Genomic DNA, 56,796 nt, shown 5'->3' on the forward strand with positions numbered 1-56,796 from the left:
TTACGACAAGCGCACCGAGGGCTATACCCCCGCCCACCGCGACTTCTCCCTGCTCGCCGACGACGCACTCGCCGGGGTTGCGGCACTGCGGAATCGGCCGGAGGTCGACCCCGCGAAGGTCGGGATCTGGGGACTGTCGGAGGGCGGCTGGGTCGCGCCGCTGGCTGTGTCGCGGTCGGCCGATGTCGCGTTCCTGATCACGATCGGCGCCAACTCCGGCGCACCGGCCGCGCAGCAGACCTGGGCCAACGAAACCAGGTTCGAGGCCGCGGGCGTGCGTGGCTCGATGGTCGATGTGCTGGGGCGCAACGGAATCCGTGTGATGGCGGGTGCGGGCCTGTTTGCCCAGGCTGACTACGATCCACTGCCCGTCCTGGCCGGGATCGAGCAGCCGGTGCTCGGTATCTGGGGTGAGCAGGACCGGCTGACCCCACCGGGCGACAGCCTGCGCGGCTTCCAGGAAGTCTTCGACCGCGCGGGAAAGACGAACTACACGCTGCGGACCCTGCCGAACGCTCAGCACGGTGGCTTCACCACGACCGACGGTTTCGATAAGGGCGAGGAGTTGGCACCCGGTTATGCCCAGCTCATGGGCGACTGGGTGAAGGGTCTGCCAGGAACAGCCACCGCAGACGCGGATCTACCGGCCGCACAAGGACATTCCGTGACGCCGCTGACGCCGCTGAAGTGGTGGGAATCCCCGACGGCGCAGCTCGCCCTGCTCTCGGCGACCGTGCTGGCGCTGCTCGGCTACGCACTGACCGGCTTCGTCCGGGCATGGCGCCTCCCCACCGTGGCACCCGCGCGAATCCTGTTGGCGGCGGCGGGAATCAGTATTGTCGGCGCGATCGCCCAGCTGCTTTACGTCGCGTCCTCGCGGGCTACGGAGTTCGGTCCGCTGGTCTTCGGTCGCACCCTGCCATGGGCGGCGTTGCAGGTGATCGCCGCTGGTGCGGTGGTCGCGCTGGTCTTCGTCATCGTCCGCCGTCCTCGGGAAGGCGTGGGTGCGCGTATCCGATGGGCCATGATCGTTTGTGCCGGAATCGGATTCACGCTGTGGGCGCTGTACTGGGGCCTGCTCAGACCCTGACTACGAGACTCAGACCCGGACAACGAGTAAGGCCCCCGATCGGGAGATCGGGGGCCTCGGCTCGAGTTACCCCTGAGCCGATCGCCGTTGATCGGTCTCAGGAGAACTGACTCGGGTCAGCGGGCAGCGACGTTGCGGCGGGTGGCCCGAGAGTTCAAGGAGTTACGCAGCACCTGGTGCAGCACCGCATCGAAGGCCTCGGTGTCTTCGATATTGCCGAGGTGGCCGTGCGGCAGCACGTGGAAATCGGCCAGATGCCCGGTGCGGCGCAGGGTGTCGACGATCGGGCGCGAAAGACGCTGCGGAAGCAGTCGGTCTCGGGCACCGGCGATCACGGTGGTCGGCACGTTCAGGTTGGCGGTGCCCGCCGACAGATCCATGTCGGCCATGGCGGCGGCGTGGCGCCCCCGTGCGACCGGACGGCAGGAGCGGATGATGCCCATCGCGAAGTCGACCTCGTCGGCGGTGGCCTCGGGGGTGAGAATGCGGCTGCGGAGCACCTGCTGGGTGAGCCAGCCGCCGGGGATCGGCAGCGGCGCGAACAGCAGCGACTCGCTGACCGGCTGCGGCATCCGCACCGGCGCGCCGAGCAGGGTGACCGGGTACTGCGCGACGATGAGCTGCTTGTTCAGCATCGGCAGCATGTCGGTTTCCGAGCGGATCGCGGCATTGGCGGTGTTGGCGAGCAGCACCGCGGACGCGCGCCGCGACACCTGCTCGGGATGGTGCTTGGCCCAGGCCTGAATGGTGAGCCCGCCCATGCTGTGCCCGGCCAGGACGGCCTTCTCATCCCCACGCAGCGTCGCGTCGAGCACGGCGGACAGGTCGTCGGCCAGCGTGTGTTCGCTGGGGGCGGCGGTGCCGAGGGTCGATTCGCCGTGGCCGCGCTGGTCGTAGCTGACCACGCGGTACTCGCCGGCGAAGGCGTTGATCTGCGGGTTCCAGTATTCGATACTGCAGGCCCAGCCATGGATCAGGACCAGGGTGGGGGCGGTATCCGGGCCGTAGACGTGGACCCGGAGCTGTGCGCCGTCCGCGGTGGTCACCGGGACGACCCGGCGCTCGGCGGTGGGGGCGTTGAGTTTCGCGGTCGCGAAACTGCGGCTCCGCAGCCCGGCACGGAACTGTGCGGTCAGTGCGCCGGTCTCGAGGTGAGAGACCATGGATCGCGCTGCCGCGAACGTCATCATCGACTTCGCAAGCATTGTCGGCACTCCTTTGTGTCGTAGGCCACCGTACAGTGCAAGCCGGGGTGCTAGCTAGTGTTAGCGGGTCACAGTGTCCCACTTGTTGTGAACTGGGTCACCGGACGCGCTGACATTGTGAAATCGCCAGAATTCGACGAAAAATTACACCCACCGGACACGATTCGGCTTCGATCCCCACCAGGCGCGTGCTGGCGGTGGCGATCGGGCGCCGCTACCGTAGGGGAGTGGACAACGCGCACGTCACGGCCGGAATTATCGCCGCAGGCCCGAATCAGCAGCCCGCACCCGATGTCGCGCGTCCGACCTGGCGGCGGCTCACGCCCCCGCTGATCGCCGCCGGTCTCGGCATCGGCACGCTGGCCCTGCTGCATTTCCGCGATCCGCACGTCGAGGGTTCCTACGGCCTGTGCCCGGTCTACGCGCTGTTCGGGGTGTACTGCCCCGGCTGCGGTGGGATGCGCGCGATGCACAACCTCACCGACGGCAACATCGTCGACTCACTGCACAGCAATCTGCTCGCCGTGCCACTGACCCTCGCCTTCGCCGTCTTCGTGATCGACTGGCTCCGGCGTGCCCGCCGCGGACAACGCTGGCGGATGCCCAGCATCAGCCCGGTGATCGTGTGGTCGTTCTTCGGCCTGCTCGCCGTCTATACCGTGCTCCGCAACACGCCGTGGGGAACGTGGCTCACCCCCGTCTGACGCTGGTTCGCGGGCCGATTACCGGGCAACCTGGAGATATGGGCGATTCACTGAAAGACCGGGTCCGGCAGAAATTGCAACGCCAGCTCGCCGAGGACGGCCCCGACCCCGAGCGCGACGACGCCAGGACCATCTCGGTGGCCGACGACCTCGAGGCGCTCGAGATGGTGCCTGCCGACGATCCGCTCATCGAGGAATTGGCCCAGCGCTACCTGGTGTTCTGATGCGCCTGTCCGCCCAGCGGCGGAAGTTGCGGCAGCGGCTTGGTGCCCAGCCAGATCGCGAACAGTCCACGCAGCGGCGCCACGCTGTAGTGACCGGCCAGATCGACGAATTCCTCGGTGGTGACAGAGGACTGCCGATACCGCTCGGTCCATTCCCTGATCAGTTCGAAGAACAGGTGATCGCGTAGTTCCAGCCGCAGCGCGTGCAAGGTGAGCGCCCCACGTTTGTAGACCCGGTCGTCGAACATGTCCCGTGGTCCGGGATCGCCGACGACGATGTCCTGCGGCTGACGCGCCAGGTTCGCGCGCGCGGCCCGCGCCAGCTGATCCGCGGTCGCCCCGCCGGACGCCTCCGACCAGATCCATTCCGCGTAACAGGCGAAGCCTTCGTGCAGCCAGATATCGCGCCACTGCTTCAGCGTCAGGCTGTTGCCGAACCACTGATGCGCGAGTTCGTGGGCGACAAGGCGTTCCGAGCCGCGCTTGCCGTCGCAATGGTTGGCACCGAAGATCGAGATGCCCTGCGCCTCGATCGGGATGTCGAGTTCGTCGTCGGTGACGACCACGGTGTAGTCGTCGAACGGGTACGGCCCGAACTTCTCGGTGAACAGCGCCATCATCTCCGGCTGACGCGCGAAGTCGTGGTCGAAGTTCACCCGCAATCGCGGCGGGATGACGGCGTGCATCGGCACCGGTTCGCCGACGGCGCCGACCCGGTACTTGCGGTAGTTGCCGATCTGGACCGTCGCCAGATAGCTCGCCATCGGTTCGGCCATCTCGTACACCCAGGTGGTCTGGCTGGCCTTGGCCTGCTTGCCGACCAGGGCGCCATTGGCCACCGCGTAGAACGGGCTGTCGGTGGTGATCGAAATCCGGTAGGACGCTTTGGAACTCGGGTGGTCGTCGCACGGGAACCAGGAGGCGGCGCCGTTGGGCTGACTCGCCACCAGCGCGCCCTCGGTGAGCTCTTCCCAGCCGACCTCGCCCCACGGTCCGCGCACCGGTTTCGGAGTGCCCGCGTAGTGGACGGTGATCTCGAGGACGCCACCCGCGGGGATCTTCTGCTGCGGTGTGACCGCGAGCTTGCCCTGCTGATGGACGAACTTCGCCGCCTTCGACCCGTTGACGAGCACCTTCGACACCGTCAGCGCCTGCGAAAGATCGAGGGTGAACCACGCGCGCACCGTGGTGGTGACCGCGATGACCACCACGCGTCCGGCGAGCCGGTTGCTGGCCGGTTTGTAGCTCAGCTCCAGCTCGTAGCGCGACACGCGGTAGCCGCGATTGCCGTTCTGCGGCAGGTAGTTATCGATGGGGTCCTCGTAGAACTTGCTCCGCATCAGGCGGCTCCGCGCTGCCTCGACTCCCGCGTCGAGGCGGGACCGGTCCAGGGCGAGATGGGGTTGCCCCACCAGCGAGTCGACGGGGGAACCACGTCACCGCGCATCACGAGCGAGGCCGGTCCGATGGTGGCGCCCGCGCCGATGTGCGCGGCGGGCAGGGCGACGCAGTGCGGGCCGAGGGTGGCGCCCGCGTCGAGTGTCACCGTGTCCATGGACATGATGCGGTCGTGGAACAGGTGCGTTTGCACCACGCAGCCGCGCTCCACGGTCGCGCCGTCACCGAGTGTCACCAGGTCCGCCTCCGGTAGCCAATAGGACTCGCACCATACCCCGCGACCGATCTTGGCCCCGAGTCCACGTAGCCACAGATTCATCACCGGAGTACCCGTCGCGGCACGCGCGAACCATGGCGCCGCGACGGTTTCGACGAAGGCGTCGGAGACCTCGTTGCGCCACACGAACGAGCTCCACAGCGGGTACTCCACCGCGCGAATGCGCCCGACGATCAACCACTTGGCGGCCACCGCGATGATGCCGGCGAGCGCACCGGCGACCATCAGTACCAGACCCGAAACAAGCGCTGCGACAAGGTAATCGGTGTGCCGGGCGATCAGCGCCAGCACGAGCAGCACACCGAGGCCGATGGCGAAGGTGACCATCACCGGGATCAATCGGCAGGTCTCCACGAACGCGCGCGCCAGCTTCAACCGCAGCGGTGGATCGAATGTGCGTGAGGTGTCGCTGGATTCGGTCGCGCGACGCAGCCGCACCGGCGGGCTGCCCAGCCAGGACGAACCCGCCTTGGCCTTGTTCGGCGCGGCCGAGAGCACCGCGACCAGACCGTTCTTGGGGACACGCCGGCCGGGCGCGGTCATGCCCGAATTGCCGAGGAAGGCGCGCTTGCCGACCTTGGATTCGCCGATCCGCAGCCAGCCGCCGCCGAGTTCGTAGCTGCCGATCATGGTGTCGTCGGCCAGGAACGCGCCGTCGGAGATCACGGTGAACTTGGGCAGCATCAGCACGGTCGACGCCTCGACGTTCTTGCCGATCTTCGCGCCGAGCAGCCGTAGCCACACCGGCGTGAGCAGACTGGCGTAGAGCGGGAACAGGAAGGTGCGCGCGGAGTCGAGCAGGCGTTCGGTGGCCCACACCTGCCAGCCGGTCCGGCTGCGCACAGGGTGATAGCCCTCGCGCAGGCCGATACTCAGCAGGCGCACCGCGAGCACGGTGGCCACGGCGTACACGCCGAGACTGAGCAGGGTGGCCAGCGGCAGGATGGCGAAACCGCGCACGGCGGCGGCGCCGATGGTGGTCTCCTCGCGGACCCACCAGGCGATGAAGGTGCCGCCGACGGCCAGGCCGAACACGGGCATCGCGGCCAGCACCATCGAGGACAGACCGAACACGATCAGCCAGTGCCGCGCGCGTTCGGGAGCGTGGTCGGGCCAGCGGTGCTGCGACTTGCCGGTCTTGGCGGCAGGCGAGCCCGCCCATTCCTGTTCGCCCTTGACCTTGCCCGACACGGCCGAACCGGGGGCGATCTCGGCCTTCTTACCGATCTTGCTGCCGGGCAACAGGATCGAGCGGGCGCCGATCACCGCGCCGTCACCGATGGTGATGCCGCCGATGTGCACGATGTCGCCGTCGACCCAGTAGCCGGACAGGTCGACTTCGGGTTCCACGCTGGCGCCGTCGCCGAGTTCGAGCATGCCGGTGACCGGGGGCAGGCTGTGCAGGTCGACGCCCTTGCCGATCTTGGCGCCGAGCGCGCGGGCGAACGGGACCATCAGTGGTGCGCCGGACAGGCTTTCGGCGCCGCTGGCCTCGGACAGCCGGACGGCTGCCCACAGCCTCAGGTGCACCGCCGAGCCGCGCGGATAGGAACCGGGGCGAAGTCCGGCGAGCAGGATTCTGGCGCCGACCACGCAGGTCGTCATCCGGCCGATCGGCGAGATGAACAGCACGAACGCCAGCAGAATCCACCACCACGACAGGCGCGGCAGCCACGGTAGCGAGCCCGACCAGCCCGCGATGCCGGAGACCACGGTCAGCCAGGTGACCCACTGCAATCCGGTGAGGGTGGTCAGCGGAATCGTGGCGAGTACCTGAGTGATCTGCGCGCGTAACGGCGTCGGCCGCACTACCCGCACGTCGACGGCCGCGACCGGTGCGCTGCCGTCGAGGAGTTCGACCAGCGAGCCGAGACGCGGGTGCTCGTAGAGATCGGCGACGGTGACGTGCGGGTACCGCTCACGCAACGCGCCGACCAGCTGTGCCGCCGACAGCGAGCCGCCGCCCAGATCGAAGAATTCCGCGTCGAGATCGGTGGGTTGGGCGCCGAGGATCGCGTCCCACAGGCTCGCCACCCATGCCGCGGTGCCCGACAGTCCTGTCTCGGCCGGTTCGTCGGTCGAGGGCAGTGGCCATGGCAGCGCGTCGCGGTCGACCTTGCCGGAGGTGCGGGTCGGCAGGTCCGCGACCACCGCAAGGCGCGGTACCAGCGGAGCCGGAAGTTGTTCGGCCAGGATCTCTCTGGCCTTCTTCACGTCGAAGTCGGGACCGGCGCCGGTGAGGTAGCCGACGAGAATCTTGTTGCCCGCCTTGGTGGTTCGAATCGCGGCAGCCGCACCGCTGACGCCCGGCAGGTGCTGGAGCGCGTTGTCGAGCTCGCCGAGCTCGATGCGCCGGCCGCCGATCTTGATCTGGTCGTCGGCGCGGCCGAGGAAGATCAGGCCATCGCGGTCGTTGCGCACCAAATCGCCACTGCGATAAGCGCGTTCCCACCCGAGCGAGGGCAGCGGTGCGTACTTCTCCGCGTCCTTTGCGGGATCGAGGTAGCGTGCCAGGCCGACGCCACCGATCACGAGTTCGCCGGTTTCGCCTGTGCCCACCGGGTTGCCCTGCGGGTCGACGACGGTGAGGTCCCAGCCGTCGAGCGGCAGGCCGATGCGCACGGGCATCTCGCCGGTGAGCAGGGCCGCGCACGCGACGACCGTCGCCTCGGTGGGGCCGTAGGTGTTCCACACTTCGCGGTCGGCGCCCGCTAATCGTTCGGCCAGCTCCGGCGGTACCGCTTCGCCGCCGAAGATCAACAGCCGCACCGATTCCAGCGCTTCGGCGGGCCAGGTCGCGGCCAGCGTCGGCACCGTGGAGACGATGCTGATCTCGCGGCGCATCAGCCAGGGGCCGAGGTCGGCGCCGGTGCGCACCAGGTCGCGCGGGGCGGGGACCAGGCAGGCGCCGTTGCGCCAGGCCAGCCACATTTCCTCGCAGGAGGCGTCGAAGGCCACCGACAGGCCGGCCAGTACGCGGTCGCCGGGGCCGATGGGCGCCTTCTGGAGGAACAGGCGTGCCTCGGCGTCGACGAAGGCGGCGGCGTTGCGATGCGAGACCGCAACACCTTTGGGAGTGCCGGTGGAGCCGGAGGTGAAGATGATCCAGGCGTCGTCGGCGGGGGTGGGCAGGGTGTTCCAGTCGTGTTCGCCTTCGGCAGTGGTGGCCGACTCGATGCCGTCGGCGGTGGCGATCGCGCTCACCCTGGCCTCGCCGAAGACGAGCTTGGCGCGTTCCTCTGGGTCGTCGGCGTCGACGGGGACGTAGGCGGCGCCGCAGTAGAGCACGGCCAGAATCGTCACGTACAGCGCGGCGGAGCCCGACGGCATCCGCACGCCTACCCGGTCGCCCGGCCGCACGCCCGCCTCGGTGAGTTCGGCCATCCTGGCCTCGATCGTGGCGATCAGTTCCAGGTAGCTGAGCACGACGGTGCCGTCGTCGATGGCCGGTGCGTCGGGGTGGGCGAGGGCGGTGCTGGTCAGGATGTCGACCAGGGTGCGCGGCGGCGCGGCGAGATCCGCGCGCAGCAACGGATCGCGCAGGACCGCCGGTACCTCAGTGTGTGGCTCGAGCATCGTGCTCAGTCCACCTCTCATCGGTTGACCCCCATCGGTGGTGTCTGTTGTTTCATGAGCGGGTTACCGGAGGGCAAACAGGATGGTCACCAGATGCCAACGGTACTCGGTGCGGGTGTTGCCGGGCGGCAGCGAACGGCGTGCCGTCCGCGCTGTTCACGACGGCGATTCCGGCAGTTCGCCCAGCGCCGTGACCGCGAGCCGGTGCAGCGTTCGCTGTTCGTCTTCGGTGAGGCTGCTCAGCACGCGCGCGGTGGCCTCGGCGATCAGCTTGTCGGTGCGTTTGCACTGCTTGCGCCCTGCTTCGGTGATCCGCAGCCGGTATTTGCGGCGATCCTTGCCGTCGCGGGTGCGCTCTACCAGGTCGGCCCGTTCCAGCGCGTCGATCAGGCGGACGACTTCACTGCGGTCGATACCGAGCGCGTCGCCCACTTTCTTCTGCGTCAGGTCGGCGTTCTCCGAGATGAAGGTGAGTACCCAGTGATCGCGCAAGGGGACGTCGATCTCGGCGTGCAGGGCCTTGGTGAGCCGTCCGAGCGCGTACACCGGGTAGCGCGGCAGGCCGCGGACGGAGTTCGTGTTCGTGGACATGAGAGGGAACTCTAGCAAATAGTGGAGGAGCCCAATCATCTCGGGTGTCCATCATGGGGTGCGTAGATGGTTGGAAACTGGGTGTGATCAGGCAACTCGGGGGCAATCGGTTACGGGTAACCGACCACGTTGCGTGCGCGTGGCGAGCGCGCGGACTGATAAGCCTCGGCACGGCGGACGATCTGGGCGTGCAGGGTCGATTCCGGGTCGACGTCGGTGAGATCGAAGGAGATCTTGCCGCCGTGATCGTGGTGAATGATCAGGGAGTCGTCGACGACGCGATAGACCGCCCGCACGTCGCCGTCGGCCCAGGCCGCTACGTATCGGACCGCAACCGCCCGGTGCAGTGCGAGTCGCCAGTACTTACTCGTTCGCTCGCGCAATCTGCCTGCGCTGACGCCGTCGTACCAGCTGGGCTCCCGCCCTGGTGTGGTCTCGCCCGGAGTGGACCCGAGCGAGGCGTCGCCCGCAGATGCCGACGCAGGTCCGTCGGGAGCCGTCGGTGCGAGGCTGTCGGCGGGTTCCTTCGAGTGCGTCGGCGGTGTCGCGTTTTTTGCGGCGGGCGCGGATTGCTGTGCCCAGCGGTCGGCGGCGCTCAGGTCGACCCACAGGATTTCGCCGTCGCCGACGTGCTGGCCCGCGCGGGTCACGCGGCGCGAAGGTGGGCGACGTGGTGGTTTGGCGCGGGTGCCGATGACGGTGACGACAGCGGTGCCGGGCAGCCGCGTCGCGGGGTCGACCGGCTGGTAGCCGGGGTTGTCCTCGCGGACGAAGCCGAGGACACGGTCGAAGGCGGAGAGGCCCGGCGCGGGAACGCAGCCGTCGAGGCACAGCAGGGTGCGGCCGAGTGCGAAGACGAGGTCGGCCGCGATCGAACCCCGCTTTTCCTCGTCGAACGCGCGGGTGAGGACCTGCGCGGGGACGATCACGATCGAGGTGTCCGAGGGGCTGGTGTGCTCGGCGCAGCGGGTGAGGTGGCCGACGTGGGCCGACTCGGATTCGGCGTAGAACAGGTAGTACGCGGTCGCACCGAAATGCGCTGCGGCGTCCTGCAAGTCGGATCGTTGCGCGGAAGGGAGGGCAGCCGATTTGATCGGTTCACCGCGTCTGGCCCGCTTGGCCTGGACGAGCAATCGCACCTCGCGCGCACCCGAGGGTTCCTGCACGCTGTAGATGAAATCCGCGCCGACGCCGCGCCTTCCGCGAGCCCGATTGCCACCTTCCTCGGGCCGGGTCAGCAGCCTGAGCCCGCCGGATCCTGTTGTCTGTGCGGCCGATCCCCACGACGTGCATCGGCGCGGCGGCACACAATCGGGGCACGGCGCGTCGATGCGATAGTCGACGCCGGTCAGATGGCCGAGCAGGAGTTCGGTGAACGTCTCCTCCTGCCACGGAAACAGCCGCGCGCCGAGGTGTTGCAGCCGGTACACGCTCTGACAGCTCAGCCGCCGCGCCGCGATCGGATCGACGAAGATCTCCGCCGGGAACTCAGACATCGAGCGGGATCTCGATCGTCGGGCGCAACGCCTCCAGCTGGGTGACATACGCGCTGAGCACCCGCTCGTACAGGTCGTCGACCTTGGCGTGGCGCACGGTGATCACCATCGCGTAGCGGATCGGCTGTGCGGTCGCGGTGGGATGGCCCGCCTCACGCGCGTTGTGGTGGATGTCGAAGACCGGGTTGCGCAGGCTGTTGACGCGCTTGCTCCGCTCGGCATGCAGAACGGTGTCCCACTTGTACGAGTCGCGGCGCAGCACCGCCTCGGGGTCGAGCTCGGTGGCGCGGAAGAACGGGGCCGAATCCGGGTGGATTCTGGTCGATTCGGCGAACTTCTCGTCGTGCGGGCGGAAGGTGACGTCGAGGCCGCTGCGGGTGTAGCTGCCGGGGTCGGCGGGGTCGACCGGGGTGGCGTAGACGAGCGTGGCGCGAATTCTGACCATGCCGGCGGGCAGTGCCGCGGGGAGCGGGATCTGGGCGCGCAGATACTTCGCCGGGGTGAGTTCACCCTGGTAGAGGACCCGGGCTTCGCCGTCGCCGCACAGGACCATGTCGGCCAGGGTGGCGGCGATGCGGCCGTGTCCGGAATCGGAATCCGGAGAGCTGGTGCGTCTTTCGGCGGTGTGGACGAGCAGGGCTTTCAGATCGAGCGCACCGAGTTTCGGGCCGAAGAGGGTGCGGGCGCCCAGCGCCGCGCGCAATGCCATCGGGGCGGCGAAGCTGGTGCCGGAGTCGGGGACGGCGGTGCCGTCGGGGCCGACGACGTGGAACGGTTCGTGATCGCTGCCGCCGAAGGCCAGCAGGTCAGGCTTCACGGTGCCGGGGGAGCGACCGGGTCCGATCGCGGAGTACGGCGCCCTGTTCCACTGCGCGCCGACACGATCCGATGAACCGACCGCCAGCGCGTTGACGCTGTCGGCCGGAACCTGCACGCGCGCATTGCCACTGGGCTTGTCGGCTTCGCCGTTGTTGCCGACGGCGATGGTCGCCAGGGTCGTGCCGTCGCTGAGGTAGTCGTCCCAGAACGCGGTCCAGGCGTGCACTTCGTCGTCCTCGATCGGGAGTTCGGGGCCGATGCTGACATTGACGAACTCGTACTTGCGTTGGCGCAGCACGGTATCGATGCGTTCGATCGCCGTGTACAGCTCGCACTGGTCGTCGTCGGTGTCCTCGTCGAGTACCTGATAGTGGTCGACGAAGCCGTACGGGACCGGGACCGGGTGCACTGGGTCGACGCTGCCGAACAGCAGGGCGGAGGTGACACGGTGGCCGTGGTCGAGGTAGTTGCGGTGCGGCGCTGCGCTGTCGGCGAAAGTGTGGGCGTCGACCCAGCGGGCCAGCGGGGTTTCGGTGGGCAGGCCGCCGTCGAAGACCGCGATGGTGAGTTCGCGATCGGTCGGTTCGGCTGCCGGCAGTGCCGGGCGGAACGTGGAAAGCGTGGTTCTGGTCGCTGTTTCGCGTCCGAGTTGGGTACGCATGCGCGGCATGCGGCGGATCACCCGCGTGAACGAGTAGCCGGCGAGCGCGGCGATGGCGGCGTTGGTGCCGGTGACGGGTACGAAGGCAAGGCCGCCGTTGTCGAGCCTGCGATCGATGGCGACGTCGAGGTCGAGATCACGGGAGAAATCGAGCAGACCCTGGAGGGTGATATCGCGGTCGGAGTGCAGGACCAATTCGGCGACTGTCTCCGAATCGCGGGGCGCTGCCGCGAGTCTCAGCCTGTCGTCGGGGTTGTTGAGGCGGAATTCCTCGAGGCTGACGATGCCGTTCTCGGCGCCGCCGAGCGGTGCGTCCGCGCGAAGCCGCGCGGCGAGCAACTGCAGATTCACCCGGGTCGTAGCCAAGAACAGCAGGGTGCTAGCCCGTGGTTTGCCGTGCAGGGGTGCGATCGCCACCGGCCTGCTGCCGAGCGGGTCGAGCTGCATCGAGGTGAGAAGCCTTGTGGGATAACCACTTTTGGACAGATACTGCGGATGCAGGGTGACGGCGGTGACCGTCTCGTCCTCCGGGCAGGCCGTTTTCGGCAACGAGTCGGCACTCGCGGTCGCCGCGCTCAGCATCGGCGCGAGGCGGGCCCGCGCCTGCTGCACCGTGTACGGCGGCTGCGGCGAACCACCGGATCTGCTGGGGGAGATGGGCGTGGTCAGTCGCTCACCGAAGCCGATCAGAAATCGCGGTCCCGCCACCCGTAATCCCCCCAGCTGCCACGTTATTCCCGTCGATGTGTGAAGCCACGGATGGTGTCACGCGAGACCCCCGTGAGCGCACTGATCTGTCTCTGAGACAAGCCTGACACGCCGGTCAGCGTCTGGGCGAGCCGTAACCGATCCGTTTTGGGAAGTTCAGCTACTAGTCGTGCGGAATGCTCGGCCATCAAGCCGGGCAGTAGCTGGTCCTCGAGCACGCAACGCCTGCGCAACCGCAGCATGGTCCGTTCTATGTCGTTGAACGACAAGCCTTTCGACGCGAGCGCCACCGCGTCCACCGCGCCGTCGGGCAGTGGTTGCCCGGCGAACCGGCGGATCGCCTCGCAGCGTTGCTCGGCCTCGGGCAGTGCGAACTCCACGCTCACGTCGAAGCGTCGCCACACGGCCGGGTCGAGCAGGTCGGCGTGGTTGGTCGCGCCGATGACGAGGCCACCGCCGGTCGGCCAGTCGTCGATCTGTTGCAGTAGCACCGTCACCAGGCGTTTCAGTTCGCCCACGTCGCGGTCGTCGTCGCGGCGTTTGGCGATGGCGTCGAGCTCGTCGAGCAGCAGCACGCACGGCCGCTGTTTGGCGTAATCGATGGCGTGGCGCAGGTTGGTGCCGGTCTTGCCGAGCAGGCTGCTCATGATGGTCGCCAGGTCGAGCACCACCAGCGGCAGCGACAGTTGGTGAGCCAGCCAGGCCGCGGCCATCGTCTTGCCGACGCCGGGCGGACCGACGAACAGCAGGCTGCTCGCCGGGGTGAGATCGGCGGCGGCCAGCCGGTCGGCCTGCTTGCGTTCGTCGACGATCTGGGTGAGCACGGCGTAGGTTTCGGCGGCCAGGATCGGCACTTCGGCGGTGGAGCCGGGCGCGATCACCCGCAGCAGCGGCAGCCGGCTGTCGCCGTCGACCGGAATCGGCGTATCCACTTCCGCGCGTAGGGGATTGGCGCGCGTGGGGTTCTGTCGCAGCAGCGCGATGAGCGCATCGGCGAGCTGAGGGCTGGCATGGCGGTGTCGCCGCGCGGCACGCCGCACGAACATCGCGACATCCTGTTCACGCCCGGCCAACGCCAATCTGGCCAGGTGGACGAATTCATCGGGCAGATCGGCGCTCACGTCCGCCGAAGTGGAGCTCAAGGCGTGTGACATGGTCTTCTTCCGATCGTATGCGTGGACTGTTTTCGCTTCACTCGATCGTACGGCGTCCATCATGGGCAAAGTTCACCCCTTGTGTACCGGTTTGACATCGGACCCCACCCGCAGCGCCACATTGATCTGCCGAGCCCTCAGCGCAGCAATTCCCTTCGTCGGATGCTAGTTCCGCCACGCCGGGTCATGGGCGATTCTTTTCGCTTCGGGCGTGCCCAGCGGGCGCTGGTGTGCAGTGTTCGAGGCGCTGGTGCGCAGTGCTGGCACTTTCGGCGCGGTGGTTGACATCGCCCGCGGTCGTCTGTCACTCTCGTTGCAGGTCACGAGTACCAGCGTTCAGCCCCGGCTTGCTGGTCGGCAACCCTCCTCCGCGGTGGGGTGCTCCGGGTGACGACCTGGCTGACGTCCGGATTGGGCGCGGCAAGCGCGGGCCAACTCTTGTGGAGCGGGTCCCTGAGCCGACGGGATTTCGTCATGACTGCTGTAATCGACCCCACCTGTGCCATCGCCGCTGTCACCGGCGCTGACCTGCAGGTTCCGCTCGTTCAAGGCGGTACCAGCTCCTACGCCAACTTCGACTACGCGGCAAGCGCGCCTGCGTTGAAGCAGGTCACCGACCGGATTTCGCAGTTGCTGCCGTTCTACGCCAGCGTGCATCGGGGCGCGGGGTACGCCTCGCGGATCTCCACCGAGTGCTACGAGGCTTCGCGGGGATCGGTCGCCCGGTTCCTCGATGCCGATGACGACCAGGTGGTGGTGTTCACGCGCAACACCACCGATTCGCTGAACCTGCTGGCCGGGTGCGTGCCGGGGGAGACCGTGGTGCTCGATATCGAGCATCACGCGAACTTTCTGCCGTGGACCGAGCACGGCCGTCGCGTCGTGCGGGCCGCCGCCACGGTCGAGGAGACGATTCAGCGTGTGGTCGCCGAGCTGTGCAGCAAGCCTGCCGCGCTGCTCGCGGTGACCGGAGCGTCCAACGTCACCGGTGAGGTGCTGCCGCTGGAACGGCTCGCACGCGTCGCTCACCTGTGTGGTGCGCGCATCCTCGTCGACGCCGCTCAGCTGGCTCCGCATCGCCGGATCTCCCTGCGCGAGACGGGGATCGACTACCTCGCGTTCTCCGGGCACAAGCTGTACGCGCCGTTCGGTTCGGGCGTGCTCGTCGGCCGGCGGGACTGGCTGGACCAGGGCGAGCCCTACCTTGCCGGTGGTGGTGCGGTGCGCGATGTCGGCGTGACAGAGGTCGAGTGGGCGTGCGCGCCCCAGCGGCACGAGGCCGGATCGCCGAATGTTCTCGGCGCGGCCGCTATTGCCGCCGCGTGCGACGCACTCGCCGCCATCGACCCCACCGAACTCGTTGCCCACGAACGCTTCCTTGCCGATCGCCTGCGCGACGGACTCTGCGCGATCTCCGGTGTCGACCTGGTCAGCATCTGGTCCGACAGCCCTGACTGTGTGGGCATCGTCGCCTTCACGGTCGCCGATTTCGCCCCCGGCAAAGTCGCCGCGTACCTCTCCGCCGAACACGCCATCGGCGTCCGCGACGGCCGCTTCTGCGCCCACCCTCTCCTCGCGAGCCTCGGCCTCGACGCGGCCCTGCGAGCCAGCATCGGCCTCGGCACCACCGCTGCTGACGTAGACCGCCTGATCGAAGCGGTAGCCACCCTGGTCACCAACGGCCCCACCTGGAATTACGCCGCCACCGACGGCCACTGGAACCCCACCCCCGAAACCCGCCCCCTCACCGCCGCTTCCCCCGAAGGCGCGGCCCCCTGCCTGCTCGCCTGAACACCGACCCGGCGTAATCGTGCAACCGGGCCTTCCCAGTCGGAATTCTGATTGGCACGAGGGGAGATCGCACGATTACGCCGGTCCCGTCGGCCGTCCGGTTGTCGGATAGCGGCATCTCGCCCGTACCGGGAAATCCAGCGAGCCGAAGTCGAGAAATCTGCTGGTTTGACACTCCGTCAGATTGGGTAACGCGTATCGGACCTGTCGCGATGAAGCCCCCGAGATTGCCCGTAAATCCAAAGGGGACAGAGTGGCCCAGCCGATTCCGCCGTCCGATCCGTGGGCTCGTCCACCCAGGGAACCCGGGAAGAAGCGGCGATGGCCGCTGATTGCCGGGATCGGAGTCGCCGGCGTGCTCGGTCTATCGGTGGTCGCCGGTCTCGGCGACGACGAACCAGCTCCCGCCGCACGGATATCGCCCACTTCGACAACTCGCATTGTCGAATCCAGCACTACTACAACAACTTCGATGACGCAGCCCACGACCACCTCATCGACCGTGTCGACGCTCGCGCCGACCACGACAATCGATGTACCTGTGGCTCCCGTTGCGCCGACCACGACGCTTGCGCCACCCGTCGTTATCCCTGTGCCGACCACGACGGTCGAAGTGCCTGCCCCACGTGTTGCGCCAGTCCCGGAGCCAGAAGCGCCCGCGCCGGCAAGCGCCTATTACCCGAATTGCAAGGCTGCCAAAGCGGCTGGCGCCGCCCCGCTTCACCGGGGCGACCCCGGCTACAGCTCCAACTTGGACCGAGACGGGGACGGCATCGCCTGCGAAAAATAGGCGATCGACGGAGTTGCCCGAAGGTGCGGCACCCTGCTCAATCGGCTGCCAGTCTCGACGCACTGCCGTTGGTGGCGATCACGTGGTCGGTCGCGTCCAACGAATGAATGACGTCGTCGGTGCGGATGTACTGGGAGATCGTGTCCGAGAAGATGAGGGCGAATCTGGCTCTCGGGGAGCAGAGGAACTCGATCGCTTCCAGGACTCCGTGGGCGACGACCTGATCTGCTCGTCGGAGTTCGACACGGCCGCCTACTTCGAACTCGCCGATGGCATCGCCGACTACGGACGGGTTCGGTCTCACGCTCACAGGGAAGACGCCGGTCACGCGGAACTCGCTCATCAACAGAGGTTTTCGATCAGGTGTCGAGTGCTGTCGGGCGGTGGTATTTGCCGTTGTAGTACAGCAGCGGGGCCGCGGAGGGGGACTCTTCGGTTTGGTCGTGGACTCGGGTGACCAGGCCTACGGCGAGGGTGTGGTCGCCGAGGTCGATGAGTTTGTGGACGGTGGTGCGCAGCCAGATGGGGGTGCCGTGCAGGACTGGTTCACCGGTGTCGAGGGTGGTCCAGAGGGAGCGGTCGGTGAAGCGGTCGGCCGCGGTGCGGGAGAAGCGGTGGGCCAAGTGGTGTTGGTGTTCACCCAGGAAGTGGATCACCACCGAGTCCGCGGCTCGCAACGCGTCGATGCTCGATGAGGTGTGGGCGATATTGAACGACACCAGTGGCGGCTCCAACGAGAGCGACGCGAAGGATGTCGCGGTGAATCCGACCGGCCCACTCTCCGCTCCGAGAGTCACTACCGTGACGCCGGCCGGATAGTGCCGCATCGAAGCCCGATACTGCTCAGCCGTGATCCCGCTCAGATCGTCGGGAACCACCAGTCCGGTCTCAGAAGGTTGCACATCGCCCACCGCCCCCAACTTACGCTCGCCACCCAACCACTCCGGCGCCCGCTGTGTCCGTTTGATCCAACTCACCCGGAGCAACTGTTGACGTAATGATTGCGTCAATACATCATTAGGGATGCTGTTTCCCACACCGAAGCTGTCGTCGGACGACGAAGTGGTGCTCGCCGAGGTCGACCAGATGCGCGAGTCCCTTCGGTACGAGCTACAGAGTGTGCCGGCCGTCTGGGTAGGCGGGTTGCGGAAGTTTTTGACCGCCGACGCGGTGTCGGCGTCCAACTCGATCGAGGGGTTCAAGGTCTCGACGGTCGACGTGGAGGACCTGCTGGCCGGCGAGCGTGACGTCGAGGTCTCGGACGAGAATCGTGCCGAGACCTCGGCGTATGCGCGGATGATGACCTATATCCAGACACTGCACGATGTCGAGGACTTCGAATACAGCGCAGGATTTATCAACTCCCTGCACTGGATGCTCCAGGGGCACCGGCACTCGCCCCGCAAGCCCGCGGGGCAGTGGCGACGTGGCCCGGTCTTTGTCACCGACGCCCGCGATCCGAGCATCGCTGCCTACACCGCGCCTGATGTCGAGCAGGTTCCTGCGCTAATGGGTGAGCTGGTCGATTGGCTGAACACGCCGACGGCGACACATTCACTGATTTCCGCCGCGATGGCGCATCTGCATCTGGTGTCGATTCATCCCTGGGCTGACGGCAACGGCCGGATGGCGCGGTCGCTGCAGACATTGATGATCGCGCGCGAAGGTGTCATCGCGCCGGAGTTCTCCTCCATCGAGGCGTGGCTCGGGAGGCCTGGTAATACCTGGGAGTACTACCAGGTACTCGGGCGGCGGGGCAGTGTGTACCGGCCTGATCAGGATGTGTCCGAATGGATCCGGTTCAGTCTGACTGCCTATCACCAGCAGGCGCAGACCGTACACGCGCGAGTCGAGCGTTCGCGGCGGGTGTGGGAAGGGTCCTCGGACTACTTGCGGGCGGCCGGTTCCGACGAACGCATCGTGTCCGCACTGCACGATGTGGCCATGTCGGGTCGCGTGCGTCGGACCAGGTACGAGCAGGCGGAAGGGCTCAATACCCAACAGGCACAGCGTGATCTACGCGAGATGGTGCGCCGCGAGGTGCTTGTCCCAGTGGGCCGCACTCGTGCCAGATATTACGCAGCAGGTCCCCGTTTTCCGGAGGGTGTACTCGAGACCGCCCATACCCCGAAGACTCTGGTCGACCCCTACGCCGATCGCCGCTAGCTTCAGTCGATCTCGATCGGTAGGCCCGCGGTGATGCGGACCAGTTCGCGGAAGTTGGTGCGGAACACCGTGTTCGGGTGGCCGCCCGCGGCCCAGACTTCGGGGTGGGCGGCGAGGGCGGTGTCTACCCAGGTGGGGAGGTTGGTGGGGTGGCCCAAGGGGGCTGTGCCGTCGATGGGTTGACCGGTGATGCGTTCGACCAGGGCGGTGGGGGCGGGGGTGAGGGTGCCTTCGAGGCGTTTGCCGGTGCGGGCGAGGTCGACGCGGTGGTGGTCGGCGACCAGGAGCAGGACGGGGTCGTCGTCGAGGAGGAAGACCTGGGCGGTGAGGATCGCGGTGGGTTGGGCGCCCATGGCGCGGGCGGCATCGGCGGCGGTGGGGGCAGGCGTCTCGGGGCAGACGATGACGCCGTGGTGCCCGCGAGCGATGAGAGTTTCCGCGACCCGGCATGCGACCGGCGGCAATGACGACCTGCGCATGTCATCCAGAGTAGAGGGATTGCGGGAAATGTGCTGTGTTACTGGGGGTCTGAGGACGAGTCCGTGGTGGGTTGTGTGTCGGGGGTTGTGGTCGGGACCAGGTGTTCGGTAGTCCCAGAGGTTTGACGCTGTGTTTGTTGGAGCGCTGGCGCGCTCGAGCGCGGCCCCTGGGGGGCCGCGAGTTAGCCGCCGTTGCTGGCGGCTGCGCCGCGGACGCAACGGCGGCTAACTCGCGGCCGGGCCGCTACGCCGCTTCGCGGCGGACCCTCCTCGAGGTCGGGTCGTGCGGGGCTGGGAGTGCGGTCATGGCGGATCTCAGGTTTGCGGGGGTGTGGACGCGGGGGGTTGCATGGTGGGGCGGCAGGCAATAATCAGGGTATGAGTGAATGGAAGGCTTTTACCGTCGATATCGCTGACAACGTTGCTCAGGTGACGTTGACGGGGCCGGGTAAGGGCAATGCGATGGGACCTGATTTCTGGCGTGAGCTGCCGGAGGTCTTCGCCGAGCTCGACGCGGATCCGCGGGTCCGGGCCGTGGTGATCACGGGGTCGGGCAAGCACTTCTCGTACGGTCTCGACCTGGCCGCGACCGGGGGGATGCTGGCGCCGGTGCTGGCCGACGACGCGAAGGCGGCACCGCGCACGGCGTTCCTCGAGGAGGTCCGCCGGATGCAGGCCTCGGTGACGGCGCTGGCCGAGTGCACCAAGCCGGTGATCGCGGCGGTGTCGGGCTGGTGCATCGGTGGTGGGCTCGACCTGATCGCGGCTGCTGATATCCGCCTGGCCAGCGCGGATGCCAAGTTCAGTCTGCGTGAGGCGAAGGTCGCGATCGTCGCCGACATCGGTTCGCTGCAGCGGCTGCCGGGCATCATCGGCGAGGGCAACCTGCGTGAGCTGGCGTTCACCGCCAAGGACATCGACGCGGCGCGGGCCGAGCGGATGGGTCTGGTGAACGAGGTGTTCGACGATCAGGAGGCCGTGCTGGCCGCCGCGCACGCGATGGCGCGCGAGATCGCGGGCAACCCGCCGCTGGTGGTGCAGGGCATCAAGGACGTGCTCGAGCAGCGGACCAGCCCGGCGGTGGCCGACGGCCTGCGTTATGTGTCGACGTGGAACGCGGCGTTCCTGCCGTCGAAGGACCTCACCGAGGCGATGACGGCGGTGTTCCAGAAGCGCGCGCCGGAGTTCAAGGGCGAGTAAAGGCAGTTCAAACGGTTGCCCCGGCGACCGTTCTGCCTACATACTTGCATTTCACAACTAATTGTATGATGCAAGTAAAGGTGAAAGATGAGCGAGATCGAGCAGGCGATCGACACGATCGCCTCCCAGCTCGTCCGGCTGCACCGCCTGCGTGACCGCTCGCTGGCCCAGATGAACGACGCCTCGGGAATCGACCCGGCCGGGTTCATCGTGCTGTTCCGGCTGGTCTGCGACGGCGCGATGCGTTCGGGCGCGCTCGCCGAGGCGGTGCACTCGGACGCGTCGACGGTGAGCAGGCAGGTCGCCCAGCTGGTCGGACGTGGCCTGGTGGTCCGAACCGCCGACCCGGACGACGGGCGCGCGACCGTGCTCCAGGCCACCGACGAGGGCCGCGACGTCGCCGCCCGGATCCGCGCGCGCCGCCAGGACGCCATCGCGATCATCACCGAGCAGTGGTCGCCCGACGACCGTGCGAGTTTCGCCGGTCTGCTCACCCGCTTCGTGAACGACTACGACCACGCTCGCCCGGCCCTGCTCGCCCGGCCGCATGCTCTGAGCACCACCTCGACGGAGAACGATTCGTGACAACCACAGCGGCGCCCCCGGTGGATTCCCCCGCCGGCTTCACCCACCGCCAGATCCTGACCATCCTGTCCGGGCTGATGCTCGGCATGCTGCTGGCCTCGCTCGACCAGACGATCGTGTCGACCTCCATCCGCACCATCGCCGACGACCTCGACGGCTACTCGCTGCAAGCCTGGGCGACCACGGCCTACCTGATCACCGCGACGATCAGTACCCCGCTCTACGGCAAGCTGTCGGACATGTTCGGCCGCAAGCCGTTCTTCCTGGCGGCGATCGGGCTGTTCATCGTCGGTTCGCTGCTGTGCACGCTGGCCACCTCGATGTATCAGCTGGCTGCGTTCCGTGCCTTCCAGGGTCTGGGCGCGGGCGGGCTGATGTCGCTGGCGCTGGCCATCATGGGCGACATCATCGCGCCCCGTGAACGCGCTCGCTACCAGAGCTATTTCCTTGCGGTATTCGGTATTTCGAGTGTGCTCGGACCGGTGCTCGGCGGTCTGCTGGCCGGGCAGGACACCATCCTCGGCATCACCGGCTGGCGTTGGGTGTTCCTGGTGAACGTGCCGCTGGGGCTGCTTGCCCTGGTGGTGGTGACCCGGGTGCTGCAACTGCCGCGCAAGCCGCACGCCACCCACCGCATCGACTTCGCGGGGGCGATGGTGCTCGCGGTCGGCTTGGTTCCGCTACTGATCGTGGCCGAACAGGGGCGCGAATGGGGCTGGGGCAGTACCTCTTCGGTGATCTGTTATGTGATCGGCTCGGTCGGTCTGGTCGGGTTCGTCGCGATCGAGAAGTTCATGGGCGATGCGGCGCTGATCCCGCTGCGGATCTTCGACAATGTGACTTTCACGCTCGGTGTGGTGATCTCGTTCGTCGTCGGTGCGGCGATGTTCGGCGGCATGTTGTTGCTTCCGCAGTACCTGCAGGTGGTGCGTGGCGCGGGGCCGACCGAGGCCGGTCTGCAGATGCTGCCGATGGTGCTCGGGATGATGATCGGTTCGATCCTGTCGGGTCGGCTGATCTCGAAAACCGGTCGCTACCGGGCCTTCCCGGTGATCGGCGCGGTCATGCTGACGCTCGGGTTGTTCCTGCTGCATCTGCTCGACGCCGACAGCCCGCTGTGGCTGGCGATGCTGTTCATGATGGCCACCGGCTTCGGCCTCGGCAATCTCATGCAGCCGCTGACCCTGGCGTTGCAGAACGCGTTGCCACCCAAGGACATGGGCGTCTCGACCGCGTCGGCGACCTTCTTCCGCCAGATCGGTGGCACTCTCGGCGCAGCGGTGTTCCTCTCGATCTTGTTCTCACTGCTCACGCCGAACATCACCGCCGAAATGCGGCAGTCGGCCGCGGACCCGGCCTACCAGCAGGCCGTGATCGAGGGCGCGCGCAGCACCAACCCGGTCGACGCCGCACTCGCCAAGGGGCTGCTCGCGCACGATACTTCGGCCGCGGGCACCGTGCTGCAGGACAGCTCGATCATCCAGCAACTCGACCCCGAACTCGCCAAGCCCTTCCAGGTGGGCTTCGCCGACTCGATGTCGACGGTTTTCCTCGTCGCGTCCGCGGTGGCCCTGATCGCACTGCTGCTGGTGTTGTTCTGGAAGGAGGTTCCGCTGCGGATGTCGAGTGGGATCCAGGCTGCCGGTGATGCCAAGGCCGCCGAAGCGGTTGGTGCGCTGGCCGACACCGCCGCGCAGTCCAGTGGCGCCGCCGAAGGTCGGGGTGGTGCTCAGGCGGGTGGCCGACCGGGGACGAGCGCGCCCCCGGCATGATCATCAGGTGAGTCGATTCGATGGTGGCGGTGCACGGCGTCGGTTACGTCGTCTGCCCGCCGCCGTCGGCTATCTGCTGGTCGGCGGGCTGACCGGGATCGCGTCGTTGTTCGCGGTAGTCGCGCTGGCGATTGTCGCGGCCGCGAGCCTGATCGGGATCGGGATTCCCGCGCTGCCGGAGGCGGTCAAGTTGATCAGGCCACTGCTGGGACTCGAGCGACGCAGGGCGGCCCAACGGCTCGGCACGCCGATCGTGCCCGCGTACCAGCCGTTGACCGGCGACCTGCGTCATCAGCTCGCGGCGCTGGCCGCCGATCCGGCGAATCGGCGGGATCTCGCCTGGCTGGTGCTGCACGCGATCATCGGATTGCCGCTGGCCGCGCTCGCGGTGGCGTTGCCGCTGAGCGCGGTGCAGCATCTCGCGATTCCGATCTACTGGGGCGCGCGGGCCGATACCACGGTGTCGAGCGGCGGCATCGTGGTCGATTCATGGACCGCCGCCGTGGTGAGCGCGGTGATCGGCATCGTCTACGGCGCGCTCGCCCTGCGTGCGCCCGAGGCGGCTGACGCGCAGGCCCGGGTGGCGGCGGGATTGCTCGCACCGGATGAGAACGCCCTGCTGGCGGACCGGGTCGTCGAACTGACCGCGACCAGGGCCGCCGCGTTGGACGCGCACGGTGCCGAACTGCGCCGCATCGAACGCGATCTGCACGATGGTGCCCAAGCCAGAATCGCGGCGGTGATCATGCAACTCGGGCTCGCCGAGCAATTGCGCGACCGTGATTCCGCTGCCGCCGACCGGATGGTGCGAACCGCGCAGGACACCGCGTCGGCGGCACTGGCCGAGCTACGCGATGTGGTGCGCAGTGTCTACCCGCCGGTGCTCTCGGACCGGGGCCTGAACAGTGCCGTTTCCGCGCTGGCGGCGCGGAGCCCGATCCCGTGTGTGCTCGAGACGAACGGCATCACCCGGCGGCCGATGGCGGTCGAGGCCGCCGCCTATTTCGTGATCGCCGAAGCCATCGCCAACGCGACCAAACACTCCGGCGCCGACACACTCTCGATCGAACTCGGCGGGCCGCCCGATCTGCTCACCGTCGAGATCCGCGACGACGGCGCTGGTGGTGCGATGGTGACCGACGGCGGTGGCCTGGCCGGCATCCGGCGCAGGGCCGAGGCGCTCGACGGGCAGATGACGCTGAGCAGCCCCGCCGGTGGGCCTACTGTGGTGCGCGTGGAGTTGCCGTGCGGGTCGTGATCGCCGAGGACGACGCCCTCCTGCGGGAAGGCCTCGCCCTGCTGTTGAAGACGGCCGGAATCGACGTGGTCGCCGCCGTCGACAATGCTGACGATTTCCTCGCTGTCGTCACCGCCGACCGACCGGACGTCGTGGTGGTCGACGTGCGACTCCCGCCCACCTTCACCGACGACGGCCTGCGCGCCGCGGTGCATGCCAGGACCGTCCATCCCGGGCTGCCGGTGCTCGTGCTGTCGTCCTATGTGGAGGACAGTTACGCCTCCGAACTGCTCGGCGACGGTGCCGGTGGCGTCGGGTACCTGCTCAAGGAACGGGTCGGCAAGGTCGACCTGTTCCTCGAATCCCTGCACCGTGTCGCCGCCGGTGGCACCGCGATGGACCCGGAAGTGATCGCACAGCTGCTGGTGCGCCGCAAGGTCGACGATCCGCTGTCCACGCTGACGATCCGCGAACGGGAAGTGCTCGCACTGATGGCCGAAGGACAGGACAACTCCGCCATCGCCGGACGCCTGGTGGTCACCGAAGGCGCTGTGCTGAAACACATTCGGAGCATTTTCGCCAAGCTCGGACTTTCGGCCGACGTATCGGGTCACCGCCGGGTCCTGGCCGTACTGGCCTACCTCGATGCCCGTCCGGGGCGCACCGCGTAGGTGGATCACGCTTCTCACGACGCGCACACCACGGTGTCGAAGGCCTTCTCGACAACCGCTGCCTGATCCTTGCTGTTCGGCAGTTCGTTCACGGTGATGGTGATCGCGACGCCGTCGGCTGTGACACCGGTGCGGGTGTCGAAACCGGGGATGCTGCCGCCGTGGGCGACGGTCTTCTTGCCACACGAGCTGGTCTGCTCGACCAGGCCCAGACCGTAACCAGCCGAGGGCATTCGGTCGAACGGCACCGTCTGGCGCATCTGGTCCAGCTGCGCTGCGGGCAGCAGTTCGCCGCCGAGCAGGGCGATGAAGAAGCGGTTCAGATCAGAGCCGGTGGCGATCATCGCGCCCGCGGTATCACCCCATGAGGGATCGAAGTCGGTGAAATCGATACGGGTGCCGTCGATTTCCTGGTAGCCGCGCGGATGTGGGGCGCGCAGGCCGGTGTCGCCGGGAGCGGGAAAATAGGTGTCGCGCAGGCCGAGTGGCTCGATGATCCTGGTGCTGATCGCACTGGCGGCGGAGCGGCCGGTGACCTGCTCGATCAGCATGCCGAGCAGGATGTAGTTGGTGTTGGTGTAGACCGAGCGGGCGCCGGGTTCGTGCCGCGGCGGCATCGTCATCGCGATGCGGACCAGTTCGGCAGGCGAATAGTGGTGCAGGCGAATGAGTTCCGGGTCGGGTGCGATCTGCTGCGTGCCGGCTTCGGCGCGCATGCTGGGATCGCCACCGGCCACGTAGTCCGGTAGGCCGCTGGTGTGCTGGAGCAGTTGGCGCACCGTGATGCGGTTGCCGTCGTTGCCGCTGCCCTGCACGACACCGGGTAGGTACCGCTCGACGGGGCCATCGAGTTCGACCTTGCCCTCGGCGACCAGCTGCATGACCACGGTGGCGACGAAACTCTTGGTGTTGCTGCCGATTCGGACGTGCGCCTTGTCGGGGAACTGTGCACCGGTGCCGATATCACCGACCCCGGCCGTGATGGTCTGCTCGCCGGCAGGGGTGGTGATCACGGCTTGGGCGCCGGGAAATCCTGCCCGCACCACCGATTCGAGCGCCTGCCGGATCTCGGGCCGATCCGGTTGCGCCGCGGTGGCGCTGTGCTCGGGGCCGCACGCCGTGACGGTGAGTAGCGCGAGCAGACCCGTTCCGGCCGCGAAGGCGCGCAGTGACTTGCTCGAAAAAGTGGTGGTGAGCTGCATGATTCGAGCCTAGGAACGGGTGGGTGCCGTGCCTATGCCGCTCGCGCCCGAATCGGAGGTGGTGCCAGCACTACCAAACGAAGGGTGGGGTAGGTGAAGCGACCAAGGGGAGAGCGAAAATACCCCTTGGGGTGGCTGTTCAAACCTCTGTGTCGCAATAACTTCGAGATGTCGTCATCGCACGCATCAGGAGAGACAACATGCGCATCAAATCCACTATCGCCGCCGCCGCACTGGCCGTCGCGACCGTCGCCGGGGTGTCGGCGGTCGGTGCGGGCAGTGCCGCCGCGGCCCCGTACGGAACGTATTACGGCACGTACTACGAGCTCTACCAGTGCCGCGCGGCAGGCGAGGATCCGTACACCGGTGGGTACTACTGGGAGTGCACGGAGACCTGGGACGGCTGGGACCTCTACATCTGGTACTGACAAAAGCGGGAAGTCCGAAAGCTCTTCGGACTTCCCGTTTCGTTAGGTCTATCGGCTCAGTGGCCGGATTCCTTCAGCCGGGCGAAGGACTCGTCGATGATCTTCTCGGCCTCGGCGCGGCCCAGCCACTCCGAACCTTCGACGTACTTGCCGGGCTCGAGATCCTTGTAGCGCTCGAAGAAGTGCTTGATCGCCGACAGTTCGAACTCCGAGACGTCGCCCAGGTCCTGGATGTGATCCCAGCGCGGGTCGCCCGCGGGGACGCACAGCACCTTGTCGTCGCCGCCGGCTTCGTCGGTCATGCGGTACACGCCCACCGGGCGGGCCTCGACGATCACGCCGGGGAACACCGACTCGGGCAGCAGCACCAGCGCGTCGAGCGGGTCGCCGTCCTCGCCGAGGGTGTTCTCGATGAAGCCGTAGTCGGCCGGGTAGCCCATGGAGGTGTACAGGTACCGGTCGAGCTTGACCCGGCCGCTCTCGTGATCGACCTCGTACTTGTTCCGAGAACCCTTGGGAATCTCGATGGTGACGTCGAACTCCACGCCATCTCCTTGCTCGTTCGAGTGCTGGTCTGTGCCGAATCGCCAGATCGTTCTGGGGAACCGTTGCGCAACGAGGATAGTGTGGTGTGCTGGTACACCGGTGCGGCAGGCGGCTCAGTCGCGCAGTCGAGGCGTGTCGGGCGGCGTTTTAGGGAGACACGGTCGTGGTCGGTGCAGACGGCAGAAATCCGGGATCGCAGGTGCAGGGGCGCCGCAGGTCCCGCTGGATCTGGTTGTCAGCGGTGGTCGTCGCGCTGCTGGTGATCGCGGGCGGTTTCGCGGCGATCGCGAAGCCGTGGACGCCGGAATTCCGGCACGGCGGGCTCACCGTGGCGCCGCCGCCGGACACCGGTCAGGTGTTTCCCGAGGTGGCGCCTGCCCGCTCGGACGCGCCCGCGCCCACGGTGGCCGGGATCGCCGCGGCGCTCGCGCCGGTGGTCGGCAACCCCGACCTCGGGACGTTCGCCGGTCAGGTGACCGATCCGGCCAGCGGGACGGTGCTGTGGAGTCAGGAGCCGGTGAAGGCGATGATTCCGTCCTCGACGGCGAAGATCATGCTGGTCGCGGCCGCGCTGCTCACCCTGCCCGATGATCAGCGGGTGGCCACGAAAGTGCTCGCCGGCGCACCGGGCGAACTGGTGCTGGTCGCCGGTGGGGACCCGACGCTGACCACGCAGGCTGCCGGTGGTTACTACACCGACGGTGCGCGGATCTCGGATCTGGCCGCGCAGGTGCGGGCCGCTGGCAGGCAGGCGAACGCGATCGTGGTCGACACTTCCGCTTATTCGGGGCCGACGATGGCGTCTGGCTGGGATCCGATCGATGTTCCGGAAGGGTCGATCACGCCGATCGAACCGATCATGATCGATGGTGGCCGACTCGACTACGCGGCCGACTACTCCCCGCGCACCTCGAATCCCGCCCTCGACGCGGGCCGGGCGCTGGCTGCCGCGCTCGGGATCGATCCGGGTGCGGTGCGGGTCGGTCCGGCTACGCAGAACGGGGCACAGATCGCGAAGGTCGAATCCGCTCCGCTGCGAGTTCGCCTGCACGACATGATGATTCATTCCGACAATGTGCTGGCCGAAACCATCGGACGTGAGCTGGCGGTGGCGTCGGGCCAGCCCGCGTCGTTCGCCGGTGCGGTCGCGGCTACCTCCGCGGCGCTGTCAGCGGCCGGGTTCGATGTCGCCGGCATGCATTTGGCCGACAACAGTGGGCTTTCCGTCGACGACCGCGTATCGCCGAAGCTGCTCGACTCGATCATCGCGACCGCCGCGAAGCCGACCGGCGCCGCGGCTGTGGTGCCCGCCGGGACGCAGGCCAGGCCCGAAAACGACCCGCGCGCAGCCGCTCTCGCGCCGATGCTCGACGATCTGCCCGTCGCGGGCGGCACCGGCACGCTCGCGCCGCGTTTCGTCACCCAGAACCGGCAGGGTGCGGGGTGGGTGCGCGCCAAGACCGGAACTCTGAGCGTGGCCAGCGCGTTGGTCGGATATGTACTCGACCGTGACGGGCGGGTGCTCACCTTCGCACTCATGTCGAACGACCGATTGCCGGAACAGAGCAGGCCGGCGCTCGACGCGGTGGCGGGTGCCCTGCGCAACTGCGGATGCTCGTAGAGAACGGGTGATTGATGACCGACAAGACCGAGCGCAAGAGTTCCGGGTTCAGCGGAGCGGTGGATTGGCGGCTGGCCGCGCGGACGGGGGCCGTGCTGGCTCCCGCCGGGCCGCGCGTGTCGCGGCAGACGGCTGAGCAGGTCGTCGCCGAATTGGCGTCGGCCTCGGTGCTGGCCGAACTGCCGGTACGCGAGGTCAGCGGATTGCTCGACGATCGGCCGGTGCCCGAGGCGCGGATCGTCGACCGGCCGGGGTGGATCTCGGCGGCCGCCGAATCGATGGCTGTGCTCACCGGCACCGAGTCCACCGACGGGGGCAAGTTCGTCGGGAAGCCCGCGGGTGTGCAGGCCGGGACGATGCTGGCGTTCCTGTCCACCGCGATTCTCGGCCAGTACGACCCGTTCACCGGCGAGGACGGCACCTTGTTGCTGGTCGCGCCCAATATTCTCGGTGTCGAGCGGGCGCTCGGTGTCGATCCAAGCGACTTCCGGTTATGGGTGTGCCTGCACGAGGTGACCCATCGGGTGCAGTTCTCGTCGGCGCCCTGGCTGGGCGACTACATGCGCTCCAACGTGGACATCTTGAGTGAGGTCGGCGAGGAACCGATGAGCGAGATGCTCACCCGGTTGCTCGGTGAGGTGCGCTCCCGACGCAATGGGGACACCGCCGATGATCCGAACGCTCGGGGAGTGGTCGGGCTGTTGCGTGCCGCCCAGGCACCGCCGCAGCGGGAGGCGCTGGATCGGCTGCTGATGCTCGGCACGCTGCTCGAGGGGCACGCCGATCATGTGATGGACGCTGTCGGGCCCGCTGTGGTGCCGACCGTCGCCGATATCCGGGCGGCCTTCGATCGACGCAGGCAGCGGCCCTCGAATCCGATTCAGCGGTTGCTGCGGGCCTTGCTCGGGGTGGACGCGAAGGTCGCGCAGTACGTCCGGGGAAAGAAGTTCGTGGACGCGGTGGTCGAGCGGGTGGGGGTCGCGGAGTTCAACACGGTGTGGACGAACGCGGACACGCTGCCGTTGCTGGATGAGGTCGACGATCCGGAGCGGTGGATTCGCCGGGTGCTGGGGTAGATGACCGGACCGAGTGGCGTGCGCCTGCCGGAGACCGCGGCGGTGCTCGCCGTGCGCCGTGGTGTGCGGGAATGGGTCGCCGCGCGGGGCGGGCGTGGGCCGGTGGTCGTCGGGTTGTCCGGTGGGGCTGATTCGCTGGCCCTGGTGGCCGCTGCTGTTGTCGAGGCGGGTGCGGTGACCGCGGTGGTGGTCGATCATCGATTGCAGGAGGGCTCGGCCGAGGTGGCCGATCGGGCGGTCGAGCAGGCGAGGGCGCTCGGGTGCGTGGGGGCGATGGTGGTGCCTGTCGATGTGGGGCGTGCGGGGGGTGTGGAGGCGGCCGCGCGGGTGGCTCGGTACGCGGCGTTGGAGTCGGTGCGGGACGGGCGGCCGGTGCTGCTCGGGCACACCCTCGATGATCAGGCCGAGACTGTGCTGCTCGGATTGGCGCGGGGGTCGGGCGGGCGATCGATTCAGGGGATGGTGGCGTGGAATTCGCCGTGGGGGCGGCCGCTGCTGGGTGTACGGCGCGCTGAGACGGTGCAGGTGTGTGCGGATCTGGGGATCGCGCCCTGGGACGACCCACACAACACCGACCCCAGCTACACCCGGGTTCGCGTGCGCAACGAGGTGTTGCCGCTGCTCGAAGAGGTACTCGGTGGTGGCGTGGCACAGGCGCTGGCCCGCACCGCCGACCAGCTCCGCGCGGACGGGACCGTCCTCGACGCCTACGCCGACGAGTTGCTGCGGGCGGCACGTGCTGTGCCGGACACCGGCACCCCCGACAGCGATCGACCGACCCTCTCGATCGAGATCCTGACCACTGCGCCGCCCGCGTTGCGGCGCAGAGCTGTGCGGGCCTGGCTCGCGGATCAGGGCGTGACCGGGCTCATGAACGCCCATTTACAGGCGATCGACGAGCTGGTGAGCAACTGGCGTGGCCAGGGCGGGGTGGCGGTGGCGGGTGGCTCGAGGGACCACAGGTTGGTCGTGACGCGCGAACATGGCACGCTGGCGGTGCGAGCACAGCCGCGCATTTGATGCCACGAAGGGACACCCACTTCCGTGTACGGAGACGACATCGCATCGGTGCTGATCACCGAAGACGAGATCAAAGCCAAGATCGAGGAACTGGCCGAACTCGTCGCCAAGCGGTACCCGCCCGATTCCCCCGAAGGTGACCTCCTGCTGATCTGTGTCCTCAAGGGCGCGATCTTCTTCATGACCGACTTCGCCAGGGCGCTGCCGATTCCCACCCAGCTCGAATTCATGGCCGTGTCGTCCTACGGTTCGTCCACCTCGTCCTCGGGCGTGGTGCGGATCATGAAGGACCTGGACAAGGACATCGCGGGCCGCAATGTCCTGATCGTCGAGGACATCATCGACTCGGGCCTGACCCTGTCCTGGCTCAAGCGCAACCTGTCCACCCGCAACCCGGCCTCGCTGGAAGTAGTCACCCTGCTCCGCAAGCCCGACGCCCTGCGCACCCCCGTCGACGTCGCCCACGTGGGCTTCGACATCCCCAACGAATTCGTCGTCGGCTACGGCCTCGACTACGCCGAGCGCTACCGCGACCTGCCCTACATCGGCACCCTCAACCCGGCGGTCTACTCGTAGATCCTGGAGCGGGGCGTGCGGGGCTGGGGATCAACGACCCTGAGCAGGGCCCGGATGTCCGTGTCGATCGCGCGGAACAGCACGTACGAGCCGATGAAGGCCACGACGCTGCCGAGGTAGACCACGCGCAGCGAGACCATGGTCGGCAGCAGGTCTTCGGTCGGCAGCAAGGTGATGGCGAGCATCGCGATCAGTGGAATGGACGCGGCGACCGCCAGGTACCACCCGCAGCGCTGCCGGAGTCCGCGCAGCGCCGCGGCATCGGTGTGGAACAGGTGGCCTCGCTGCACGACGATCGGGTAGACGCAGCGGACCATGTAGAAGGTGATCAGAAAGAACGCGTAGGTCACCGCGACCGCGCAGCCGATGGCGTTCGACAGTAGAAACTGCGCGGTGGTGCGGGTCTCCAGGTGGCCGGTGCTGACTTTCACCACGGCGGGCAGGATCGCGGCCGCGGTGGCCCAGAACAGTGTGGCGACAACAACCGCGCGGTCACCCAGGTACAGCGACTGCCGTCCGGCTGACCCCAGATCGCCGGGTCGCACGTGCCTGCCGGCTCGCAAGGCGCGCGGAACCAGGATCGCGTGGCGGGACAGGAAGATCAGGATCACCGTGCCGAGCGCGAAAGAAATCACGTTGGTGACCACCGAGACGATGTGCAGCGCTTCGCGAGCGACCGGTTCGAGCCGCTGCACGAGTAGGCCGGAGTTCTGCCACGTCTTGTACCGGATGGCGAGTGCGTTGGGTACGGCGATCGCCAGCGTCATCAAGGGAACCATGAAGGGCCGCAGGCGGATTCGGTAGGAACCGGCCGGTGGGTCGACCAGGTTTCTGCTGCGCGGGTCGAGGCAGAGATCGAACTGCTCGGCGAGCACGGTGCCGTCGGGCCAGCGGTCTGTTCGATCAGGTGCCAAGCAGCGCAGCAACACCCGGCGCAGCGTGGGCGGGCAGTCCGGCGGAAGTTGGTGCAGAGCAGCGCTACTCACTCCGGCACTCCGGGAGACGAGCATGGCGTCCAGCCTCGCGCGATCGGTCAGGGCGGGATCGTCGGCGCCGGTGTCATCGAACGGCTTTGCGCCGGTGAGCAATTCCCACAGCAGCACACCCAGTGAGAAGAGATCGGAGCGTGCTTCGAGGTCGGCGGCGCTGCGGTCATGGCCGGGGTGGCTGGCCTCGAGTTGCTCGGGCGACATGTACGCGAGCGACCCGCCGAAATACGACAGTGGGCTGGTGCCCGCGGTTTCGCTGAAACTGATGTTGAAATCGGCGAGCTTCGGCACGCCCTCGGCGGTCAGCAGCACGTTCGCCGGTTTCACATCACGGTGCAGGACACCGCGATCCGCCGCGTGATCCAGCGCTGACGCCAGGCGCCGGCCCAGCCAGGCCACCGTGTCGGGCCAGCTGAGTTCGGCGATCTCGGAACGCACGCTCGAATCGGCCGGGCGGATTTCGCCCTTCTCCGCCATCGCCGCGTCGATCGCGTCGAGCAGGAGCCGGCCGCTGCGGTCGTCGGGTGGCGTCGCGCGGACCCAGCGCAGCAGGCCGAGCAGGGTGCCGCCGGGCAGGAACTGCATGTAGAGCAGCCGCAGCCGGGGTGAGCCGTCGGCTGGCGGGTCCAGCACCAGCTGATCGAAGACGCGCACGATGTAGGCATGGTCGAGCTGGGCCAGGGTTTGCGGCTCGGTGCCGCTGTCGGCGGAGATCTTCACCGCGACCAGCCGCTGCATCGAGCGTTGCCGGGCCAGGAAGACCCGGGCGAACGCGCCGGCACCGAGCTCGGTCAACAGCTCGAAGTCGCCGATCTGAGCGCCCGCCTCGAACCGGTCGAGCCCGCGTCGATCGGTGGGGTGCGCGGTGGCGGTGCGGTCGAGCGAGGGGCGGGTCGCCTCGGTGATCACTGTCGAGCTCACGACGGGGGATACGGGCGGACCCGCACGGAAGTTCAGCCGCGCCGGGCAGTCTCAGTTGACGACGCGTTCCAGAGCTTTCAAGTCGGCTTCGAGCGCTCGGAAGAGCAGGTAGGAGCCGACGAAGGCGACGATGCCGCCGACGCACAGGACTCGAACGGCAACGATCACGGCCGGGATATCACCGGGCGGGAGGAAGGTGACACCCGCTACGGCGAGCAGCGGGATCGAGGCGGCGACCGCGAGGTACCAGGTGCAGCGGCGGCTCAGTGCGCGGAGCCAGGTGCTGTCGTCGGTGCTGATTTCGCCGTGGCGGAGAAAGACCGGGTAGATGCAGCGGACCAGGTAGAACGTCACGAGGAAGAACGGGTATGCGACCGCGATCGCGCCGCAGACCAGTAGGGACGCGAGGAAGTGGACGACGGCGCGGCCCGGGACGTTACCCGCGGCCAATTGCAGAATGATCGGAAAGGTGACCCCGGAGATCGCCCAGAGCGAGAACACGACGACCACGACCCGGTCGCCGAGTCGCAGGGTGTCGTGTCTGGTGCGGCGCAGGATCTGCGGTTCGTAGCGGCGGCCGTGGCGAAGGCCTCGCGGCACGGAGAGCACGAAACGGGCGAGGTAGATGAGCACCGCGGCACCCAGCGGGAAGAAGACCAGGTTCACGCCCGCCGTGATCACCACGAAGGTTTGCTGGGCGTTCTCACTGAGCCGGCTCACCACCAGGTGCTGGTTGTGCAGGATGTTGTACCAGGACGCCAGTGCGTTGGGGACACCGATCGCCAAGATCATCACCAGCAACGGCCACTTGCGCCATTGCATCCGCCAGCTGTTCGGCGGCGGGTCGACGAGGTCGCGAGCGCGAGCATCCAGACACAGGTCGAACTGCTTGGCCAGCACCGCACCGTCGGCCCAGCGACCCGACCGGTCCGGGTCGAGGCAGGTCAGCAGGACGCGGCGCAGGGCAGCGGGACAGTTCGCCGGGACCCGGTCCAGCGCCGCTGGGTCGACGCCATCGGTTCGTCGCTCGAGCATCGACTCGAGGGTGGTCTCGTCGCCGCGACCCTCGGCCGCGGCGGTGTTGTCGTCGAACGGCTTCGCACCGGTCAGCAGTTCCCACAGGACCACGCCAAGGGAGTAGATATCGCTGCGGGTGTCGAGGTCGGCGGCGGTGCGGCCGAGGCCGGGGTGACAGGCCTCCAGCTGTTCGGGCGACATGTAGGCCAGCGACCCGCCGAAGTAGGCGACCGGGCTCGTCCCCGCCACAGTGCGGCTGAAGCTGATGTTGAAGTCGGCCAGCTTGGGCACGCCTTCGGCGGTGAGCAGCACATTCGCCGGCTTCACATCGCGATGCAGGACGCCGTGTGAGGACGCGTAATCGAGCGCCTCCGCCAGCCGTCTACCCAGCCACGCCACCGTTTCCGGCCAGCTCAGCGCGGCGATCTCGGAGCGCACGCTCGAATCGGTCGGGCGGATCTCGCCCTTCTCCTCCATCGCGGCGTCCACCGCGTCGAGCAGCAGTTTGCCGCTGCGTTCGGCGGACGGGGTCGCGCGGACCCAGCGCAGCAGGCCGAGCAGGGTGCCGCCGGGCAGGAACTGCATGTAGAGCAGACGCAGGCGGCGCGAACCAGCGGGTGCCGAGTCGGTGTCCATCAGTTGCTGGTCGAACACGCGCACGATGTAGTCGTGGTCGAGTTGGGCCAGTGTCTGCGGTTCGGTGCCGCGGTCGGCGGAGATCTTCACCGCGACCAGGCGTTGCATCGACGTTTGCCGAGCCAGGAAGACGCGCGCGAAAGCACCGGATCCGAGTCCGGTGAGCAGCTCGAAATCACCGATGGTCTGGCCGATTTCGATGCGATCGAGTGGGGCGAACGAGCCGGGCGAGGAGTCCGCGGCCGTCGACTCGGTCGCGGCCGCCGTGGCGGTCGCGGTGAGGTCGAGCTGCGGACTGGTCATGTCCGTACTACGAACCGAGTCCGGTGTGTGGTTCATCGTCGCGTCGAGATCGGCCTCGCGGTGGGTGCTCTGGTCGAGTTCGTCGGTGTTGAGCAGACCGCGCAGACTGGCCGCCTGCTCCGGATACTCGCGCAGACAATCGCGCGGATCGACGCGCTCGCCGCTGTGCCTGCGGATGACGAATTCCTCGAACACCAGTCCAGCGGGCAACGTCGCGCGGTCGAGTTCGGGGAACTCGGCGCAGTAGTGGATCAGCCGCTTGCGCGTGATGTCGGCGCCCGCGTGATGCAGCCAGCGATGACGCAGGTCGACCCGGATCAGTTCGTGCAGCGCCTGCGCGCGCAGGGTCGCCGCGTCGGGCAGGAACTCGGCGATTTCGGGTGGGCGCTCTGCTGCGGTGCCCCACGCGGCCGCGAAGGCCTCGACCATGTCGACGCGCACATTCGTGGCCCGACCGGGGGTTGTGTCGGGGCGTTCATCGCTTCCGGTGTTATCGCTCATCAACCGACCTAAATAAGGTTCGCGCGGATCGGTGCGAAATTCATTCCGCCACACCCGCCGCCATCGCCGGAGAGCCGTACTTGAAATGATAACTTGCGCCTCTAGAGCTGATCACCCGAATTTCGACGACCATGCGACGGGGGCGAATCCGCAGATGAACGAAGACCTCACGGCGGTAGCATGGGAGTCCGTCGATGACGACGGCGTGACGGACGAGGTGACGATGAATTCGTCCCACCCACCCGGCCCCGAATACCCCATCGGCGGCCCCGCGGCGGCACTCGCCGCCCGGGTCCGCGCGGGCACCATCACGCCCTCCGACGTCACCGCCGACGCGCTGGCCCGCATCGCCTCGGAGAATCGCAAGATCAACGCGTTCACGGTGGTGCGCGCCGAGAAAGCCAGGGCCGAAGCGCGGGAACTGGCCGCCCGGCAAGACCTCGACGAGTTGCCGCTGGCCGGTGTGCCGGTGGCGGTGAAGCAGAACATCGCGGTCGCGGGGGAACAGACCCGAGCGGGCTCGGCGGCCACCTCCGCGGAAGCGGCGACGGTCGATCACCCCGTGGTGGCCAGGTTGCGGGCCGCGGGCGCGATCGTTGTCGGCCTGACGGCCATGCCCGAACTGGGTCTGTGGGCGAGCACCGACTCGCTCGGTTGCGTCACCCGTAATCCGCGCGATGTCGGCCGGTCGACGGGCGGATCCTCCGGTGGCGCGGCAGCGGCGGTGGCCGCCGGACTGGTCCCGATCGCCCACGGCAACGACGGACTCGGCTCGATCCGGGTGCCCGCCGCCGCCTGCGGAGTGTTCGGTATCAAGCCGGGGAGACACGTGGTGCCCGCGCAGATCGGCGCCGATTCCTGGGCCGGACTCGGCGAGAACGGCGTCCTCGCGACCACTGTCTCGGACGCGGCCCTGGCGCTGTCGGTGCTGGCGGGCCGGTCCGACCTGGCCGAACTACGCAAGCCGCAGCGACTACGCATCGGGCTGGCCGTGGCTCCGCCGTCGCGGCTGGTCCGAATGGATCGGCATTGGACGGCGGCGGCGCGCACCGCGGGTGCGCGCGCGGCGGTGGCCGGGCACGAGGTGCAACCGGTCGAACTGCCCTATGGCGACGCGGCGCTGTTGATGCTGTTGCGCTGGCCGAGCGCGGGTCTGGCCGACGCCGACGCGCTCCCGAACCCCGAACTGCTCCAGCAACGCACCCGACGGCATCTGGCGATCGGCAGGGTGATCCGGCGACTCGGCCTGGTCCGTCCCGGCCAGATCGACCGGACCGAAGCCAGACTGCTCGAATTCTTCGAGGACTTCGACGTGGTGATCACCCCGACGCTCGCCGCGCCGCCACCAAGAGCGCGGCAGTGGAGCGGCCGCGGTTGGGCCGCGAATGTCGTGTCCTCGGCGCGGTACGCGCCGTTCACCGGACTGTGGAATCTGCTCGGCTGGCCCGCGGCATCACTGCCGATGGGCACCCATCCCGAGGCGCACACGCCACTGGCCGCGCAGCTGATCGGCCCGCCGGGGAGCGAAGCCACCTTGCTCGGCCTCGCCGCCCAACTGGAAATGTCGAACTAGGCGCGACCTCCGCCTTCGCTCCGGCCAGATGCGGCCGCGGAGCGCTGACGCGGCTGCGCCTCTCAGACCGCGATCGGCTGCGGCTGCGGTGTCGGCTCGGAGAAACCGCCGTCGACAGCGCGACCGGCGAATTCCAGAATGGTCGGGCGGGTGTCGTCGGCCCGCCATGCCACTGCCAGCTCACACGGGGTGAGGCCGGCGACCGGACGCGCGGTGAGCCCGGGCCAGCGGTACATCGGCACATTGTTCTCGGCCAGCAGGCACACACCGAGACCGAGGCTCACGGCCTCGAGCTTGTCCTCGGGGGTAGCCGCCTCGGCGCCGATCTTGGCCGCCTTGCCGCCGCGGGCATCGTTGCCGAGCCAGAAGTCGCGCACCGCGCCCGCCTCGGTGGGCAGAGCGACGAAGGGCTCGTCGAGCAGATCGGCGAAGTCGATGCTGTCCTGCTCGGCCAGCGGGTGCGTCTCGGGCAGCAGCACCCAGCGCGGCTCGGTGCGCAGCACCTGCCAGCGGTAACGGTTGGGGTCGGGCAACGGCAGCCACACCAGCGACAGGTCCGCCTGGCGGCCGGCAAGGCCACTGGACGGGTCGTTCCACGACGCGGCGTGCAGGGCGAGGCGGTGACCGCTCGCGCTCTCGAGGTCGTTGAGCAGACCACGGCCGAGGGCGGACTGGATCCCGACGCGCAGCACCTCGCCTGCTTCCTGGAGGGACACGTTGGTCACCTCCCACAGCTCGAGGATCTTGCGGGCGCCTTCGAGCAGTTCCTTACCGGCGACGGTCAGGGCGACACTGCGCTGGTTGCGGTCGAACAGGACCACGTCGAGCTGGCGTTCGAGCTGGCGGATCTGGCGCGACAACGTCGGCTGAGCGATGTGCAGCCGCTGGGCGGCGTTGGTGAAATGCAGTTCCTCAGCGACGGCGACGAAATACCGCAGATCGCGCAAATGCGGGTCCATAGCACCTTGCTATCAGAATCGGTCGGGAAAATCCAGCCAAAACGGGCAAGGAAGTTCGCGTAAGTGGATCAAAACAGTCACCAGGTTGGTATCGCACAGCATATGGCCTGACATGGTGAGCTGCACCATCGGATTGCGTTTTGTTCACGCCGACCGGGGGTTGCTGGGTCTTCGCCTGACCTGGGCGTCTGACCAGGGTAAATGCGTCACCGTTCACACTCGGTGCGCGGATGTGGGCCGTGCCGCCATGCTGTCGAGCGCGTCGAAACGTGCCGCTGACCACGGCGCTCGTCATCCAGAGGTACTAGCGAGTGATCTTCATCACAAACATGTTTCGAAGTGACGAATTCGGCTGCGACACAAGTGCTCCGCCGCAGCCGAAACCGGGCTATTTCTTGAGGCGCAGCACCGCCGGAAGATCGATCCGGCGCATCCCGCGCGCACCGGCGGCCCGCATCGCGGCGACCGCGACGACGAGCTTGTTCATGTCGTACGGATACCAGAACAATTCCTTGCCCATGGTCGGCAGCTTCGGCTTCGTCATCGCCTGCGCGCGGCAGTATTTCCGCAGGCCCGACGCACCGCCCCAGCGCGCGCCGACGCCGGAAAGGCCCCAACCGCCCATCGGCATCGCCGGGTTGAACAGGTTCGAGAACACGTCGTTGATGTTCACCGCGCCGGTGTTCAACTGCCTGGCCACGCGTTCGCCGCGCGCCTTGTCGCCCGTCCATACCGACGCCGACAGGCCGTAGATCGAATCGTTGGCCAGCCGGATCGCCTCGGCCTCGTCGGCCACCTTCATCACCGGCAGCGTCGGGCCGAAGGTCTCCTCGGCGACGCACGACATCGAATGGTCCACATCCACCAGCACGGTCGGCTCGAAGAAGGTGCCGACGCCGGTGCGTTTGCCGCCGGTGGTCACCCGGGCGCCCGCCGCCACCGCGTCGTCGACGTGGCGCTGCACGATCAGCACCTGGTTCTCGTTGGCCAGCGCGCCCACGTCGTGCTTCGATTCGCGCCCGTCGGCGCCCTGGCGCAAGGCGGCGACGGCGGCGGTCAGCTTGGTGACGAACTCGTCGTAGACCGGTGCCTCGACGTAGACCCGCTCGACCGAGATACACACCTGGCCCGCGTTGAACATGCCGCCGAAGGCGATGCCGTGCGCGGCGCGGTCGATGTCGGCGTCGGCCAGCACGATCGCCGGATCCTTACCGCCGAGTTCGAGGCTGTAAGGCACCATCCGCTCGGCGCAGGTGGCGGCGATCTTGCGGCCGGTCGCGGTGGAACCGGTGAACTGGATGTAATCGGCGTTCTCGACCACGGCCGCGCCGGTCGCGCCCGCGCCCGTGACGACCTTGAATACCGGCGGCGCCCCGATCTCGGCCCAGCCGCGGGCCAGCTCCACCGCGGACAGCGGCGTCACCTCCGACGGCTTGAGGATCACCGCGGCGCCGGCGGCCAGTGCGGGGAACACGTCGATCGCGGGCATCGCGAGCGGGAAGTTCCAGGGCGTGATGACTCCGACCACCGGATACGGGCGGTAGGCGACGGTCAGCGACTTCACCCGCGCGAGCGGGCTGTGCGGGGACGGGTGCTCGTCGGCGAGGAACTTGCCCGCCCGGCGCGCGTAGTAGCCGAGGATGTCGACCGCGAACGCCGGGTCGATGATCGCGTCGACCCGGGGCTTGGCGGTCTCGGACTGCAATACCGCGGCCAGGTGCTCGGTATTGTCGATCAGCCAGTCCTGCATCTTCAGCAGCCACTGCTTGCGACCGGCGGGCCCGATCGCCTCCCACTCGGGCTGGTAGAGGCGCAGTTCCCGAACCGCGGCCGCCACCTCGTCCGGTGCCGTGTCCGGCACCGTCCCGGCGAGTTCGCCCGTCGCCGGATTGTGTACTTCGATCACCGCGGCGGTCTGGTCGATTTCGCTCACTGGTCGTTCTCCTCGTACATCTGCGGAATTGGAGTTCACCGGCTATCGCGGCGCGACCAGGAGGATGTGGCGTGCCTGCTCAATTAGAACACGTTGCAGTTCTGGCGGGAACCGGATTCCTACGGGGTCTCGCTGACCTCGCTCTCGCGGGCCGCGATCCGCCGCAGCGGCGGCTCGGTAGGCGGCGGAACCCGCCGATCGGGCAGTTCCGCCAGCAACGTGGTGGTCGCCGCGGCGATGGCCGCGACAGCCTTGTCGACGGCGGGTTTGGTGGCGCTGCTCAGGCCGGAGATGCCGCCGACTTTGCGCACATATTGCAAGGCGGCAGCGTAGATCTCCTGCTCGGTGGCGGCAGGCTCCAGACCACGCAAGACGGTGATATTTCTACACATGTCAGAACCATAGACCTGGTTGCCATGACGTGACAGGCGAAGAAACAGGTGATCTGAAATTCTCGTGACCCACGCGAGATTCGCAGGCCGCCCGTGATCGCGGTCACCGCACTAGACTCGGCCGCATGCCTGCCAGGGGAGTACCAGCGCTGACCACTTTTCCCTACCCGGAACTAGATGAGCGCGAAGAAGATCACTGGTCGGGCGCGGGCGTGAGTGACGACGAACTGCGCGCCCTCGCGCTCGGAGCCTTCTACTCCACGCGTTGGGACGCCTTCCACGACGCCATGCTGCTCGGTCCCGAACGTGAGCACCCGCTCGGTGACCGCCGTGAACTCGCCATCGACACCCTCACCGGCGCCTGGGGCATCACCGACGGGACCGAGGCCCGCGCCTCGATGGAGCAGTTGCTCGAAGGGATGCACGGGCCGTTGTACGCGCTCGTGCATCCGCTGGTGATGGCCTCGGTCAATGCCAGCGAGCGCGACCGTTTCGGCGAGCGTGCCGACAAACAGCGCGCTTTCCTGCGTCAGGTCGGTTCGTTTCGGGGGATGGACAACCCGGAGGCGCTGGTCCGCGATTACGACATCTGGGCCCAGGCCATCAAGATCGGCTTCACCGACCATCTGTCACGCCCCCTACCCAACGACATCCACGCCTGGGACCTCGCCCGCGTCGTCGCGGTGGCCCGGATGGCGTTCACCGCGGGCTATATCGACGCCGATGTGGCGTGGGAATACTGCATGCGCGCACTCGTCCCCGCGCAGCGCCGCTACCGCAACTGGCGCCAGTTCGGCGACGCCTACCTCACCGGCTGGACCTACTGGCAGGCCACCGAGGACCTCGCCGAACTGAAGAACGGCGGCGTCGACCGGCGGATGGAATTGGTGCGCCTGTGGACCCGGCCCACCAGCCCGTGGCGCCGGATCGAACTCAACGAGCCGGAGCAGAAGGCGGAAACCGAAGCGGCCGAACCGAATTGAGCATTCGGTCCGGCCACCGCCGGATTTACAGGCTGCGCAGGATCCCGCGGCCGTAGCGCTGGAATTGGGTATCGTCGACCATGCCGAGTGAATGCCGCTCGACCAGTAATTCCCACTCCGCGTAGAGCTGGTTGACACCGGGATCGGCAGGCCCGGCGGCACCGTCGGCGGCCTGCCTGCGCACGGCGAAATTCACCGCGCAGGTGACGCGTTCGGTGTCGGCGCGATCAACGCCAGCGAAATGCAGCGTGCGATTGCCGTCGTTGATATCGATGCCGGAGCCGCCGTGGCGCGTATCGACCTCACCGGGCGCCGAGCGCGCACCCTCGACCGTGCGGGCGCCGAGAATCGCGGCCACCGCCAATTCGAAGGCATAGCGTTCACCGCTCCCGAGGGAGATGAACAGCACCCGGGTGGTGGTCGCCGCGAGCAGGCCGGTGCCTGATCCCGCGGGCGGCGCGGCAACGGCGACGGCCGTTTCCAGCACGTATTCGTCGGGGGTGACATACCGGTTCAGCGCGGTGATCGCCGGACGGGCGTCCTTGCGCGGTGCCATCCGCCGCACGGCGCGCTCGACATCGGCGCGGGTCGGCCCCGATTTGCCCCACTCGGGCGCGGGCGGGGTGAGGTCGGGCGCGGCCACGTCGATGCGCTGGGTCGTCATGATCTGATCGTTGATCCGGTCGACGATGCCGAGGGCGGCAGGCACGTCGTGCTCGGCGATGAGCACCGGAAGGGGAGTGCGGTCGGCGGGGACGCCGGTGAGCACTGCCGTGGGATAACGCAGATAGATCTCGATCACGACCGCTTCGTCGGCGCGCCGATTGAGGCGCACCTTGAGCAGGTCGGCAATGGGAACGTCGAGAACACGTTCGCCGTCGGTACCCGGCCGGAGGACGACGAGCCGTCCACCGCCGTGGCGCAGAATCGCTGTGGGTGTTCGTAGCTCGACGATCTCTATACCCCCTGCGCTGTAGTTGTGTCGTCGCCCACGATAAGGCGGGCATGACATGATTGTGGCCACTTGCCACAACCCGGTCGGAGCGTTCGGGAACCACTTGCGTTCTCCGGCCGTTTACCAGTGCAACTGCACCAGCAGCCGAACAGCGCGATGTATCGAACTAGACCGTACGCGGTAACGTGGCATGTCCGCATCCGAAACCCGCCGATCTCGACGCTTCGCAAGCACACCCGGAGTAATAACCGGAAAGGACTGGGCCGTCCGGCCGACGCTCTATGAACCGCAAGACAGTGTTTCGCACCTTGGCGATCATCTCGGGCATCATGCTCATGATCTGGCTGTTCAGCTTTCTCAGCGATGACACGCGCGGTTGGGAGAGTGTCGACACTTCCGTTGCGCTGGCCCAGCTCGAGGACAAAGCGAACGTCAAGAACGTGCAGATCGATGACAAGGAGCAGCAGCTCCGCATCGAACTGAACAACGGCAACGAAGCCACGAGCAACAACGCCAAGATCGTCGCCAAGTATCCCAGCGGCGGGGAGAACTCCGCCCAGGTCCTCGACGCCGTGCAGAAGTCCGGCGCGCCCTACGACACCGTGGTCAAGCAGGAGAGCTGGCTTTCCCAGCTGCTGCTGTTCATCGTGCCGATGGTGCTGCTGGTCGGCCTGTTCATCTTCGTGATGTCGCGCATGCAGGGCGGTGGTCGCGGCGGCATGATGGGCTTCGGAAAGTCCAAGGCCAAGCTGCTGACCAAGGACATGCCCAAGACCACGTTCTCCGACGTGGCCGGTGCCGACGAGGCCGTCGAAGAGCTGTACGAGATCAAGGATTTCCTGCAGAATCCAGCCCGCTACCAGGCACTCGGCGCGAAGATCCCCAAGGGCGTACTGCTCTACGGGCCGCCCGGAACCGGTAAGACGCTGCTGGCCCGCGCGGTCGCGGGCGAGGCGGGGGTGCCGTTCTTCACCATCTCCGGCTCGGACTTCGTCGAGATGTTCGTCGGTGTCGGCGCCTCCCGGGTGCGCGACCTGTTCGAGCAGGCCAAGCAGAACAGCCCCTGCATCATCTTCGTCGACGAGATCGACGCGGTCGGCCGCCAGCGCGGTGCGGGCCTCGGCGGCGGTCACGACGAGCGTGAGCAGACGCTGAACCAGCTGCTCGTCGAGATGGACGGCTTCGGCGATCGCTCCAACATCATCCTGATCGCGGCCACCAACCGGCCCGACATCCTCGACCCCGCGCTGCTTCGCCCCGGCCGGTTCGACCGGCAGATCCCGGTCGGCAACCCCGACCTGGCCGGTCGCCGCGCGATCCTGCGGGTGCACTCGGCGGGTAAGCCGATCTCGCAGGACGCCGATCTCGAGGGTCTGGCCAAGCGCACCGTCGGCATGTCCGGCGCCGATCTGGCCAATGTCATCAACGAGGCCGCGCTGCTCACCGCCCGCGAGAACGGTTCGGTCATCACCGGCGAATCGCTCGAGGAATCGGTCGACCGGGTGATCGGCGGCCCGCGCCGCAAGAGCCGCATCATCAGCGAGCACGAGAAGAAGATCACCGCCTACCACGAGGGCGGCCACACCCTGGCGGCCTGGGCGATGCCCGATATCGAGCCCGTCTACAAGGTCACCATCCTGGCCCGCGGCCGCACCGGTGGTCACGCCATGACGGTGCCCGAGGACGACAAGGGCCTGATGACCCGCTCGGAGATGATCTCCCGGCTGGTCTTCGCGATGGGTGGCCGGGCCGCCGAGGAGCTGGTGTTCCACGAGCCGACCACCGGCGCGTCCTCCGATATCGACCAGGCCACCAAGATCGCCCGCGGCATGGTCACCGAGTACGGCATGAGTGCCCGCCTCGGCGCCGTGCGCTACGGCCAGGAGCAGGGCGACCCATTCCTCGGCCGTTCGATGGGCGTGCAGCCCGACTACTCGCACGAGGTCGCCCGCGAGATCGACGAGGAGGTGCGCAACCTCATCGAGGCCGCGCACACCGAGGCCTGGTCCATCCTCAGCGAATACCGCGAACAGCTCGACACCTTGGCGACCGCGCTGCTCGAGCGCGAAACGCTGCACCGCAAGGATCTCGAGAAGATCCTGGCCGGTGTCGAGAAGCGTCCGCGGATCACCGCGTTCAACGATTTCGGTGATCGGCACCCGTCGGACAAGCCGCCGGTGAAGACCCCGGGCGAGCTGGCCGTCGAGCGCGGCGAGCCGTGGCCGCCGGTGCCGCCCGCGCCGGTGCCGGTGCCCAACGGCGCACCGCCGGTCGATCCCAACGGGTACCCGGGTCAGCCGTACGGCCAGCCCGCGCCGCCCGCCGCCGGTTACCCGTTGCCCGCCGCGCCGACCCAGGCGTTCCCGCGGCAGTCGGGGACGCACGGTTCGCGGCCCGACTACGGCGCGCCGGCCGGATGGTCGGCTCCGGGTTGGCCGCCGCGCGAGGAGCAGCAGGCACCTCAGCAGCAGCAGCCGCCTCAGCAGCAGCAGCCGCCTCAGCAGCCAGACCAGGGCAGTGCCTGGGGTCGACCCGAGCAGCAGCAGCCGCGGCACGCCAACGACGGTTTCCAGCCGTGGGGCGCCCAGCCGCAGCCCCCGGTGCGTGACGCCGATCCGGAGAACAAGGAATGGGAAGGGCCGAACGGCCGTCAGTGACCGGTGGCCAACTACGCTCGAACGTCGAACGCCGGATAACTTCGGCGTTCGGCAGTGGTTCTCGGATTACGCTCGGCCATCGATTGTCGGGTGGTCGCCGGCTTTTTCGGCTCTGGTTCTCGCACCCGCCCGCCTCTGGACTGACCGGAGGGTGCGACGAAGGAGTACCCGGAGGGAGCGAAGAGGCGGGGTACAGGGCCGAGAACCTGCGGCGCCAGCCGCCAATATCACGGAGGTGCGGAGAAGTTGTCGGCCAACAAGCAGGATCTCGATCCGGCAGGTGAGCTGGGTGCGACGAGCCCGTCGGTGCTGACGGCGCTGGCGACCGGTTTGCCGTTCGATCAGCCGCGTGCCGAGAACGCGGTTCGCGAGCTGCTGATCGCGGTCGGTGAGGACCCCGACCGCCCCGGTCTGCTCGATACGCCGGCGCGGGTGGCACGTGCCTACCGGGAGATGTTCGCGGGGCTCTATACCGAGCCCGACGCGGTGCTGGCGACCACCTTCGACGAGGGTCACCAGGAACTCGTGCTGGTTCGCGACATCCCGATGTTCTCCACCTGCGAGCACCACCTGGTCTCGTTTCACGGCGTCGCGCACGTCGGCTACATCCCCGGCCCGCACGGCCGCGTGACGGGCCTGTCGAAGCTGGCCCGCGTCGTCGATCTCTACGCCAAGCGCCCGCAGGTGCAGGAGCGGCTGACCAGCCAGATCGCCGACGCCGTGATGCGCAGACTGGATCCGCGCGGCGCGATCGTGGTGATCGAGGCCGAGCACCTGTGCATGGCCATGAGGGGAATCCGCAAGCCCGGCGCCAGCACCACCACCTCGGCGGTGCGCGGCCAGCTGCAAACCGACTCCGCCTCGCGATCCGAGGCGCTGGACCTGATCCTGCGCAAATGAGCGAGCCACTGGTGACTGCCCGTGACCACCGCTCCTGCGTGGTCATGGGCGTCGTCAATGTGACTGCTGATTCCTTCTCCGACGGCGGTCGCTATCTCGATCCCGAACTCGCGATCGCGCACGGGGTCGAGCTGTACGAGGCGGGCGCCGACATCGTCGACGTCGGTGGTGAATCGACAAGGCCGGGTGCCGACCGGGTCGACCCCGCCGCCGAAGCCGCCCGGGTCGCTCCGGTGATCCGCGGACTGGTCGCCGCCGGTGTGCCGACCAGTGTCGACACGATGCGCGCCGAGGTCGCCGAGGCCGCGCTGGCGGCGGGTGTCTCGATCGTCAACGACGTCTCCGGTGGTCGCGCCGACCCGAACATGGTGAAGGTCGTCGCCGAAGCGGGCGTGCCGTGGATCCTCATGCACTGGCGTGCCGCAGCCGACTACCGCCACACCGGCCCCGCCGACCACTACGACGACGTGGTCGCCGAGGTCCGCGCCGAACTCGCCACCCAGGTCGACCTGGCCGTCGCCGCAGGCGTGACCCCGGACCGCCTGATCCTCGACCCAGGACTTGGCTTCGCCAAGAACGCCGACCACAACTGGGCACTCCTGGCCGCCCTTCCCGAACTGCGCGCGGATGGCTTCCCCATCCTGATCGGCGCCTCTCGCAAACGCTTCCTCGGCGCCCTCCTTGCCGACGATTCCGGCCCCCGGCCCCCCGACGGCCGCGAAACCGCCACCGCCACCCTCTCCGCCCTCGCCGCCACCAACGGCGCCTGGGGCGTGCGAGTTCACGACGTCCGAGCCTCCCTCGACGCCATCGCTGTCGTCGACGCCTGGCACGGTGCCGCCGAACTTCGCACCGCGGCCGCGCGCGGAGCAGCACGGTGACCGCCACCGCTGACCACACACCGCGCCCGGCGGCCGGCCCCTCGCCGAGTGCCGGTGGCGGCGTCCGCTCCGTCCGAACTGCCTGTGAAGCCCGCCCATCGAGTGCGGTCACCGTCCGAGGAGCCATCCGATGAACTCACCCCTTCTGCCGCCACCCGCAGGCAGGCCCGCTTCCTCGCGGATCGAGCTGCGTGGGCTGCGTGCGTTCGGCAGGCACGGTGTGTTCGATTTCGAGCGCCGTGACGGCCAGGAGTTCGTTGTCGACCTGACAGTCTGGACGGATTTCGCCTCGGCCGCTGCCTCCGACGACCTCGCCGACACCGTCGACTACGGCGCGCTCGCCGAGCGCGCGGTGCGCATCGTCACCGGTCCGCCGCGCGATCTGATCGAAACGGTGGTCTCCGAGATCGCCGACGACGTGATGGCCGACCCGCGGGTCGAGGCGGTGGAGGTGGTTGTGCACAAGCCTTCGGCGCCGATCCCGCACACCTTCGAGGACGTGCGCGTAGTGGCGACGCGGTATCGCACGGTGGTTCCGGAGTCGCGGCGATGACTCGCGCGGTGCTCTCGATCGGCTCGAATCTGGGCGATCGGCTCGCGCATCTGCGCAGCGTGCTGGCTGCGCTGGGGGACCGGGTCATTGCGGTGTCGCCCGTGTACACCACCGCGCCGTGGGGTGGGGTCGACCAGGACGACTACCTCAATGCCGTTGTCGTAGCGCAAGATTCGGCGTTCGATGACTACGCGTGGCTGCGATTCGGTCAGGAACTCGAGCAATCCGCGCACCGTGTCCGTGAGGTCCGCTGGGGCGCGCGCACGCTCGACGTCGACGTGGTCCAGTGCGTCGACAACACCGGCACCGCCATCGCCCGCGACACCGACCCCGCGCTGATCCTCCCGCACCCGCAAGCCCACAACCGGGCCTTCGTGCTGATCCCGTGGCTGGCTGTCGACCCGTCCGCACGCCTTCTCGTCGACGGCACCGACCGCCCGATCGCGGAGTTGCTCGCCGAACTCGACCGTTCCGAAAAGGACGGCGTGGTCCGCACCGATCTGGTGCTACGCGACGAAAGCGCCCGCCCGTGCTGAAACCCACCCGGGTACTCGACCTCGCGCTGAACGTGGTCGTGGCCGCCGCGGTCGCCTGGATCGCCACCCGGTTCGCCTATTCCAGCTTCCCGTCGATCTCGGTGGCCGCGGGCGCTTCGCTGCTGCCGGTCGCCGCGATCGAGGCGGCGCTGGGATTCGCGATCAAGGCCAAGATCGCCGATGAGCAGATCGGCGACGGCTCGGGCCAGATGCATCCGATCAACGTCGCCAGAGGTGTGGCGCTGGCGAAGGCGTCGCTGCAGGTGGGTTCGCTGGCCGCCGGTGTGTGGCTGGGTTTCCTGCTGTGGGTTTTCCCACAGCGCGGGACCGTGACGGCGGCTGCCGCCGATTCGCCGGGAGCGGTGGTCGGCCTGCTGGCCGGTTCGGCCCTGGTTGCTGCGGCTTTGTGGCTGGAGTATTGCTGCCGGGCGCCCGAGGACCCGACCGACGATCCCGCTACTACATAGCAACTTGCGAATGGAATCACCGCGACCTTTGGTGGGCCGACCAGCCGATTCCGGCTACCCTGGCCCTCATGGTTTCACCCTCCCGCAGCACGGCGCCCCGACGACGGCGGGACGACGCGGGAAAATTCTTCGTCGGTTTCCTCATCCTCCTCGGCCTGACGGCCAGCGTTTTCCTGATCTTCAGCGAAAACGTCCAGTACGTCAGGATCGGCCTGGTAGCGGCCCTGTGGGCGGCGGTCATCGGTGCGCTCGCGGCAACGCGTTACCGCAAGGACGCGGCTGTCGACAAGGCGAAGGTGCGCGATCTCCAGACGGTGTACGAGTTGCAGCTCGAGCGTGAGATCAACGCCCGGCGTGAGTACGAGATGGGCGTCGAGGCGCGGGTCCGCGCCGAAGTCGGCGCCGACTCCTCCGAAATCGCGGCACTGCGCGCCGAGCTGACCCTGCTTCGCCAGAACCTGCAGGTCCTCTTCGACGGCGCTCTGCCCGACGAGCAGGTCGCGTTGCAGGCCGACGCCGTGCGGATCGACGCGTTGCCCGCCGGTGGCTTCAACGCCTTCGACGAGCCCGACCACGATTTCGACGATAGCCCCGAGGATGCCACCGCTGCCTGGTTCGGCCCGTGGCAGCAACCCCCCAGCGCACTGAAACCCGTCTTCATGCAACCGGTTTCGGCCAACTTCGCCGACCCCTACGACGATCCGGTCACCGCCGAGACCTCGGCCGTCCAGCTCGACGAATACGCCGAAACCCAGGCCGCGGCCGCTCCCCAGCCCGCGCCGAAGTCGTCGGGCAAGACCCCGCCGCCTCGCCTGTCCTCACCGAATACCCGCAAGGTCTCGGACACCGTCCTCCCGGCCGAGTCCACCACGAACGGCGACGCGGCCGCTGCCCCCGAGCCCACCCCGGCTACCCCTGAGCCCGCCCCGGCCGAGCCGACCCCGGCGCCGGCCGTCACGCCCGAACCGGCGCCGGCACCCGCTGCCGCGGCGGAGCCCGCCCAGCCCCCGGCGACCCGCCCCGACAAGGCCCCCTCGGTCGGCACCAGCTCCCGCCGACGCCGCCGCGCGGAAACCGAAGGCACCACCCGCCTCTCGGTGGCCGACATCATGGCCAACCTCGAATCCGAGTCCACCCGCTGACGCAACACCTGGTTTCGCCGGCGGAACTGAGCCGCAGATCACGGGCGGGGCTATGGCCGACCATGTGGCGCCTCCTCTATCCTCGAAGCGAACGTCTGGTACCCGCACCGCGGGACTGGAACGCAAATCGAGAGGACAACGTTGACCTCGAGAAGTGTCAACCCTGATGGCGCGAAAACGAGTGTCGACCCAGCGCCCGCACGACTGACGGTAGGAATCGTCTCGGCGGGACGGGTGGGTTCCGCACTCGGCGTCGCGCTCGAGCGAGCCGGCCATGTGGTCTTCGGTGCCGCCGCGATCTCCGATGTCTCGGTGCATCGTGCCCACACCCGGCTGCCCGAAGCCCAGATCCTGCCGATCGAGCAGATCGCCCAGCGCAGTGAACTGCTCTTGCTCGCGGTCCCCGATGCCGAGCTGGCCGGCTTGGTCCGCGGGCTCGCCGGTGCGAACGTGGTCCGCCCCGGCACCATCGTCGTGCACACCTCCGGCGCGAACGGCGTCGCGATTCTCGAACCGCTGACGAAACAGGGCGCGCTCGGTCTCGCTATCCACCCCGCCATGACCTTCACCGGCCACGACGAGGACATCGCCCGCCTGGCCAATGCCTGTTTCGGCGTCACCGCCGCCGACGAGGTCGGTTACGCCATCGCGCAGGCGCTGGTGATCGAGATGGGTGGCGAACCGGTCCGGGTCGAGGAAGACCAGCGCTCCCTCTATCACGCGGCCCTCGCCCACGGCAGCAATCACCTGGTCACGGTCATCGTCGACGCCGTCGCGGCCCTGCGTGAATCGCTGTCCGGCCCCGGTCTGCTCGGCCAGCCGCTGGTCGACGACCAGCCCGGCGGCCTCGCCGAACGCTTGCTCGCCCCGCTGGCCTCGGCCGCCCTCGACAACGCGCTGCGCCGCGGCCAGGCCGCACTGACCGGCCCGGTCGCCCGCGGCGATGTCGACGCCGTCGCCGCCCACCTCGCCGCGCTCGAGCAGGTCGACGACCGCTTGGCGCAGGCCTACCGCGCGAACTCGCTGCGCACCGCCGAACTCGCACAAACCGATCCGGCACTGCTGGAGCTCCTCGCCAAGAAAGGCCACTGATGGAACCCCGAGAAGTGCACCACCACCAGGGCGGCGCGCGCGCCACCGGCGCCTTCAAGGCAGGCGTGCTGACCGTGCATCACAACCCCGAGGTGCTCGACACGGTCGCCAAGGCACTGCGCGGCGCCGGTCGCACCGTCGGTTTCGTGCCGACCATGGGCGCGCTGCACGAAGGCCACCTCGCGCTGGTCCGGCAGGCCAAGCTCAACAATCAGGTCGTGATCGTCTCGGTCTTCGTCAATCCGCTGCAGTTCGGCGCGAACGAGGACCTCGACGCCTATCCGCGCACCCTCGACGCCGACCTCGAACTGCTCCGCACCGAGGGTGTCGACCTGGTCTTCGCCCCGAGCGTGTCCGACATGTACCCGGACGGGATGCGGACCACCATCCAGCCAGGCCCGCTCGGCGCCGAGCTCGAAGGTGGCAGCAGGCCAACGCATTTCGCGGGCATGCTCACCGTGGTCGCGAAGCTGCTCAACATCACCCATGCCTCGGAGGCGTACTTCGGTGAGAAGGACTACCAGCAGCTCACGCTGATCCGGCAGATGGTGCGCGACCTGAACATGGACGCGAGGATCGTCGCCTACCCGACGGTCCGCGAGCCCGACGGCCTCGCCCTCTCCTCGCGCAACCGCTTCCTCGACGCCACCCAGCGCGAGTCGGCACTTGCCCTGTCGGCCGCGCTCGCCGCGGGTCGCCACGCCGCGGGCCTCGGCGCGGACGCGGTTGTCCAGACCGCCCGTTCGGTCCTCGACGCGGTCGACGGCCTCGATGTCGACTACCTCGAACTGCGCGACTCGAACCTGGGTCCCGCGCCCACCGCGGGCAATGCCCGCCTGCTGGTCGCCGCCAGAGTCGGCGACACCCGCCTGATCGACAATGCCCCCGTAGTGCTCGGCGCCCAGATCGACGGGCACCCCGACGCGAACTCCCTGCCTGCCTCGCAGGCGCACTGAAAGGCGACGACGATGTTGCGCACCATGATGAAGTCGAAGATCCACCGTGCCACCGTGACCCACGCCGATCTGCACTATGTCGGCTCGGTGACCGTCGACCAGGACCTCCTCGACGCCGCCGACCTGCTCGAGGGTGAGCAGGTCTGCATCGTCGACATCGACAACGGCGCCCGCCTCGAGACCTACGTGATCGCCGGCGAGCGCGGTTCGGGCGTGATCGGCATCAACGGCGCCGCCGCCCACCTCGTGCACCCCGGTGACCTGGTCATCCTCATCGCCTACGGCCAGATGGACGAGGCCGAGGTCCGCGACTACGACCCCAAGGTCGTCTTCGTCGACGACCACAACCGTCCGGTGGAGCTGGGCAGCGACCCCGCGCACGCACCGGAGGGCTCCGGCCTCACCTCGCCGCGCTCACTGTCGTTCGTCTGAGCGGGGCGGGGGGCTAGCGCGATGCTGCTGACGATCGATGTCCGCAACACCGGGATCGAACTCGGCCTGTTCTCCGGCAGCGGCGAACACGCGAAACTGGTGCGGCACTGGCGAATTCACACCAATCCGCTGATCACCGCCGACGAGTTCGCGATGCAGGTGCGCGGCCTGGTCGGCGCGGACATCGACCAGGTCGTCGGCGTCTCGGCGCTGTCCACCGTGCCGCCGGTACTGCGCGAACTACGCGCCATGCTGGCGCGGTACTGGTCGCATGTGCCGCACGTACTGGTGGAACCCGGTGTGCGAACAGGTATTCCGCTGCTGGTCGACAATCCGAAGGAAGTCGGCGCCGACCGCATCGTCAACTGCCTCGCGGCTTTCCGTAGCTTCGGTGGGCCCGCGATCGTCGTCGATTTCGGCACCGCGATCTGCGTCGACCTGGTCTCGGCCAAAGGGGAATTCCTCGGTGGCGTGATCGCGCCCGGGGTGGAGATCTCCGCCGAAGCGCTGGTGGAACGCAGCGCGATGCGCCGCGTCGAGCTGGCGCGGCCGCGTTCGGTGGTGGGCAAGAACAGCATGGAGTGCATCCAGTCCGGTGCGATCTTCGGCTTCGCCGGCCTGGTCGACGGGCTGGTCGATCGCATCCGCGACGAATTCGACGCGTTCGCCGGTACCGATGTCACCGTCGTGGCCACGGGGGCGGGCGCACCGCTGATCGTGCCGGAGTCGGAGACCATCGATTCCCACGTCCCGCACCTCACGCTGACCGGCCTGCGCCATGTCTACGAGCGCAACAAGAAATAGCGTCTGCTAAGCTATTGCTCGTGATCTTCCGTGTGAGCACCCAGGAGTGTTGTCGAGGCTAATCTGCCTCGACCGTTCGAGGCTGACGTTTTCCCTCGACCGATTTCTCACCTCCTGGAGATGCGCTCATGCGTTCTTCTGTCCTTTCCCTTCCGTCCGCACGGGACGAATACTCCGCGACGCCCCCGCTCGACCGGGCGATCGCCTCGGCCCTTCCGACCCGGCTGCGTCCCGCTGACCTGCTGCGACTCACCGACGAAGCCGCCGAAGACGTCCTTTCCGGACGCTATGACCATCTCCTTCCGGCCGACGGCATCTGGCCGACCGAAGAGCGCTGGGCGGCCCGCCTTTCGCACGACGACGAGGTCGATGTCTGGCTGATCAGTTGGACGCCGGGCAAATTCACCGATTTACACGATCACGCCGGCTCGCTCGGCGCCCTCACCGTGCTCAGCGGCGCGCTTTCGGAATACCGCTGGAATGGCACCGAGTTACGCAGGCGCACGCTCGCCGCGGGTGATCAGGCGTCGTTCCCGATCGGCTGGGTGCACGACGTGGTGCGGGCGCCCGCCGCCGCCGAATCCGTCGGCCCGCTGGATCCCACCTTGAGCGTGCACGCCTATTCCCCGCCGTTGTCGGCGATGTCGTATTACGAAGTGACGGGTCACGGCACGCTGCGCCGCACCAAAACCGTCCTCACCGACCAGCCCGAAGGTGATCTGTGATGAGCCGTTTGACGATTGATCAGATGCTCGAGAACGCTCGCGCGCGATTGCACCGGGTGTATGTGTACGACGTGGCCGCCGCGCTGGAGCGTGGCGCGATTCTGGTCGACATCCGACCGGCCGCCCAGCGAGTCCGCGAAGGATCGCTGCCCGGTGCGCTGGTGATCGAGCGGAATGTCCTGGAATGGCGGCTGGATCCCACCTCGTCGGCACGGTTGTCGCTCGCCGTCGACCACGATGTGGAATGGATCATCTTCTGCTCGGAGGGGTACACGTCGAGTTTGGCTGCTGCCGCGTTGCAGGAGTTGGGACTGCACCGGGCCAGCGATGTGATCGGCGGTTACCAGGCACTGAAGTCGGCCGGGCTGTTGACCGTCGGCGTCGGCGTCCCGCATTTCGCCCGCGAGGTCGACGCACTGGCCTCCCTGTAAGCTCCCTCGCCGCTCCGCGAATTCAGCGTGCCGTTCGCGAATTCGCGGGGTTCGCCCTTGGTCTCACGTCATGCGCCCGACGACTCCGAGGTGGTTGGGGAGTTACCCATGTCCTGACGAAATCGGTGAGGCACTTCACAATTCATGGACGGGGGAGGCGGTGAGGCGGGGGAGCGGCAAAACCCTTTCCGGCGACCGCTAATGTTGTCGGATGTGAGCACTCCTAACCCCGCCGCACCCGGCCGCGCCGCCACATCCGCTGTGGACATCGATGTTCCCGAGCAGATGCGGATTCGCCGGGACAAGCGCGAGCGGCTGCTCACCGCCGGTGGTGAGGCCTATCCCGTGGTGGTGCCGCGCACCCACACGCTGGCCGAAATCCGTGCCGCCTACCCGGATCTGGAAGCCGACACCCAGACCGGTCTGCAGGCCGGTATCGCGGGCCGCGTCATTTTCGTCCGGAATACCGGCAAGCTGTGCTTCGCCACGCTGCAGGAAGGTGACGGCACCAAGCTGCAGGCGATGATCAGCCTCAACGGTGTCGGCGCCGACGCGCTGGCGGCCTGGAAGGCCGATGTCGACCTCGGCGACTTCGTGTTCGTGCACGGCGAGGTCATCTCCTCGCGCACCGGTGAATTGAGCGTGATGGCCGATTCCTGGTCGATGGCGGCCAAGTCGCTGCGCCCGCTGCCGGTAGCGCACAAGGAGATGAACGAGGAGTCGCGCGTCCGTGCGCGCTATGTCGACCTGATCGTGCGTCCGGAGGCCAGGGAAATGGCCCGGACCCGCGTGAATGTGGTCCGCGCGCTGCGCAACGCGCTCGAGCGCCGCGGTTTCCTCGAGGTCGAGACGCCGATGCTGCAGACGATCCACGGTGGCGCCGCCGCGCGCCCGTTCGTCACCCATTCCAATGCGCTCGACATGGACCTATTCCTGCGGATCGCGCCGGAGCTGTTCCTCAAGCGTTGCGTGGTCGGTGGCCTGGAGAAGGTCTTCGAGATCAACCGGAACTTCCGCAACGAAGGCGCCGACTCGACGCATTCGCCCGAGTTCGCGATGCTGGAAACCTACGAGGCCTACGGCACGTATGACGATTCCGCGACGATGACCCGGGAATTGATCCAGGAGGTCGCGCAAGAGGCATTCGGCACCCTTCTGGTGACACTCGCCGACGGCACTGAATATGATCTCGGTGGCGAGTGGACGACCGTCGAGATGTATCCCTCGCTGTCGGAGTCGATCGGTGTCGAGGTGACTCCGGAAACCACGGTCGAGGAATTGCTCGCACTCGCCGATCGGGTAGGTCTGGAAATTCCTTCCGGCAAGGGCTACGGTCACGGGAAACTGGTCGAAGAACTGTGGGAGCACGCGTATGGCGACAAGCTCTACGCACCGACTTTCGTTCGCGACTTCCCGGTCGAGACTTCACCGCTGACCCGTCAGCATCGCAGCAAGCCCGGTGTCACCGAGAAGTGGGACCTCTATGTTCGCGGCTTCGAGTTGGCAACGGGCTATTCGGAACTGGTGGATCCGGTGATCCAGCGGGAACGCTTCGTCGACCAGGCGCGGTTGGCCGCGGCAGGCGATGACGAGGCTATGGTGCTCGATGAAGACTTCCTCGCCGCGATGGAACACGGCATGCCGCCGACCACCGGAACCGGTATGGGAATCGACCGCTTGTTGATGGCTCTCACGGGTTCGGGAATCCGGGAAACGATCCTGTTCCCCATTGTCCGGCCGAGTAGTCGCTGACCAGTGAATTCATGGGGTGAAGTCCCCATGTTGGAAATTTAGCATTTCGGGGTATTCTTGCCTCGGGTATTCGGCCTGGAGGCAGGCTTGACGATTTCGAGAGGACGTTCATCTCATGGCAAAGAAGGTCACCGTTAGCCTGATCGACGATGTCGACGGTGAGTCCATCGCGGACGAGACCATCGAGTTCGCTATCGATGGGGTGTCGTACGAGATCGATCTGTCGGACGCAAATGCGGCGCGCTTGCGCGAAGGCCTGGACGAGTGGGTCGCCAACGCCCGCCGGGTGAGTGGCCGTCGCCGGGTGAAGGCTGCCGGTGCACCCGCGCCGCAGGGCAAGAGCCGCGTTTCCATGGACCGTGAACAGAGCGCCGCAATTCGCGAATGGGCTCGGCGTAAGGGCCACAAGGTCTCGGCCCGCGGTCGTATCTCGGCGGAAATCACCGATGCGTACAACAAAGAGGTCGGCAAGAGCTGATTCTTTGGCGGCGCGGGCGCCGCGTGGTTCGCGGCCCCGCCGGTCCCGTCGTTGAGGCACCGTTGCTTGCTCCTTCGTCGCCTACGCAACGGCACCTCAACGACGGGACGGCCGCGAACGGCAGGCTTCGCCTGCCTGCCCCTCCTCAGGGTCGGGGCGTGGGGGTTGCGTTCGGTAGGGGAACAAGGGGCCGGTGTTGTGCCGGGTGTGGGGTGTCGGGACGTAGACTGATGGCCGTGCACAAGGCGTTTCGAGTATCCGGCGGTGTTGCGCAGTGAGCTCTTTCCTGCGGTACACCGATGACACCGGTAAGCAGCATGAATTGGCCTTGGAGGCCGGGCAGCAGCGCGTCACGATCGGGCGCAATGTGCAGGCCGATCTGGTGCTGGGCTGGGACGCCGAGGTTTCGCGTCTGCACGCTGCCGTCGAGCATCTCGGTGCGCACTGGACCATCATCGACGACGGACTGTCACGCAACGGCACCTTCGTCAACGGCGAGCGCCTGGTCGGGCGGCGCCGGCTGAGTCCCGGTGACCGGATTCGGGTCGGGACAACGCTCGTGCATTTCTTCGATTTCGGCGGTGTCGTGGACGACGCGACCCATACCGCCTCCGGGTCCATCCCCACGATGCGCTCACTCACCGATACCCAGCGGGCGGTGCTGATCGCGCTGTGCCGTCCGTACAAACACGGCACCGGTTTCGCGACGCCCGCGTCGAATCAGCAGATCGCCGAGGAATTGTTCCTCTCCATCGACGCGATCAA

The 56,796-nt window shown here is 67.8% G+C and carries 52 protein-coding genes and 1 riboswitch (2 of these 53 running past the window's edge); of the genes, 34 read left to right on the forward strand and 18 right to left on the reverse strand.

Going from position 1 to position 56,796, the window contains the following annotated elements; genetic code table 11:
• Positions 1–1,090 carry the 3' portion of an alpha/beta hydrolase family protein gene (locus tag ACWZHB_RS30105; protein ID WP_427905120.1) on the forward strand. 263 nt of this gene lie to the left of the window's left edge, so only the last 1,090 of its 1,353 coding nucleotides appear in the window; its start codon lies beyond the left edge, outside the window; the stop codon is at positions 1,088–1,090.
• A gap of 116 nt (positions 1,091–1,206) precedes the next feature.
• Here the strand turns inward: ACWZHB_RS30105 and ACWZHB_RS30110 are convergent, their stop codons facing one another.
• A complete protein-coding gene (locus ACWZHB_RS30110) occupies positions 1,207–2,295 on the reverse strand; it encodes an alpha/beta fold hydrolase (protein WP_427905121.1) in 1,089 nt (362 codons plus the stop codon).
• 227 nt (positions 2,296–2,522) lie between these two features.
• Here ACWZHB_RS30110 and ACWZHB_RS30115 point away from each other — a divergent pair, with 227 nt between their 5' ends.
• Positions 2,523–2,999, forward strand: a complete 477-nt coding sequence (locus ACWZHB_RS30115; RefSeq protein WP_427905122.1) for a DUF2752 domain-containing protein — start codon at positions 2,523–2,525, stop codon at positions 2,997–2,999.
• Between the two features lie 38 nt (positions 3,000–3,037).
• Positions 3,038–3,223: a hypothetical protein gene (locus ACWZHB_RS30120; protein ID WP_427905123.1), complete on the forward strand. Its 186-nt coding sequence runs from the start codon at positions 3,038–3,040 to the stop codon at positions 3,221–3,223.
• On the opposite strand, the gene ACWZHB_RS30125 is transcribed toward ACWZHB_RS30120, so the two are convergent.
• The 6 genes from ACWZHB_RS30125 to ACWZHB_RS30150 all read right to left on the reverse strand — a co-directional run bounded on the left by ACWZHB_RS30125 (position 3,208) and on the right by ACWZHB_RS30150 (position 13,903).
• On the reverse strand, positions 3,208–4,563 hold the full coding sequence (locus ACWZHB_RS30125; protein WP_427905124.1) for a M1 family metallopeptidase: 1,356 nt from the start codon (positions 4,561–4,563) through the stop codon (positions 3,208–3,210). The two genes, ACWZHB_RS30120 and ACWZHB_RS30125, sit on opposite strands and share 16 nt — an antisense overlap.
• Entirely contained in the window at positions 4,563–8,474 is a 3,912-nt protein-coding gene (locus tag ACWZHB_RS30130) for a Pls/PosA family non-ribosomal peptide synthetase (protein WP_427905125.1), read from the reverse strand. Before ACWZHB_RS30130 ends, ACWZHB_RS30125 begins: the two co-directional genes overlap by 1 nt.
• Positions 8,475–8,630: 156 nt before the next feature.
• Positions 8,631–9,065, reverse strand: coding sequence for a MarR family winged helix-turn-helix transcriptional regulator (locus ACWZHB_RS30135; RefSeq protein WP_427905126.1), 435 nt, complete (start codon positions 9,063–9,065; stop codon positions 8,631–8,633).
• 110 nt (positions 9,066–9,175) lie between these two features.
• Complete coding sequence (locus tag ACWZHB_RS30140) at positions 9,176–10,561, reverse strand: hypothetical protein (RefSeq protein ID WP_427905127.1); 1,386 nt, start codon at positions 10,559–10,561, stop codon at positions 9,176–9,178.
• Entirely contained in the window at positions 10,554–12,749 is a 2,196-nt protein-coding gene (locus ACWZHB_RS30145) for a S8 family peptidase (protein WP_427905128.1), read from the reverse strand. The genes ACWZHB_RS30140 and ACWZHB_RS30145 overlap by 8 nt, the downstream gene beginning before the upstream one ends.
• A 23-nt stretch (positions 12,750–12,772) precedes the next feature.
• On the reverse strand, positions 12,773–13,903 hold the full coding sequence (locus tag ACWZHB_RS30150; RefSeq protein WP_427905129.1) for an AAA family ATPase: 1,131 nt from the start codon (positions 13,901–13,903) through the stop codon (positions 12,773–12,775).
• Between the two features lie 318 nt (positions 13,904–14,221).
• Positions 14,222–14,336, forward strand: a riboswitch (SAM riboswitch).
• Between the two features lie 41 nt (positions 14,337–14,377).
• Here ACWZHB_RS30150 and ACWZHB_RS30155 point away from each other — a divergent pair.
• Together ACWZHB_RS30155 and ACWZHB_RS30160 are read left to right on the forward strand one after the other, a co-directional pair.
• Entirely contained in the window at positions 14,378–15,694 is a 1,317-nt protein-coding gene (locus ACWZHB_RS30155; protein WP_427905130.1) for an aminotransferase class V-fold PLP-dependent enzyme, read from the forward strand.
• 472 nt (positions 15,695–16,166) lie between these two features.
• Positions 16,167–16,484, forward strand: a complete 318-nt coding sequence (locus ACWZHB_RS30160) for an excalibur calcium-binding domain-containing protein (protein WP_427905131.1) — start codon at positions 16,167–16,169, stop codon at positions 16,482–16,484.
• A 37-nt stretch (positions 16,485–16,521) separates the two neighbouring features.
• On the opposite strand, the gene ACWZHB_RS30165 is transcribed toward ACWZHB_RS30160, so the two are convergent.
• A complete protein-coding gene (locus tag ACWZHB_RS30165) occupies positions 16,522–16,827 on the reverse strand; it encodes a hypothetical protein (protein ID WP_427905132.1) in 306 nt (101 codons plus the stop codon).
• A gap of 16 nt (positions 16,828–16,843) precedes the next feature.
• On the reverse strand, positions 16,844–17,311 hold the full coding sequence (locus ACWZHB_RS30170; RefSeq protein ID WP_427909353.1) for a flavin reductase family protein: 468 nt from the start codon (positions 17,309–17,311) through the stop codon (positions 16,844–16,846).
• A gap of 196 nt (positions 17,312–17,507) precedes the next feature.
• Here ACWZHB_RS30170 and ACWZHB_RS30175 point away from each other — a divergent pair, with 196 nt between their 5' ends.
• Entirely contained in the window at positions 17,508–18,650 is a 1,143-nt protein-coding gene (locus ACWZHB_RS30175) for a Fic family protein (protein ID WP_427905133.1), read from the forward strand.
• Between the two features lie 2 nt (positions 18,651–18,652).
• Here ACWZHB_RS30175 and ACWZHB_RS30180 read toward each other — a convergent pair whose 3' ends face one another.
• A complete protein-coding gene (locus tag ACWZHB_RS30180; protein ID WP_427905134.1) occupies positions 18,653–19,129 on the reverse strand; it encodes a YbaK/EbsC family protein in 477 nt (158 codons plus the stop codon).
• Positions 19,130–19,507: 378 nt separating this feature from the next.
• On the opposite strand from ACWZHB_RS30180, the gene ACWZHB_RS30185 reads away from it, so the two are divergent.
• From ACWZHB_RS30185 to ACWZHB_RS30205, 5 genes are all read left to right on the forward strand, one after another.
• Entirely contained in the window at positions 19,508–20,329 is an 822-nt protein-coding gene (locus ACWZHB_RS30185) for a crotonase/enoyl-CoA hydratase family protein (RefSeq protein WP_427905135.1), read from the forward strand.
• Positions 20,330–20,416: 87 nt separating this feature from the next.
• Complete coding sequence (locus ACWZHB_RS30190; RefSeq protein WP_427905136.1) at positions 20,417–20,914, forward strand: MarR family winged helix-turn-helix transcriptional regulator; 498 nt, start codon at positions 20,417–20,419, stop codon at positions 20,912–20,914.
• Positions 20,911–22,686, forward strand: a complete 1,776-nt coding sequence (locus tag ACWZHB_RS30195; RefSeq protein WP_427905137.1) for an MDR family MFS transporter — start codon at positions 20,911–20,913, stop codon at positions 22,684–22,686. The genes ACWZHB_RS30190 and ACWZHB_RS30195 overlap by 4 nt, the downstream gene beginning before the upstream one ends.
• A gap of 7 nt (positions 22,687–22,693) precedes the next feature.
• Positions 22,694–23,944, forward strand: a complete 1,251-nt coding sequence (locus ACWZHB_RS30200) for a sensor histidine kinase (protein ID WP_427905138.1) — start codon at positions 22,694–22,696, stop codon at positions 23,942–23,944.
• Positions 23,932–24,594: a response regulator gene (locus ACWZHB_RS30205; protein WP_427905139.1), complete on the forward strand. Its 663-nt coding sequence runs from the start codon at positions 23,932–23,934 to the stop codon at positions 24,592–24,594. Before ACWZHB_RS30200 ends, ACWZHB_RS30205 begins: the two co-directional genes overlap by 13 nt.
• A gap of 14 nt (positions 24,595–24,608) precedes the next feature.
• On the opposite strand, the gene ACWZHB_RS30210 is transcribed toward ACWZHB_RS30205, so the two are convergent.
• Positions 24,609–25,796: a serine hydrolase domain-containing protein gene (locus ACWZHB_RS30210; RefSeq protein WP_427905140.1), complete on the reverse strand. Its 1,188-nt coding sequence runs from the start codon at positions 25,794–25,796 to the stop codon at positions 24,609–24,611.
• Positions 25,797–25,996: 200 nt separating this feature from the next.
• Here ACWZHB_RS30210 and ACWZHB_RS30215 point away from each other — a divergent pair, with 200 nt between their 5' ends.
• Positions 25,997–26,224: a hypothetical protein gene (locus ACWZHB_RS30215; RefSeq protein ID WP_378918509.1), complete on the forward strand. Its 228-nt coding sequence runs from the start codon at positions 25,997–25,999 to the stop codon at positions 26,222–26,224.
• 56 nt (positions 26,225–26,280) lie between these two features.
• On the opposite strand, the gene ACWZHB_RS30220 is transcribed toward ACWZHB_RS30215, so the two are convergent.
• Entirely contained in the window at positions 26,281–26,769 is a 489-nt protein-coding gene (locus tag ACWZHB_RS30220) for an inorganic diphosphatase (protein WP_266297542.1), read from the reverse strand.
• Positions 26,770–26,933: 164 nt separating this feature from the next.
• On the opposite strand from ACWZHB_RS30220, the gene dacB reads away from it, so the two are divergent.
• Genes dacB through hpt form a run of 4 tightly spaced genes read left to right on the forward strand, consistent with a single transcriptional unit; the run spans position 26,934 to position 31,063 of the window.
• Complete coding sequence (gene dacB, locus ACWZHB_RS30225; RefSeq protein ID WP_427905141.1) at positions 26,934–28,391, forward strand: D-alanyl-D-alanine carboxypeptidase/D-alanyl-D-alanine endopeptidase; 1,458 nt, start codon at positions 26,934–26,936, stop codon at positions 28,389–28,391.
• 14 nt (positions 28,392–28,405) lie between these two features.
• Positions 28,406–29,467, forward strand: a complete 1,062-nt coding sequence (locus ACWZHB_RS30230; protein WP_427905142.1) for a zinc-dependent metalloprotease — start codon at positions 28,406–28,408, stop codon at positions 29,465–29,467.
• Positions 29,468–30,487, forward strand: coding sequence for a tRNA lysidine(34) synthetase TilS (gene tilS / locus ACWZHB_RS30235; protein WP_427905143.1), 1,020 nt, complete (start codon positions 29,468–29,470; stop codon positions 30,485–30,487).
• 24 nt (positions 30,488–30,511) lie between these two features.
• A complete protein-coding gene (gene hpt, locus ACWZHB_RS30240) occupies positions 30,512–31,063 on the forward strand; it encodes a hypoxanthine phosphoribosyltransferase (RefSeq protein ID WP_101464749.1) in 552 nt (183 codons plus the stop codon).
• On the opposite strand, the gene ACWZHB_RS30245 is transcribed toward hpt, so the two are convergent.
• Entirely contained in the window at positions 31,054–32,973 is a 1,920-nt protein-coding gene (locus ACWZHB_RS30245) for a serine/threonine-protein kinase (protein WP_427905144.1), read from the reverse strand. The genes hpt and ACWZHB_RS30245 overlap by 10 nt on opposite strands.
• Before the next feature lie 51 nt (positions 32,974–33,024).
• Entirely contained in the window at positions 33,025–35,430 is a 2,406-nt protein-coding gene (locus ACWZHB_RS30250; RefSeq protein ID WP_427905145.1) for a protein kinase domain-containing protein, read from the reverse strand.
• 223 nt (positions 35,431–35,653) lie between these two features.
• Here ACWZHB_RS30250 and ACWZHB_RS30255 point away from each other — a divergent pair, with 223 nt between their 5' ends.
• Positions 35,654–37,003, forward strand: a complete 1,350-nt coding sequence (locus ACWZHB_RS30255) for an amidase (RefSeq protein ID WP_427909354.1) — start codon at positions 35,654–35,656, stop codon at positions 37,001–37,003.
• Positions 37,004–37,065: 62 nt separating this feature from the next.
• Here ACWZHB_RS30255 and ACWZHB_RS30260 read toward each other — a convergent pair whose 3' ends face one another.
• From ACWZHB_RS30260 to ACWZHB_RS30270, 3 genes are all read right to left on the reverse strand, one after another.
• The gene (locus ACWZHB_RS30260) at positions 37,066–37,962 is read right to left on the reverse strand and encodes a LysR family transcriptional regulator (protein WP_379333041.1); all 897 of its coding nucleotides are present in this window, start codon (positions 37,960–37,962) and stop codon (positions 37,066–37,068) included.
• A gap of 388 nt (positions 37,963–38,350) precedes the next feature.
• Entirely contained in the window at positions 38,351–39,895 is a 1,545-nt protein-coding gene (locus ACWZHB_RS30265; RefSeq protein ID WP_427905146.1) for an aldehyde dehydrogenase family protein, read from the reverse strand.
• Positions 39,896–40,014: 119 nt separating this feature from the next.
• Complete coding sequence (locus tag ACWZHB_RS30270) at positions 40,015–40,287, reverse strand: DUF2277 domain-containing protein (protein ID WP_427905147.1); 273 nt, start codon at positions 40,285–40,287, stop codon at positions 40,015–40,017.
• Positions 40,288–40,412: 125 nt separating this feature from the next.
• Between ACWZHB_RS30270 and ACWZHB_RS30275 the strand changes: the two genes are divergently transcribed.
• Entirely contained in the window at positions 40,413–41,270 is an 858-nt protein-coding gene (locus tag ACWZHB_RS30275; protein ID WP_427905148.1) for a DUF1266 domain-containing protein, read from the forward strand.
• A 25-nt stretch (positions 41,271–41,295) separates the two neighbouring features.
• On the opposite strand, the gene ACWZHB_RS30280 is transcribed toward ACWZHB_RS30275, so the two are convergent.
• Positions 41,296–42,282, reverse strand: coding sequence for a hypothetical protein (locus tag ACWZHB_RS30280; RefSeq protein WP_427905149.1), 987 nt, complete (start codon positions 42,280–42,282; stop codon positions 41,296–41,298).
• A gap of 224 nt (positions 42,283–42,506) precedes the next feature.
• Here ACWZHB_RS30280 and ftsH point away from each other — a divergent pair, with 224 nt between their 5' ends.
• The 16 genes from ftsH to ACWZHB_RS30360 all read left to right on the forward strand — a co-directional run.
• Positions 42,507–44,882: an ATP-dependent zinc metalloprotease FtsH gene (ftsH, locus tag ACWZHB_RS30285; protein WP_427905150.1), complete on the forward strand. Its 2,376-nt coding sequence runs from the start codon at positions 42,507–42,509 to the stop codon at positions 44,880–44,882.
• A 285-nt stretch (positions 44,883–45,167) separates the two neighbouring features.
• Positions 45,168–45,782 (forward strand): GTP cyclohydrolase I FolE, encoded by a 615-nt coding sequence (gene folE / locus ACWZHB_RS30290; protein WP_427909355.1) that lies wholly within the window; start codon positions 45,168–45,170, stop codon positions 45,780–45,782.
• Positions 45,779–46,663, forward strand: coding sequence for a dihydropteroate synthase (gene folP, locus ACWZHB_RS30295; protein ID WP_427905151.1), 885 nt, complete (start codon positions 45,779–45,781; stop codon positions 46,661–46,663). The genes folE and folP overlap by 4 nt, the downstream gene beginning before the upstream one ends.
• 130 nt (positions 46,664–46,793) lie before the next feature.
• Positions 46,794–47,216, forward strand: coding sequence for a dihydroneopterin aldolase (gene folB, locus ACWZHB_RS30300; protein ID WP_427905152.1), 423 nt, complete (start codon positions 46,794–46,796; stop codon positions 47,214–47,216).
• Entirely contained in the window at positions 47,213–47,752 is a 540-nt protein-coding gene (folK, locus tag ACWZHB_RS30305) for a 2-amino-4-hydroxy-6-hydroxymethyldihydropteridine diphosphokinase (RefSeq protein WP_427905153.1), read from the forward strand. The genes folB and folK overlap by 4 nt, the downstream gene beginning before the upstream one ends.
• Positions 47,746–48,219, forward strand: coding sequence for a DUF3180 domain-containing protein (locus ACWZHB_RS30310; protein ID WP_410874437.1), 474 nt, complete (start codon positions 47,746–47,748; stop codon positions 48,217–48,219). Before folK ends, ACWZHB_RS30310 begins: the two co-directional genes overlap by 7 nt.
• Positions 48,220–48,287: 68 nt before the next feature.
• Complete coding sequence (locus ACWZHB_RS30315; protein ID WP_427905154.1) at positions 48,288–49,361, forward strand: DUF6779 domain-containing protein; 1,074 nt, start codon at positions 48,288–48,290, stop codon at positions 49,359–49,361.
• Positions 49,362–49,502: 141 nt separating this feature from the next.
• Positions 49,503–50,453, forward strand: a complete 951-nt coding sequence (locus ACWZHB_RS30320; protein WP_427905155.1) for a Rossmann-like and DUF2520 domain-containing protein — start codon at positions 49,503–49,505, stop codon at positions 50,451–50,453.
• Positions 50,453–51,409 (forward strand): pantoate--beta-alanine ligase, encoded by a 957-nt coding sequence (gene panC, locus ACWZHB_RS30325; protein WP_427905156.1) that lies wholly within the window; start codon positions 50,453–50,455, stop codon positions 51,407–51,409. Before ACWZHB_RS30320 ends, panC begins: the two co-directional genes overlap by 1 nt.
• A 12-nt stretch (positions 51,410–51,421) precedes the next feature.
• Positions 51,422–51,841, forward strand: a complete 420-nt coding sequence (panD, locus tag ACWZHB_RS30330) for an aspartate 1-decarboxylase (RefSeq protein ID WP_056819033.1) — start codon at positions 51,422–51,424, stop codon at positions 51,839–51,841.
• Positions 51,842–51,862: 21 nt separating this feature from the next.
• Positions 51,863–52,645, forward strand: coding sequence for a type III pantothenate kinase (locus tag ACWZHB_RS30335; RefSeq protein WP_427905157.1), 783 nt, complete (start codon positions 51,863–51,865; stop codon positions 52,643–52,645).
• 128 nt (positions 52,646–52,773) lie between these two features.
• Positions 52,774–53,370, forward strand: a complete 597-nt coding sequence (locus ACWZHB_RS30340) for a cysteine dioxygenase (RefSeq protein WP_427905158.1) — start codon at positions 52,774–52,776, stop codon at positions 53,368–53,370.
• Positions 53,370–53,801: a rhodanese-like domain-containing protein gene (locus ACWZHB_RS30345; protein ID WP_427905159.1), complete on the forward strand. Its 432-nt coding sequence runs from the start codon at positions 53,370–53,372 to the stop codon at positions 53,799–53,801. Before ACWZHB_RS30340 ends, ACWZHB_RS30345 begins: the two co-directional genes overlap by 1 nt.
• Before the next feature lie 285 nt (positions 53,802–54,086).
• Positions 54,087–55,553 carry a lysine--tRNA ligase gene (lysS, locus tag ACWZHB_RS30350; RefSeq protein ID WP_427909356.1) on the forward strand — a complete coding sequence of 489 codons (1,467 nt, stop codon included), beginning with the start codon at positions 54,087–54,089 and terminating at the stop codon, positions 55,551–55,553.
• 115 nt (positions 55,554–55,668) lie between these two features.
• The gene (locus ACWZHB_RS30355) at positions 55,669–56,031 is read left to right on the forward strand and encodes a histone-like nucleoid-structuring protein Lsr2 (RefSeq protein WP_266297504.1); all 363 of its coding nucleotides are present in this window, start codon (positions 55,669–55,671) and stop codon (positions 56,029–56,031) included.
• A 274-nt stretch (positions 56,032–56,305) separates the two neighbouring features.
• Positions 56,306–56,796, forward strand: partial view of an FHA domain-containing protein gene (locus ACWZHB_RS30360; protein WP_427905160.1) — the 5' portion only. 121 nt of this gene lie beyond the right edge of the window; the window shows 491 of its 612 coding nt (coding positions 1–491); the start codon lies at positions 56,306–56,308; the stop codon falls past the right edge of the window.

It is taken from the genome of Nocardia sp. FBN12 (genome assembly GCF_054031145.1).

Coding starts and splice junctions, on each gene's coding strand:
- ACWZHB_RS30110 (WP_427905121.1), bottom strand. CDS start 2,295: ATGCTTGCGAAGTCGATGATGACGTTCGCGGCAGCGCGATCCATGGTC.
- ACWZHB_RS30120 (WP_427905123.1), top strand. CDS start 3,038: ATGGGCGATTCACTGAAAGACCGGGTCCGGCAGAAATTGCAACGCCAG.
- ACWZHB_RS30125 (WP_427905124.1), bottom strand. CDS start 4,563: ATGCGGAGCAAGTTCTACGAGGACCCCATCGATAACTACCTGCCGCAG.
- ACWZHB_RS30130 (WP_427905125.1), bottom strand. CDS start 8,474: ATGCTCGAGCCACACACTGAGGTACCGGCGGTCCTGCGCGATCCGTTG.
- ACWZHB_RS30135 (WP_427905126.1), bottom strand. CDS start 9,065: ATGTCCACGAACACGAACTCCGTCCGCGGCCTGCCGCGCTACCCGGTG.
- ACWZHB_RS30140 (WP_427905127.1), bottom strand. CDS start 10,561: ATGTCTGAGTTCCCGGCGGAGATCTTCGTCGATCCGATCGCGGCGCGG.
- ACWZHB_RS30150 (WP_427905129.1), bottom strand. CDS start 13,903: ATGTCACACGCCTTGAGCTCCACTTCGGCGGACGTGAGCGCCGATCTG.
- ACWZHB_RS30155 (WP_427905130.1), top strand. CDS start 14,378: ATGACTGCTGTAATCGACCCCACCTGTGCCATCGCCGCTGTCACCGGC.
- ACWZHB_RS30160 (WP_427905131.1), top strand. CDS start 16,167: ATGACGCAGCCCACGACCACCTCATCGACCGTGTCGACGCTCGCGCCG.
- ACWZHB_RS30165 (WP_427905132.1), bottom strand. CDS start 16,827: ATGAGCGAGTTCCGCGTGACCGGCGTCTTCCCTGTGAGCGTGAGACCG.
- ACWZHB_RS30170 (WP_427909353.1), bottom strand. CDS start 17,311: ATGCGGCACTATCCGGCCGGCGTCACGGTAGTGACTCTCGGAGCGGAG.
- ACWZHB_RS30175 (WP_427905133.1), top strand. CDS start 17,508: ATGCTGTTTCCCACACCGAAGCTGTCGTCGGACGACGAAGTGGTGCTC.
- ACWZHB_RS30180 (WP_427905134.1), bottom strand. CDS start 19,129: ATGCGCAGGTCGTCATTGCCGCCGGTCGCATGCCGGGTCGCGGAAACT.
- ACWZHB_RS30185 (WP_427905135.1), top strand. CDS start 19,508: ATGAGTGAATGGAAGGCTTTTACCGTCGATATCGCTGACAACGTTGCT.
- ACWZHB_RS30190 (WP_427905136.1), top strand. CDS start 20,417: ATGAGCGAGATCGAGCAGGCGATCGACACGATCGCCTCCCAGCTCGTC.
- ACWZHB_RS30210 (WP_427905140.1), bottom strand. CDS start 25,796: ATGCAGCTCACCACCACTTTTTCGAGCAAGTCACTGCGCGCCTTCGCG.
- ACWZHB_RS30215 (WP_378918509.1), top strand. CDS start 25,997: ATGCGCATCAAATCCACTATCGCCGCCGCCGCACTGGCCGTCGCGACC.
- ACWZHB_RS30230 (WP_427905142.1), top strand. CDS start 28,406: ATGACCGACAAGACCGAGCGCAAGAGTTCCGGGTTCAGCGGAGCGGTG.
- tilS (WP_427905143.1), top strand. CDS start 29,468: ATGACCGGACCGAGTGGCGTGCGCCTGCCGGAGACCGCGGCGGTGCTC.
- ACWZHB_RS30250 (WP_427905145.1), bottom strand. CDS start 35,430: ATGAGCGATAACACCGGAAGCGATGAACGCCCCGACACAACCCCCGGT.
- ACWZHB_RS30255 (WP_427909354.1), top strand. CDS start 35,654: ATGAATTCGTCCCACCCACCCGGCCCCGAATACCCCATCGGCGGCCCC.
- ACWZHB_RS30260 (WP_379333041.1), bottom strand. CDS start 37,962: ATGGACCCGCATTTGCGCGATCTGCGGTATTTCGTCGCCGTCGCTGAG.
- ACWZHB_RS30270 (WP_427905147.1), bottom strand. CDS start 40,287: ATGTGTAGAAATATCACCGTCTTGCGTGGTCTGGAGCCTGCCGCCACC.
- ACWZHB_RS30275 (WP_427905148.1), top strand. CDS start 40,413: ATGCCTGCCAGGGGAGTACCAGCGCTGACCACTTTTCCCTACCCGGAA.
- ACWZHB_RS30280 (WP_427905149.1), bottom strand. CDS start 42,282: ATGTCATGCCCGCCTTATCGTGGGCGACGACACAACTACAGCGCAGGG.
- ftsH (WP_427905150.1), top strand. CDS start 42,507: ATGAACCGCAAGACAGTGTTTCGCACCTTGGCGATCATCTCGGGCATC.
- folP (WP_427905151.1), top strand. CDS start 45,779: ATGAGCGAGCCACTGGTGACTGCCCGTGACCACCGCTCCTGCGTGGTC.
- folB (WP_427905152.1), top strand. CDS start 46,794: ATGAACTCACCCCTTCTGCCGCCACCCGCAGGCAGGCCCGCTTCCTCG.
- folK (WP_427905153.1), top strand. CDS start 47,213: ATGACTCGCGCGGTGCTCTCGATCGGCTCGAATCTGGGCGATCGGCTC.
- ACWZHB_RS30315 (WP_427905154.1), top strand. CDS start 48,288: ATGGTTTCACCCTCCCGCAGCACGGCGCCCCGACGACGGCGGGACGAC.
- panC (WP_427905156.1), top strand. CDS start 50,453: ATGGAACCCCGAGAAGTGCACCACCACCAGGGCGGCGCGCGCGCCACC.
- panD (WP_056819033.1), top strand. CDS start 51,422: ATGTTGCGCACCATGATGAAGTCGAAGATCCACCGTGCCACCGTGACC.
- ACWZHB_RS30335 (WP_427905157.1), top strand. CDS start 51,863: ATGCTGCTGACGATCGATGTCCGCAACACCGGGATCGAACTCGGCCTG.
- ACWZHB_RS30340 (WP_427905158.1), top strand. CDS start 52,774: ATGCGTTCTTCTGTCCTTTCCCTTCCGTCCGCACGGGACGAATACTCC.
- ACWZHB_RS30345 (WP_427905159.1), top strand. CDS start 53,370: ATGAGCCGTTTGACGATTGATCAGATGCTCGAGAACGCTCGCGCGCGA.
- lysS (WP_427909356.1), top strand. CDS start 54,087: ATGCGGATTCGCCGGGACAAGCGCGAGCGGCTGCTCACCGCCGGTGGT.
- ACWZHB_RS30355 (WP_266297504.1), top strand. CDS start 55,669: ATGGCAAAGAAGGTCACCGTTAGCCTGATCGACGATGTCGACGGTGAG.